Genomic DNA, 57671 nt, shown 5'->3' on the forward strand with positions numbered 1-57671 from the left:
GCATTTGGGACACAACAAACCGCTGAATCCTTCGCCGCATTGCTCCAAATCATGAAATTTGATAATACGCCGAATGTGCGAGCTGAGGCTGCTAATTCTCTTTCGCTGTTTGGTCGATGTGCTGCATCTCATTTAGTCTCGAATTTTTTTCAGGATGACCACTGGTTGGTTCGTCGTAGTATTCTGGCGGTTTTGGTTGATATGGAGTGCGAAAGCGAGCTCTTTGAGGTCTGTGTGGAAGCCTTAGCTGGCGAAGATATGACCACCCAGGAAGCCGCTGTGGATGCACTTGGTACATTAGCCGGAACGACTCAGGAACCGGCTGCACTTTCTCAGTTATTAATGCTGGCTAATTCGGAGTATGAACGTATGCGTCAGCACGTCGCATCTGCTTTACAGCATTTTGATGATCCGCAGGCTAAGGAAATTTTAGGTCAACTTCGGCAAGACTCAAATCATCGAGTTGTTGCTACTGCTTTAGAAAATCTGCTTTAGACAATAATAAGGAAGTTGATTAAGCTTAACTAAAAGTTTTTAACCCACTGATTAAATGGTCAAAAGAGAGACTCAATAAATCCCGGTCTTCAGAATTAAAATGCTGCAAACTAACTTTTTTCAACTGTTCTAGTCCACAGAGCATCGCCGAAACAGGAACCCGCAATTCTAGATACAGTAGCTCCATGTTTTTGAGTCCTTCTTGGCTAGTAAATTGAGGATTGTTACCTGCAATTCCATAGGTGATACAGCGTAGGAACTGCCAAAAATCTCGCCAACAGGCTTCAGCACGTTCGGGAGGATAAAGGTCATTACCAGGCTCAGTTATATCGCGAAAGTCCGCTAATACCTTTTTTCTCGCATCAGCAACAATATTAGGAGCTTGCTCTCGCAATAATCTGGCTTTTTCTAGCATTAAAGAGAGATGAGGATGAAGATTTTTAATGCGTTCTAAATCCTCATCTGTGAGATATCGACTTTGATTGTCAGCATCTTGAAAAATGGCAATTACTTCATCTGAATATAAGTTTTTCCACGTGGCAAAACTGACAATTCTCGCTTGGGGAATTAATTGCTTGGCTCTTTCACTTAATTGCATATTTATTAAATTACACTCACTTAATTTACTAGGATAGACTAAAATTATGAGCGGGTTGATTAAGATTTATTACAAATGCAGCCGTTTAATGATGGCTGGTACGCGATTTTTCTGGGTAATCCTGAGCACACAACAGATTTTTGTAACGAAATATTACTTTGTTTGTCAAATACAGAGACAAGATTTAAGGTAATCCCGTATGATCTTGTTTTGAGGGAAAGATTGAAGGAGCTAGATTTTAATCTATGTTTAAGCCGTTTCAGGAATTCTTAGAAAAAGAACTGGTTGGACGTTTTGCTCTAGAGAGTCGTCCCATTCCCTCTGGGTTAGAATCGGTGGTGAGTGAAAGAGGCAAAAATCCCGCCACGATTCAAAGTTGGTGCTATCAATGTCCCGAATTGCGGAAGATTCGTTACACCTACATTGATGCTGGAGAAACGGCACAAATTTTCAATAGTGTCATTTATCCGAATTATAATTACGATCTGCCTTTGCTAGGAATTGATTTTTTAGCATTTGGACAGAAGAAAATCTTGGTTGTCTTAGATTTTCAACCTTTATTCCGCGATCGCGCCTACATAGACAAATATATCGGGCCAATGAGCGCAATTAAGGATAAATACAAAGATTTAACGCAAGACTTAGAAATGAAGTTTTACGATGCGAATCAGTATTTTTCTAAGAACTTGCTATTTGCTAAAACAGATGCAGAAACGGTTGTAAGTCGTTTGTTTCCAGCCTATCAAGAATATGTCCAGTTGTATTGGCAAATGGTAGAGCAAGCCTCCCCGCTTAACACTCCCGAAGAGATGCAGCGGATTGTGAAGGCACAGAAAGATTACGATCAGTATAGTGCGGAACGCGATCCTGCATCAGGGCTATTCGGCAGCTATTTTGGGCATGAATGGTCAGATAGATTTCTGTACGAATTTTTGTTTGAAGATGCTGTTCCCTTAGCAGTTCCAGCGGGAGTAAGATAAGTTAAAAATGACTCTTTATCAGCCTTTCTTAGATTACGCTCTCCCACTTCTAAAAGCACGACTTGACTTGGCTCCCTATCCCATTCCCGAAGGTTTTGAACGGAAGGAAGCTATAACTGGAAAGGGGAAAAAAAAGCAGTTGGTTGTGACGACAAGTCATGCTTTTAAGTCCTCAAAATTACGGCAAATTCGGGCCGCTCATGTTGAGGGTGGTGATGCTCTACAGGTACTTAATTTTGTGATTTTCCCACAGTTAAGTTATGACTTACCCTTTTTTGGTGCGGACTTAGTAACCTTGCCGGGGGGACATTTAATTGCTTTAGATATGCAGCCTCTTTTTCACGATTTGGCTTACCAGAAGCAATACTCAGAGCCAATTTTGCCGATTTTTAACAACTATCAAAAGGAGTTGCCTTGGGGAGGAGATTTTCCCGACGAGGCAAAACCTTTCTTTTCACCTGCTTTTCTTTGGACTCGTCCGAAGGAAACAGAGGCTGTGCAAACTACGGTCTTTGAAGCTTTTAAGGATTATCTTCAAGCTTATCTCGATTTGGTGGATCAAGCGCAACCTGTCACAGATAGTCAGCGACTTGGAGAGATTCTTGAGGCACAGCGACGTTATATTAATTATCGTGCTGCAAAAGATCCCGCTAGAGGAATGTTTATGCGGTTCTATGGTGAGGAGTGGACTGAGGAATATATTCACGGTTTTCTGTTCGATTTAGAACGCCAAATTCCAGAAGTTCAACAATCAGTGTAAATTTATCCTACCTGAGAGCGAAGACTCTGAGCCGTATTGTTACGAGTAAAAGCATTCCAAGTTCCTAATTCTTTGGAATCTCGACTACAAAGCATGGCTTTCATCTCTTGGGTTAGTCCTTGTGCTAGGGTAAAATCAGCCCCAGCGATACTCTTTAACTGCTCTAAATTGGCCCCGGTTAAGTCAGCCCCTCGTAAATCCGCTCCTTGTAATTCGACTCCAATCAATATAGTATTTCGTAAATAAGCACCAGTCAGAAAGGCATTCTGAAGACTTGCCCCACTTAAGGCTGCTCCCTCTAAATTGGCCCCAGTTAAATCTGCTCCACTGAGATAAGCACCTCGCAGATTACAGCCGTGTAAATCTGCGCCTCTGAGGTAAGCTGTATTCAGAAAAGCTCCATTGAGATTGGCTTGGGGACCAATTGCTCCTGAATTTTTGTAATTAAAACCCTCTGGCCACAGGGTATGAGCATTATATTGAGCTAATTTTAATTTTGCCTCTTGTAGGTGGGCATCGACTAAATTACAGCCCTGTAAATCTGCACGAAAAAGATAGCTTTCTTGTAAATTCGCTCCACTCAAATTGGCATCTCTGAGATTTGCCCTTCGTAAATCAACCCCTTGGAGATTTGCCCCTTGCAAATTGGTTTGACTAAAGTTTGCCCCAATCAAGTTGGCTCCACTGAAATCAATACCAGATAAATCCATCTGGCTGAGGTTGATTCCCGCGAGGTTGGTTTGAGCTAGACTTTTGCCTTGCTGAATGGCTGGTAAGATTTCTATTGCAGAAAGGGGTTCGGAGAGGAAAGATGAGTGTTGACGAGGTGACATTATGTTTTTCTGAAAATTTATTGATCGAGTTGCTCAAAATTGTCCTGTGTCATTTATCCTAGAATTTGAAGGATTCCAGACTGACGTTTGTTTATTTTTCTTAACCAAAATCAGCTCTGATTCCCAGTTCGGCTAAGTTCAGGTCAAAGCCTAAATCCCCGTTTTTCAATGATATTTGTCTCAATCCCTCTGATTCCTCTCGCTAAGTTGACACAGAAATGCTGCTAACACCACCTATGACTATGATGGATTTCTTTCGCAAGAGTGAGGGCGTTTGGTTTACTCAGCGAACAGTCCATAATTTTGATACTGCTGCGGCTGATGAGTCGGGAGAGTCCAATGTCATCGTTGACGTTTTGTCAATAGATGATCCCAGACTTTTAGATGTTTGTCAACAGCAGAATGTCGATCCCGCTTTAGTTAGTGGGGGGTGCAGTTTTATGTGGCAGGACAATTTAGATGATACAGTTCCGAACCAAAACTATGCTGCTATTCTTTTAGATGTGCCTAATCCTACTAATCCGAGAACAGGCAAGTTTCTGCGAAATCGAGGCTATGTTGAAGGTATTCCGGTCATCGGTGTTTACCATTTTGCGGATGATGGGGTTTTGACTATTGAGACGGAATATGAGACTAATCAAGGACAGGAACGCTGTTGGTTTATTAACGATCATTTTCGGGTACGGGTGATGACTGTGCAGATGGTAAATGGGGTTAAACAAATGGCATACTGTTCTGAGCGTCGTTGTGTTTCTCACTCTGCTGTAGAAGAGATGATTGAACACAATCGCTTGAGATTTTCTGGGGTGGGTGTGCTGTCACCTTAAAGCACAAATATCGAGTCTCTTGCAATCCCAGCTACAAACACAGTCAAAATATCCTGGTGATTGAAATTGCGGTAACATAAACAAAAAATATTCAGACGACTGCAATTGCAGCTACACACAAAGTTCGCCTACGCGGACTCATTATTAAACTATCAAAACTATGTCTGACAACGAAGAATTGCATCCATCTGATAATGAGGAAACTGTTGCCACTTCACCAGAGACTAATGTTGAAGAATTGGCAGAAGTAATTGCTGAATTTGAGGAATATCGGGAACGTTTGGTTAATGAAACGATGACGGCGGCACAAAAGGCAAAATTACCTCCGAAGGCGGCGATGGCTAAAATTGAGCCGGAACTTGCTAAGATTGATGCTGGGCTGGAGAGTCTTCGCGCTCAAATGGCGGCTCTAACTACTAATAATTAGGTGATAATTATGGTCAATTCTAATGCTCAAGCTGAGGCACATCCCATTATATTGGCTCACGCTGAAACAGATGCTTTTCTTCGGGAAGTTACTGAACAAATAGATTTAGATACTTTCGATGCTAATGATTCCAATCTGTTGAAGCGGTTGGTTGAATGTTTGGGAGATACGCGGGGGATGACTCGACTGCGTTTCGCGGAAACTTTGGCTGAAATTGGCGAAGCGGCGACTCCTTTTTTGTTGGATGGTTTAGCAAATCATGTTAATCCGGTTGTGCGGCGTGCTGCTGCTAAAACTCTGACTTTGATTGCTGATCCGACTGCGGTTCCTCATTTAATTCATGCTTTGTTGAATGATCAGGATACGGTAGTTAAGGGTTCATCAATTGGGGCGTTGGCGAGGATTGGGGAGCCGTCTGTGCAGGCTTTGTTGGATATTTTAGGGTCAACTGATTTGCCAGAGAGTACGATCGGTCATGCGGCTTGGGCGTTGGCTTTTATTGGGGCGGGGGCGAAGGAGTATTTGTATCGGGCGATCGCGTCTGATTCGCCTGTGGTGCGCGGTGCGGTGGTGGGTGCGATCGCCAAGGTTGCACAGGAAGAACCGAAGGATGAATTATTCGAGATTTTGGTTAAGTCTCTGACGGATGTTGATGTGGATGTGCGTTGTGAGGCGGCGGCGGCTTTAGGAAATCTGGCTTATAAACCTGCAATTCCTAATCTGATTGAGTTGCTGGACGATGGTGATGGGGAAACTCGTAGGGCGGCGGCTTTGTCTTTGATGAAAGTGGGCGATCGGGCTGCGATCGAACCGCTACAAGCTGCATTAGCAAAGGAATCAGAAGCGGCGATTCAAGGTGTGATTAAGTTGGCAATTTCTCAAATTAAGTAACTAAAAGTATGACTGAATCTGGAACGGGGCGGATGTTGCTTTCTCATAATTTTGATATGCCAGAGGGTGTTTTTCCCACCTTAAGTAGGGAAGAATTTACTCGGGTATTTGCTGAGGGTTTAAGTCAATATCCTGAGATTAAGTGTCGTCAATTAAATCATGGTCATTGGATGGTAGAAGTTTTATTTTCTACTGATGCTTTTTCGCCGCCTCAAGTGGGAGAATTTTGTGCTCAAAGTTTGGTGGATAAGCGGATGAGTCAGGGGAAAGCCGATGATTCTTTTCCTGATATTTTGATTTTAGCGGGATTGAAGAAGACTCCTCCTTTGAGTAGCGATGCTGATGCGTTGCAGACGGGAGAATGGGGGGTTGATGTGGTGGAAACTCAGTCTGCTGAGAGTTTTTTGATGGCGATGGGGTGGGAGGAGAAAACGGGGGGAAAAAGTATTGAGGATGTTTTTAAGGTTGAAAGGAGAAAGGGGTAAAGGGTGAGTTAATGTGCCAGGGTATCTTTTTGATTGATATTGTTTGTTATCCTTGAGACTCCGCCAATTTACAGGCTGCCCAATAAGCTGTAGCAAATTCAGTTTCCATTTGTAAAACATCAGCTTGATACTCCGCAGCGCTTGCCATTTCTGCTAGTGCTGTATCAATTTATTCTCGCTTCAGCGTGGATAATTCTCGACTAATAGCCCATAATAAATTCATCACGACTTTTTACTTTTTCCTGGTTTACGGCTCGATAAGTCGCTTATAGCAAATTAACAAGAAGAAGGATTTTTTATTCAATTTTAGGAGGTACAATCAAAGTTACTCCTAACTGAAACCTGAATGTTGTGTAGATATATATTAAGTGTTTTTTGGCGTTGCATAATAGCGGGATGATTGTGATTTTATTGGTGGAATAAACCCATAAACCCGAAGGCGTGTATTTTCACAGCAGCCGGGACACCCTACAATAATCATCCTCAAATTGTGCAATGCCAATTTTTGGGATATGTGTTCCAAAAGTCTGTAAAACAAGAAGCATCTTGACTCTGAAATAGGGAATAAAGAATCCCATAATCACGCTTGCCCCTGATTCATTTCTACTGCCAATACATACATCAACCCTGGGGGGGGTGACAAAGAGGCTATTGAGATACACCGAATCAGGGTTGCAGCCCGCATACCTTGTTGATCAAAGCGGCGTTTATTTCGAGTTATATATACTGTAGTTGCGGTCTAACACTTCGATCGCCAAAACCCATATCACACTATCCATAGGACAATAAGGCTAGGAACTAACGGAGCGATCGCACGCTCATTGAAGAGCGATCGACCAAATGGTAATTTTAAAGTATTGGGTATTGCGATCGCTGACCGTCGCAACTCCTTCAGTCAATCAAGGCTCGTTTACAAAGATCAAGTCCTTGAGTTAAGCATTGTTCTCGCCACTTACGAGATATGGGTGCAAACATTTCTACCAACTGGTGTTTTGTCCATTCATAGTTCTGGTGTGACTTACCCCACCAGTAAGCACGATTCTCCGCCCGCAATGCCTTCAAGACTTGAATCGTTGAGTAAGTGCCAAATTCTGCGGTTAGTAAATCATAGCGACACTCTGGTAGAAGAGCTTGGCACCAAGTTTTTAATCCACCGCGAAGTGGATATGACACACCTTCTGTACTGTTCGGTTCTATTGTTTCTGCTCCAAATCGTTGAGCTAGTCTTGAACAAGATTCTGATGTTGCAGATGCGTCAAGCAAAAGCTTATAAGTTCCCCAGCGTCCTAAACCTGTGTGGAAATCAATATGCACTACCTCACAAGCATTACCAATCCATTGGGGCAAATTGCTAGCTAGAATCTCTTGAGTTTTGGATGCAGCATGACCGCCAAAAAAAAGCCCCTTTGGAAAATCGTATTGCCCTACAGGAAAAGTGTTTCTCAAACTCGTCATTCCATATCTCAATATCAGCCAGAGAGCTTGAATCATATAAGGTTCAAATCGTGATGGAGGTGAAGTTGGATTGAGAAAAGAATTGAATTTAGGATAATCTTTGGGGCTGCCCTCAAAAACTTCTTCTGGCAACAAAAAGTTACGATTTAAATCTATGTTGTTTTCATTCCAACGTCGTCGCCAGGCAAAACCATAAGGATTCAGAGAATGAATAAGTACAACTTTAATATCAGGTGACAAGGATGTGAGAAGTTGGTGATTTTCTAACAATGTAAGTTGAATTGCAGAGCCCATAAAGCCTTCTACTCCATGCAAGCCACTAGAAATGACTACACATCGTCGTGGGTTGGAAGAACCACCGATCGCCACATCAATAGTTAATTCTTCACCAGTTGGACTAAGCTGGTCAATTGGATAGGCTGTCTGCTGATAACCCAAAGATGAAGATGCTGATCGAAATCGCTCTCGTGCAGTAATGTAGTTGGGTGAAAATGCGTCTGAATAGCTCATAAATCTTCATTATCCACCAGTAACCTTACAATTATGCCTGAAAAGATAACTCACACCGCATAACTATTAATTATACTGTAGTTGCGGTCTAACACTTCTATCGCCCTTAACAAAGATCGCACTCTTGGCATAACAATAACGCTTTGCAGTTCGGTTAGTATTCCCTTTTATTCTAGCAAATATAGAAATAAGAACAATTAAGACTAAAAAAGATAGTGCCTCAACCTAACTATTAATTTGGCTGCATAGTTATACCACTACCAGCTCTGCAATCTGTTCCTTGGACTTTCCAGAAAACATCATTGCCTTCCCGTCAGCCTCCACCATGAAGTGATGCCCATTGTCAGTAATAAAGTGCCAAGCGAGTATTCTTTTGCCACCGTACTCATTCATAGTATCGCCTGCCGTAACGCGCTCAAGCGTATGGCCGGCTGCATCGCACAAGGCTCGTATCAGTTTAATGTATCTCGGCTCCGCAGCACGGGTCTGGGCGAGCCGGGCCTCGCGATCGGAAATACTCAATACTCGTCGAGTGACTTCCTGTTGGATTCGATCTTCTGGTACAACAATCAGACCGGGGCGCGCTTTTAACCAGTTAGCATTTAATCGTTCGAGACTTTCCTCTTGTGCGATCGAATAAAAGTCCTCATTTATGCCATTTAGCCTGTCTCTCTCAGCATTTTCGCCGAATAACGCACTCGAAAAGAACGATGCTAACTTTGTCTTTCCTGCTGTAACCAGCGCCTCTCCTTTTGCAAAAAGATCGGTATGTTGTGTCGCGCCGATTTGCTCAATGCCTTCTTTAACTAGCGCGATGACCGCAGGCTGCCACCTTGTGTTATAGACAAACTGAGCAAAACCGCCATTATTCACCTGCCCGAGGTAGTAATCAACGTAGTAACTGAGGAGTGCGTCGTGAGAAATTTCTGACAGATTCAGAAGCTCTTCAAATAGTGCATTCACAAAGTCAATATTTGATTGGATCGTCGCGCGGATATCATCGCTATTCACGCTTTCCGCTGAGAGCACGACCGCATCTTTCGAGCCAAGTATGTCGTCACTCATTTTTCCTTCTCCCTCTTAGGCTAGAACTTTTTATGTTTCCCAGCTATTAATTATATTGCAATTGCAACATCGAATATAGCCTATCATGCTCTTTTATGCTTTTTGAGGAGCGACAATACTGAAAATCACATCAGCGTTCATCTGTGTTTATCTGCTAAAATCTGCGGTTGAAAAATCCCAATCTAATCGATTTACTTCGATCCGGTATATAGAAAACCCCCAAACCATTTTAAAAATAAAGTTTGGGGGTTTCCTTTTTAAATCCAGTTTAAATTACAACTTGCTCGGCTCGATCGCCGGTGCGCGCAAAGACAGAGTTTTATCCGCAGCAGCCTTAGCCACAAGCGACGGCACAGAATCCCGCAACTTTGCAGTCAACTGTACAGTAGTCGCATCATAAACCTGAGTCAGCATCTTCGGATACAAACCAATGCCAATAATCGGCACTAACAGCGCCGCAATAATAAACACTTCTCGCGGTTCTGCATCCACCAATTCTTCGTGTTCCGACAATTCCTTATTTTCAGGCCCGTAGAAAATCTCCCGCAGCATCGACAGCAGATAAATCGGAGTCAAAATCACCCCGACAGCAGCGAGAAATACCACGCAAACCTTAAACACCGGGTTGTAAGCATCGCTGGTTGCAAAACCTACAAACACCATCAATTCTGCTACAAAACCGCTCATTCCCGGCAAAGCCAAAGAAGCCATAGAACAAGCAGTCCACATCGCGAAAACCTTACGCATTTTCTGTCCTACACCGCCCATTTCGTCGAGCATGAGCGTATGAGTGCGATCGTAAGTGCAACCCACCATAAAGAACAAACTCGCCCCGATCAAACCGTGGGAAACCATTTGCAGCATTGCACCGCTAGTTCCCAAATCGGTAAACGAAGCTATCCCAATCAGCACAAACCCCATGTGCGAAATCGAAGAATAAGCAATTTTCCGCTTCAAATTGCGCTGAGCAAAAGAAGTTAATGCCGCGTAAACAATATTTACCACACCCAAAATTACCAAGATGGGTGCGAAGACAGCGTGAGCATCCGGGAGCATTCCCGCATTCATCCGCAGCAAAGCGTAGCCGCCCATTTTTAGCAGAATTCCTGCTAGCAACATATGGGCGGGTGCGGTTGCTTCCCCGTGAGCGTCAGGAAGCCAAGTGTGCAGCGGAAAAATTGGCAGTTTGACGCCGTAAGCTATTAAGAAACCTGTATACAGGAGCAATTCTACAGTGGGGGCATAATCTTTAGCTGCGATCGCCCGCATATCGAAAGTCACCGTATCGCCGTAAAACGCCATCGTTAGCGCGCCCAGCAAAATAAACAGCGAACCGCCTGCGGTGTATAGGATAAACTTAGTTGCTGCGTAGAGGCGCTTCTTGCCGCCCCAGATTGACAAAATCAGGTAAATCGGGACTAATTCCAGTTCCCAAACTAGGAAAAACAGCAACATATCCTGTACGGCAAAAACTGCGATTTGGCCGCCGTACATTGTCAGCATCAAAAAGTAAAATAGCTTCGGTTTAAATGTGACCGGCCAAGCAGCTAAAGTAGCCAGCGTAGTAATAAAACCAGTCAGCAAAATCAGCGGCATCGATAAACCGTCAGCACCCACAGACCAATTCAAATCGAGTTGCTGCACCCAAGTATAGCTTTCTACCAGTTGCAAATCTGGATTGCTGAAGTCGTACTGAGTGTAAAAAGCGTAAACAAGTAGGGCAAAATCGATTAAACCCACAATTAGGGCATACCACCGCACCGTCTTGCCATCCTTATCGGGAATTAAAGGAATCAGCAAGGACGCAGCAATGGGAAACAGAATTGTTGTTGTTAACCAAGGAAAGTTAGCTGTATCCATTGCGTTTTAAAATGATCCATCAGTTATTAGGTTTAAACACATTTTGCCAATTTTGGCCTAAATTTTATACTTTCTTTAGACGGAACATTTTTTTTTGCTATTATTTGGACAAATTATGCGATCGCAACTGTTAAGTTTAATTAAATATTTATTTCTATTTGCTAATTGTCAATGGTGAGTTATTGAGATAATACCATTTCTAAAAGTATCTCCTTGTGGGGATACGGCAATGCCCAAAGCGTGTCAAATTAACCCTAAAAACTTTTGTATCTTTCGTTGCTTGCCCAGTTGAGACCCCCCTAAATCCCCCTTAAGAAGGGGATTAGGGGTTGACTTTGAGAGAATACTCTTGTTCCCCCCTTATCAAGGGGGGTTAAGGGGGATCTAGACTTCGAGACAAACAAGAGATAGGGTCGGTTTGACATTAAGTTGACACGCTTGGAACCATGCCCTCTGCCTACAGATTTAACTGACTCCAGAAACGATCGCAAAACCCAGAACTGCGACAAACACAATCAGGGCATAAAATTGAGCGCGACCGCTCTCAAAGTATTTCAAACCTTCGCCGCTAACCAGGGTGATAAACCCTGTTAAGTTGACTACACCATCGACGACTCGCAAATCCACTTCCATGACTTGCCGCGCTAAACGGCGGCTGCCTTTGACAAAGAGAAAATCGTTGATATCGTCGAGATACCACTTGTTGAGGGAGAACTCGTAAAGCGGTTTGATTTTTTGGGCGATCGCCCCAGCATCAATTTTACGGCTCAAATACATCAGAGAAGCCAAAGTAATGCCCAGCAAAGCAATACCTACAGAGCTTCCGCCCATGATTAGAAATTCCGTCAAATTGAACTCAGCAGCGTGTTCCAAAACTTCTTCAAGAGACTCACCAGGAGCGCGAACAAACTGCTCGAAATAATTGGCAAACGGCGTACCGAGAAAACCGATAAATACAGAAGGTACTGCCAGCAACACTAACGGCAGAGCCATTGTCAGAGGAGATTCGTGAGGCAAATGGTCGTGCTCATCGTGACTGTCGCCAGTTGGTGCCAATTCCTTAACATTCATCGCTCCGGGGCCGAAAACCAAACCCGGTTGCAGAAGTTGCTGTTTGATGGCGCTGTCATTCCCCCGGAATTCGCCCTCAAAGGTGCTGAAATACATCCGGAACATATAAAACGCGGTCATCCCGGCCGTCAGCCAGCTAACAGCCCACAGAGCGGGATTTGCTGCGAAGGCGCTGGCAAGGATTTCGTCTTTTGACCAAAAACCAGCAAACGGCGGAATTCCGCAGATTGCCAAATTTCCGATTAAAAAGCAAGAAGCGGTAATCGGCATATATTTCCGCAAGCCGCCCATGACTCGCATATCTTGAGCGAGAGCGGGGTTGTGGCCTACAACTGCTTCCATCCCGTGAATGACTGAACCAGAACACAGGAACAGCATCGCTTTGAAATAAGCGTGAGTCATCAAGTGGAAAAGTCCGGCACTGTAAGCGCCGACGCCCATTGCCATCACCATGTAGCCGAGTTGGGAGATGGTGGAGTAGGCTAAGCCTTTTTTGATGTCATTTTGGGTAATCGCGATCGAAGCACCCATAAATGCCGTAAAACAGCCGGTACAGGCGATCAAATTCATGACTGCCGGCAGCCCTTCAAACACCGGGTACATCCGAGCGATCAGGAATACGCCGGCGGCTACCATTGTCGCGGCGTGGATTAAGGCCGAAATCGGTGTCGGGCCTTCCATTGCGTCTGGCAGCCAGACGTGGAGGGGGAATTGAGCGGATTTGGCTGCTGGCCCCAAAAATATGAGGACGCCGAAGATTGTCGCCAGAGTCGCCGAAAGAGCACCGGATTCGACTAACGAGTGCAGGCGTTCGCCCATCACTTCAAATTCAAAGCTGCCGGTGGCCCAGTAAATGCCGAGGATGCCCAGCAGTAGGCCGAAGTCGCCGACGCGGTTGGTGACAAAAGCTTTTTGGCAAGCGTCAGCAGCGGGTTTGCGATCGTACCAAAATCCGACTAGCAGGTATGAACACATACCTACGAGTTCCCAGAAAATGTAAATCTGAACGATGTTCGGGCTGATTACGAGACCCAACATCGAGGCGCTGAAGATGCTCAGGTATGCGTAAAAGCGCACGTACCCGTCATCGTGAGCCATGTAGCCGTCGGTGTAAATCATCACCAAAAAGGCGACCGTGGTTACGATCGCCAGCATTACCGCCGTCAGGGGGTCGATAATATAGCCCATATTCAGCGAGAAGTCGCCTGCAGAAGCCCACTGAATAGTGCGGGTGTAGGGTGCGTGGCCCTGTAGTTGACTCCACAGCAATGCGAAAGAGAGTACCATTGACCCTCCGAGTGCGGAGACGATTAATATCGCATTCGCTTGTCGGAGTTTGTTGGTTGCCTGATTAAAGGTGATTAAGCCTAGACCTACTAGCATTGCGCCTGCCAGTGGCAGGACTGGAATCAGCCAAGCGTATTGATAAAGCAGTTCCATGACTGATAGGTAGTTTAAAGTTTCTACTAGATATTGCCACAATTCTTTACAAATTGTGGCACACGCCTGCGCGACTGGGCCAAAATACTCGATCCAATTCTTTAAGTATTGTTATAGCCGAGTGCCATCGCCAGCGAGACGATCGTACTACTTTCTTTATCGCCAGACGATTACACTAAAGGCCGAAAATTATTATTCCGGTGAAAACGGAAACTATACGACAAATCTCACAGTCCTGTGCGTTCAAGACGGCGAGATTTATTTTGGTGTCAGATGCTTGATGGAAAAATGGGGAAAGCCTTCTGCTTCCGACATAAAGCCGAAGACCTTCTCAACAAGAGCCGAATGCCTTGGAACCCTTACCGGTTGGCTACTTCCTGAAGTTGCAGCCGTTGAGATGGGGAAGCTACGTGAGCCGCGAGCATCCAGGAATCCAGAGTCCGCCGCAGTTCCTCCCGCCCTTGGTACTCTTCAAATCTAAATCGAACTTTATCGCCCTCAAACAAAATCAGCGTGGGCAGACTTGTCAGCCGGTAAGTGTGGGCCAACTTGAAACATTGATCGGCATTCACCCCTACGAGCTTGACTTTTTCTGCCCACTGTGCTTCAAAAGTCTTAAGCGTGGGGTCGATCGCGCGGCACAAACCGCACCAAGGAGCCGAAAAGTGAACTAAAACGGGGGTAGAGGCTTGAAATACCTCTTGTGCAAAAGTGCGTTCGCTAACCGACAACACCATGATCCCTCAAAATTTAATAATTTTTTTTCTATCCTAGGGATCATGCTACCAGTATATGTTCCTAGTTACACGCATCAAAAAAGGATGAATTTTCCACAGCAAACCAGTAAAAATGACTACACCTACGTAGGAAGGACGCAGAAACTCTAGCAAATCAAGGGTTTGGCGCTTTTGTAGGATTGCCAAAAATGGAATTATTGAGGTTCGAGATTTGATGGTTTCAAAGGATTCTCCAAAACGAGCCTGAAGCCGCCTGTCGCCGTGCCACACTCCGAACAGGTGGTGAAGTACCAAACCGATGGAAGTGACGAGGGTAAAGCTAGTGCCAATCCACAGGGTGTGGGCCACGCACCAAATCACCTGTCCCACCATTTGCGGGTGACGGGTGATGCGAATGATGCCAGTTTCGTAGAGGTGAACTTGGGGCTTTTGGACGGCGGCAATTTCTAGGAGGTTAAAAGTTGCTGGGTACAGAAACAGGAAGGAAATTGCCGAAAGTATCCAAACTGCCGGTTTAACTCCGGGTACTCCCTGTACTTGCCAAAGCTGTACGCCGTCGTAGCGGTGGTTGAAAAAGTAGACAATCAGAATGACGGCTAGCGGCAAACTGACAAGGGCAAACAAAACGCGATAAAGTCTCGGCCCGATTAGCTTTTCACCTTTGGGCCGGAGGGCTGCTAAACCGCTGTGGGCGATCGCAAAAACCAGTAACAAGCCCAGAATAACTAAGTGGGAGTCGAGCGCCAAGTCGATCGTCATTGCAAATATTAAGAAAAGTTATTGATTCTCGGCCAATTTGTGTCACAAAGTATCTATGGGAGCATTCAGCGGTTATCAGTCAGTTAACTGTTCACTGTTCGCTGTTGACTGTTCGCTGTTCGCTGTTGACTGTTCGCTGTTGACTGTTCGCTGTTTGCTGTTCGCTGCCTACAGTCAACCGTCAACCGTCAACTGACAACTGACAACTGACAACTGACAATTTAGATATATGTCTGACCTTCCTTTCACTTTAGACCAGTTACGCATTCTCAAGGCGATCGCCTCTGAAGGAAGCTTCAAACGCGCCGCGGACAGCCTCTATGTATCCCAGCCAGCAGTTAGCTTGCAGGTGCAAAACTTAGAGAGACAGTTGGACGTGCCGCTGTTTGACCGGGGGGGGCGGCGGGCTCAACTGACCGAAGCCGGACACCTGCTGCTGAGTTACGGCGAGAAAATTTTATCGCTTTGCCAAGAAACTTGTCGGGCTCTGGAAGACTTGCAAAATCTCCAAGGCGGTACTTTGATCGTCGGCGCTTCTCAAACAACGGGAACCTATTTGCTGCCGCGGATGATTGGGATGTTTCGCCAAAAGTACCCGGATGTAGCAGTACAGCTTCACGTTCACTCGACCCGCCGCACGGCGTGGAGTGTGGCAAACGGGCAAATCGATTTGGCAATTGTTGGCGGAGAAATTCCTACCGAACTTGTAGAAGCTTTAGAAATTGTTCCTTACGCTGAGGACGAACTAGCTCTGATTCTTCCTCCGTCTCACCCGATGGTACAACAAGAAACTATCCAAAAAGAAGACCTTTACAAATTGCAGTTTATATCCCTCGATTCGCAGTCTACGATCCGCAAAGTAATCGATCAGGTACTGACTCGCTGCGGCATAGACACGCGCCGCTTGAAAATAGAGATGGAACTAAATTCGATCGAAGCCATTAAAAATGCCGTTCAGTCGGGGCTGGGAGCTGCTTTTGTCTCGGTTTCGGCGATCGAAAAAGAGTTGCTCATGGGCGTCTTGCACAAATCTCAAATGGATGAAGTTTTGGTAACTCGCATTTTGTCGCTGATTTACAACCCCAACCGCTACCGTTCTAAAGCAGCAGAGGCTTTCAGCAATGAAATTTTGCCCCAATTTGCTACTTATTCGACCATCCCGGAGAAGAAAGAACCCCCAGTGCTCGATTTGGGATTCATAGAAATAGGAACTCCCAACTCGGCGGGAAGTTAATCTCTTAGGTCGCTGGCAGTTAGCAGTTCGCGGTTAGTTGAGAAATCGAAATCTGATTTAACAATCACTTTTTCTTCCCTCTTCCCTCTTCCTTTTTCCCTCTTCCTTCTTCTTACTACCAAACAAAAATGGAAGTTTACTGCACCCGACCGGGCTGCCCGCGCCCTCAAAACTATTTTCCCGACCTCAATGACAGTGCGCTGCTGAAAACGGTGCAGCAAAAGTTTTGCACGGCTTGCGGGATGCCCCTGATTTTGAGGGGCCGCTATTTGCCCGTGAGGTTGTTGGGTCAAGGCGGTTTTGGGGCGGCGTTTTTGGCCAGAGACCGGGATACTCCGGCGATGCGGCAGTGCGTTGCTAAACTTTTGCAGCCGTCGGTAAGTCTGACTCCGCCCCAGCTAAAAATCGCTCAAACTCTTTTTGAACGGGAAGCGGCGGTGCTGGAAGAACTGGGAAACGAACATTCCCAAATTCCGAGTTTGCTGGCTTTTTTTGAGCTGACTGTTACGAGTTTGCAGCCGGGAAAAAACGATCAGTTTTTCTATCTGGTTCAAGAATTTATTGACGGTCAAAATTTGGAGGATGAACTAGCTGTTAAAGGCAAGTTTTCGGAGGCGGAAACGGTGGAGGTGCTACGGGAAATTTTGAAGGTTCTCGATTTTGTGCACTCTCGCGGTTCGATTCACCGGGATATTAAACCTGCTAATATTATGCGGGGTAAAAACGGTCGGCTTTATTTATTAGATTTTGGGGCTGTTAAACAAGTAACACAAAGTGTTGGGAGTCCAAAAGCTTCGACGGGCATTTATTCTTTGGGTTACGCTCCGCCAGAACAGATGAGCGGGCAAGAAGTTTATCCGGCAACGGATTTGTATGCTTTGGCTGTGACTTGTATTACTTTGCTGAGTGGTTTGCAGCCGACGGAGCTTTTTGATAGTTACAGAAACGAGTGGAATTGGCAGTCGCGGGTGCAGGTAAGTTCGCGTTTGGCTCACGTTCTCGATCGAATGTTATTATCAGCTCCCAGTCAGCGTTTTCAATCTGCGAGTGAGGTGGAAGCGGCTCTGATGTCTGGGCCTCAACAGCCTAACATCGTCGTGCAGCCACCGACCCTACGGACTCCGACTCCCCTACCGACTCAGCAGCTACCACCGACTCAGCAGCCTCCTGTACGGGTTCCTGCAACACCTCCCGGAGGGCTGCAACCTTCGCAGAGAGCGACTTTTTCGATTTGGGAGGTTTTGTCGGGGGCGGCGTTTACGGGTTTTGAGGCGGGGGTGCTGGCGATCGCCCTGACGAGTTTGCTGCCGTCTCCGGGCTTGAGTATCGGATTGTTGGGGATGATTGTGGCGGGTTTGATTTACGGCCAGTACCGCAGGGCGATCGAACAAACTGAGATGTTGATTATTGGTGCAGGTACTGTGGCTTTGCTGTGGTTTTTCCCGGCTTTACAGACGGCGGCACTTGCGATTTATCCGAATTCTCCGATCACTGGCGTGTTGTTTGTGGGATGGTTGGGTGCTTTGGGTGCGATCGCTGGCACAGCTATTTTTAGATTGATTTATAAGCTGCTTTCAAACATTTTTTAATTTAATACCAATTCTCCTTTCCTCTTGCAACTATCATGAGTGTTGAGTTTGTTGACTGTCGCCCTGTATGCACCGGTGCGTCGCTGCGAGATTTAGCTATGCGAGTAAGGAGTTATATCAAATCCGGTAGCATCGGAATTATTCCTCTCTGTATTCTCTCCCTCTGCGTTCTCTGCGCCCTCTGCGGTTAAATCATTCCGATACAACCGGAAACGATATTAAGGGTGGCGACGCACCCTACCAGCTACTGTTGCATAAAATTTGAGAATTAGTATAACTAAATCGATGCAAAATCAGAAGTTGATTAACCCGAATTGGGTCATTGCTTGGGGCACAGAAGCCCGATCGCACCCTGCAACTTGGGAAACTTCCGGTTTTGCCATAATCGGAGCTGAACCCACCTTCAGCCCCAATCAGCGATTTGTGCTCGTAGGTGACTGCTGCTTCGATCGCACCCCAATGCTCAAACAACAGATTGATACCGAGGGATTGACCGATTTGGCGATCGTCGGGCGGCTATGGGAACAGTCAGGCCCTCAAACTTTGAGCTTGCTGTCAGGAAAATTTGCCCTTGCAGTGTGGGATCGAGACGAGCAAACCTTGTGTCTGGGGCGCGATCGCGTGGGAGCCAAAACGCTCTATTACACCCGTGCAGGAACGACTCGCTGGATCGCGCCTCGACTGCGATCGCTCAATCCGTATCACGATCGAGAACTTGATTTAGTTGCTTTGCGCGACTACTTGTGCTGTGCATTTGTACCCGGAGCACAAACGCTGTGGGAAGCCGTGCGAGAGTTGCGGCCCGGTAGCTACCTGTACTTACCGGATATTGAGGCGCAGAGATACTGGCAGCCACAGGAGCAAATTACTAACGCCGATCGCCCTTTGGAATGGCATAGTCAACAAGTGCGATCGCTTTTGGAACAACTGGTGCAGGAAGCGCTACCAGCGGGAGAACCAGTCGCAGCATATCTTTCGGGCGGGATAGACTCAAGTTGTGTCGCCGCGATCGCCACAAGGTTGCACGATCGTCCGGTACACACTTTCTCGATGCACTTTGGCGCTCAATATCCCAGCGAGATTGAATTTGCCAACATCGTCGCAGCACATTGTGGCACTGATCACCACGTTTTGGAAGTTTCGCCACAGCAAATTTGGGAGTTGCTACCGGAAACGCTGGCGGCGATGGATGATCCAGTGGGGGAAGGCTTGACGGTTCCCAATTTGCTGTTGGGGCGATCGGCAAAGCAATTTGCAGACGTGGTACTCAATGGCGAAGGCGGCGATCCGTGCTTTGGCGGGCCGAAAAATAAGCCGATGTTACTCAACAGTTTGTATGGTTCGATTCAGGGTAAACCAGATCCGATCGCAGCTTACTTGACTTCGTTTCAGAAATGCTATGTGGATTTGCCACGTTTGCTGAAGCCGGAGGTTTGGGAAAAGGTGAAGAATGCGCCTTCCGTCTTTGCTGAAGAATTGCAACAGACAGAAACGACGTTTTTGAATCGGCTGATGCGGCTCAACATTGAGTTTAAAGGAGCCGATTACATTTTGACCAAGGTGAATAATCTCACGGCTGCGGCGGGACTAAAAGCTCGATCGCCCCTATTCGATGCGCGGATGGTGGCACTGAGTTTGCAAATTCCGCCAGAATATAAGCTTTCGGGCGCGCAGGAAAAAGCGGTTCTCAAAGCTGCTGTGGCGGATTTGCTGCCCGATGTCATTGTCAACCGTCCGAAAAGCGGCATGGTGATGTCGATGCAGCAGTGGTTTTTGAGGGATTGGCAGCGACAAGCGCGATCGTTGTTGCTGAATCGTCATGCGGCGATCGCGCCTTACCTCGATCAAACACTAATCCGCGAGTGGCTAAACTATCGTGGGGAAGTTTTTCCCCGCTATGGGCTGAAGTTGTGGCTGCTGGTGACGCTGGAAATTTGGTTACAAGTAAATCGCCGTTAGTTACCCCCAATTAGGGTACGCGGCCGTGCCTTTCGTCGTGTCAACTTCAGCAGTTGATCTTCAAATTTCTCGATCGACAGTGGCATTTTCCCTATGCGGTTTTCGCTCTTGTTTATAGAACCGATTTGATATCTTTTAGGCTGCCAGCTTTTTAATCATCAGCCTAATAATATGAATTCCGGTGGTGGAATGATTAAACCGCAGAGGGCGCAGAGGATACAGAGAAACGGAAGAGACAGATGAATGATTCCGATGCCAACGGATTTGATATAAAACGAAGATTCACCTTGGTCGTCTAATTAGCCAGAACTCTCTCAAAATTATTAACGAGGATTTTGCACTTTTCTATCCAATAATTTCATATCATGTCCGATCGATTAATCATAATATCCCGGTCGGGGCGAGCGAGTTTTTGAGATTGTCAATTATTGGCAGGTATTCTTGGTGAACTCGCCCCTACAAAAATCGCGGTTCCTCGACCGGGCATGATATCAGTTGTGAATTTCTTATTTATTTAAGCATCCGCATTTTTAACCCCCAATTTCAAGCACTATTTTACCGGTTACTGAGCCTGTTTCTAACAGTTCGTGAGCGGCTTGCGCTTCTTCGAGAGGGAAAGTTTTGCTGACGTGAATTTTTAGCAAGTTGCGATCGCACAAACGAGCACACTTCTGCAAAATATGAGCCTGCTGTTCCTGTTCCTCCACCAAACCTTCCAGCATCGGTGTCAACATTAATTCCAGACTAATTCGCAGATTCCGCATTCTCGCTGTTTTCAAATTGCCCAAAGCCGGATCGGGTTCCAAAATTGTTACCAAATCTCCATAAATCTTCACAGCCGGAATAGTTTGGTAAAAAGTTTCTCCCCCGACTGTATCGAAAGCCAAATCAACTCCTTGTCCTTGAGTCCAAGTCAAAACCTCATCGACAACATTGGTATTTTTGTATAAAATAACTGAATCTGCACCTAGGTGCTTGATAAAATTGGCTTTTTCCTCAGAACTAACAGTCGTGCAGACCTCTGCCCCCTGCAACTTCGCCAACTGTACCGCGACGTGGCCGACACCGCCGGCACCAGCTTGAATCAGCACCTTCTTTGATAACACCTGGCCGGCTTGCAAGCGCCCTCGATCGTACAGCGATTCCCAAGCTGTAATTAAAACTAACGGTGCCGCCGCCGCCTCGGCAAAACTTAAAGCAGCAGGCTTGAGGGCGAGAAAGCGTTGGTCTACAACGGCAAACTCAGCATAAGTACCGATCGACCCGCCCAAACCGCCATTGCAGAAAAAAACCTCGTCTCCCACTTGGAAACTTTGTACACCAGCACCGACAGCCTCTACGACTCCCGCACCGTCGCACCCCAAAACGTGAGGAGTTTTCTCGGGGTAAAAAGTGCCGCGCGATCGTAACTTAGTATCTATCGGATTGATACCTGCCGCTCGCAACCGCACCAAAACTTCAGTTTCTGTTTGTATAGTAGGGGCGGGGATATTTTGCAGTTTCAATACGGACGGGCTTCCGGGGGTTTGAAAAACGATCGCTTTCATCATGGGTGTTAACTCTGTTGTCGCTTTCACCTGCGATCCTACCTTGTATTCGTTACCCATCCGTGACGATACTTAGTTATTTTTAAATAGATTGGCTTCAGATAACTACAATAATTGTCGAGCGGTGCTAATCGATGTTCGAGCTAGATTTATTTTTTTACTTTGAAATTTTTGCATATCTTCTGGGATTATTGGCGACTTTAGCCGTGGTGTCCGCGATTTATCTCAAGTGGCACCGAAGGCCATCTAGTCTACCGCTAGCCCGCGAGCAACGGCAGTTGGCAGAATTAAAGCCCGACGATTTATCTGCGGGATTGAAAATGCGGAAAAACTTTTTGATTTTCCCCAACTCAAATCAGTGGCCGGCAACTGACAGCTTCTTGGGTAAAGTTTTAGGTATGGGCCGCGCTGTATTCTTCGCCCAGCAACAGCGCCTAACTGTGAATTCTTCGCCTCTTTTGAGGCCGGGAACCAGCAAAATCCTAAGTCTGAGCATTTCGGGTTCGATGGGAGACAATCTCGATCGCCCGAATGCCGAGAATCCTCCCAAAGTTAATCGTTTCGCGCAATTAGAGGAAGATTTGCTGGGCGAAATCCTAGCAGGTACTGATTCGCCAGGGGGGGCAGAATTCTTTGATGCCTTAGTTTGCCACTTAGCCTCAGCACTCGGAGTTCGCACCGCCGTCGCTGCCAAATCGATTAAGTCGAAGCCACGCACCGATGCTGCTGCTGATAGATTGCAAGTTATCAGTTTTTGGAGCGACGGACAGCAGCAGCCAAACTTTGAGTGCGACACCGCCAATACTCCCGAAGCGCGGGTGCTGGAGGCGGGAATGTATTCCTGTCCCGACAACCTCTGGGAAACCTTTCCAGAAGACCGCAGACCAGTAGTTACAGGTGCGCGCAGTTTCCTGGGAGTCTTGCTGAAAAACTCTTACGGCGAACCTTTAGGCATTATTTGTATTTTTCACGATCAACCCCTGGTGGAAGCACATCTTGCCAAATTCCGATTAATTCTCAGCATCTTTGCCGGACGGGCCGCCGCTGAATTAGAGCGGCAGCGTCTAGAAGCAGCATTGTCCACTGTAGAAGCGAAATACTGCGCCCTGGTAGAACAAATGCCCGCTGTCACCTACATTTCTCCCCTCAACCGCAAGGCTGCCAAACTTTACATCAGCCCGCAAATCGAGACTTTTCTAGGTTATTCTGTAGCTGAATGGAGAGCAGATCCCGACCTGTGGCTGAAACTCGTTCACCCAGAAGACCGTGACCGCGTGTTAGTTGAAAACGCTACACAAAAATTCAGCGATGGAGAAGATATCTTCTGCGAGGGGTCGCTGGTTTCAGAATACCGTGCGATCGCCCGCAACGGCCGAGTCGTCTGGTTCCGCGATCAAGCGACCGCAGTTCGCGATGAAGCAAGCAAGTGTGTCATCCTTCAAGGAGCAATGTTTGACATCACAGAGACTAAAGTAGCTGCCAGCGCGCTGCTAGAAAGCGAATATCGCTATTACACCTTGGCAAAAATACTGCCTGTCGGGATTTTCCGCGCCGACGCTGCTGGAGATTGCTTGTACGTCAATGAGCGATTTTTGGAGATGGCGGGACTGACTGCGCCAAAGGCACTAGGCGAAGGTTGGGCGCAAAGTTTGCATCCCGAAGACCGCGAGCGTGTTTTGAGCCAGTGGTATCGCGCTGTCACAGACAAGTTGCCCTGTAAGCTAGAGTACCGCTTTTGCAACGGTGACTTCACAACCTGGGTATTTTGGCAAGCAGTGCCAGAAATGACCAAAAGTGGGGAAGTTCTAGGCTATCTCGGCACGTTGACCGATATCAGCGATCGCAAGCAGGCAGAATTCGCGCTGCAACAGGCGGAAGAGAAATACCGCAGTATCTTTGAAAATGCGATCGAAGGCATTTTTCAGACAACGCCCGACGGACGCTACCTCAGCGCTAACCCTGCTTTGGCGAGAATTTACGGCTACGAGTCGGCCGCCGAATTGATCGCGAACATCCAAGACATAGACCGCCAACTTTACCTCGATCCCAACCGCCGCGTCGAGTTTTTGCGCACGATCGAAAAACACGGTTTTGTGTCTGAGTTTGAGTCCCAAGTTTACCGCGCTGACGGCACTACTATCTGGGTTTCGGAGAACGGTCGGGCAGTTCGCGACCCTGACGGAAATTTACTTTACTACGAAGGTACTGTCGAAGATATTACTCTCCGCAAAATAGCAGAAGATAAGTTAGTACACGATGCTTTGCACGATATGCTAACCGGTTTGCCCAACCGATCTTTATTTATGGATCGCTTGGGGCACGCGATCGATCTTTCAAAACGCCGTCCTGAGATTTTGTTTGCGGTGCTGTTTATCGATCTTGATCGCTTTAAGGTTGTTAACGACAGTTTGGGGCATTTAGTGGGCGATCGGTTGCTGATCGCGATCGCGCAGCGCCTGGGAATCTGTTTGCGCGCTGGAGATACCGTTGCCCGTCTCGGCGGCGACGAATTCGCTATTTTGCTGGAAAATATCAAAAGCACCGAGGATGCGATCCAGATTGCCGAACGAGTGCAAGCGGAACTGGCAGAGCCTTTTTACCTTAACGAATATCAAGTTTTTACCAGTGCTAGCATTGGGATTGTTTGTTCTGGTGTTCCTCCGTATCCAACGGAAACCAGCAAACTGTCGAGTCCCGAAAATCTGGGAAATATCGATCGGGAAACTTCTTTGTCTTGCTTATCTGCCGACTCTCCTGTTCCCAATGTCCCGTTGTCCATGTTGTACGATCGGCCTGAAGAACTTCTCCGAGATGCAGATGCTGCCATGTATCATGCTAAGGGATTGGGCAAAGCTCGCCACGAAGTTTTTGACTTAAGTATGCACACTCGCGCCGTCGCCCTTTTGCAACTGGAAAACGACCTGCGACGCGCTTTAGACTCCCAGGAATTTCAGCTTTACTATCAGCCCATCGTCTCTCTTGTTACCGGTAAAATCAGCGGTTTTGAAGCGCTGATCCGGTGGTATCACCCGCAGCGGGGTGTCGTATCTCCCGGCGAGTTTATTTTAGTAGCAGAAGAAACTAGATTAATTATACCTATGGGCTGGTGGATGATGCGATCGGCTTGTCATCAGATCCACGAGTGGCACCAAAAATTCCCTGCCAATCCGCCCTTGACTGTCAGCGTCAACCTTTCTAACCAACAATTTAAACAACCGGATTTAATCGATCGTATTCGCGAAATTTTACAAGAAACTCAGCTTGACCCCCGCACTTTAAAGGTGGAAATTACTGAAGGAGTCATCATGGAGAATGCTGAATCAGCAGTCGCTATCCTCGCGGAATTGAAAAATTTAGAAATTCAATTATATATTGACGATTTCGGCACTGGCTATTCTTCTTTGAGCCGCCTGCACACTTTTCCAACTGATGCTTTAAAAATCGATCGAGCTTTTGTCAGCCGCATGACTGAAGATGAAGGCAACGAAGCGATTGTACAGACTATTTTAATTTTAGCCAGTCATTTAGGCATGGATGTAATTGCTGAAGGAATCGAAACCATCGAACAGCTTAATTTACTCAGAGCGCTGCAATGCGAATACGGACAAGGATACTTTTTCTCAAAGCCGATAGACAGCATCGCAGCCACACTTTTGATAGCAAGTCAACCTAAATGGTAATTGGACTGTTGACTGTTGACTGTTGACTGTTGACTGTTGACTGTTGACTGTTAACCTTTGGCTTTTTGTTTTAGTGAGTTAAGATAAGCATTAAGTTTTGGTGAAAGTTCATTTAATAAGGGATGCAGGCGATCGATCTGTTCTTGAGTTAAAAGATTTCGAGCGTAGGCAAGTCTTAACCAGTGTCTTGTTTCGTTTAAGGAGCCTCTGGCAATTTTCACAAAACGCTGATTATCTTGGCAGCTATAGCGTCCATGTCCTTCTGCAATATTAGCACCAACAATATCAGCCGATCGCACTATTTGTTTGCCCATCGTATCCTTCGTAAACTCGTCCCATTTTTTAACAATAAACCATATTTCATTTTATATTTTTTCAGCTAATTGATGAACTTGTAGCTGTTGAAAGCTTTCCATATTAGCTGCTTTAAATAATTAATAGCCAACAATTAATTAATGACCAATACAAGTTAACCGTCAACCGTCAACAGTCAACCGTCAACAGTCAACCGTCAACAGTCAACCGTCAACTTCCTTAAACTTTCGCTTCCAAAGACTTGAGAAACTCAGTATTTACCCCCGACTCCCGCGTCAGGGCAATTTTCCCAGTACGAGCAATTTCCTTAATCCCAAATCTATTCAGAACCTGGACGATCGCCACCATTTTACCGGGATCTCCGACAACTTCCAATGTCAGCGTATCATCACCAATATCCACCACTCGCGCTCTAAAAATTTGAGCTAACTCAATTATCTCCGATCGCGTCCCGCTAACAGCATTAACTTTCAGCAACATCAACTCCCGTTCGACACAGGGAATTTCCGTTATATCCTGAACTTTAAGCACGTTAATCAACTTGTACAGTTGCTTGGTCAACTGCTCGATAATCTGGTCATCTCCGGGTACAACCATCGTAATCCGAGATATTCCCACTTGCTCCGCCGGGCCAACGGCGAGACTTTCAATATTAAAACCCCGACGGGCAAATAAACCAGCAATTCGAGTGAGGACACCCGCTTCATCTTCAACTAAAACCGAAAGAGTGTGTTTCATCAGAAAATTGGGTAGAAACCTCGTCCTTTTAGGACGGCTTTATATTACAATATAATTGGTCAACGACCCACCCGAGACGATGGATCAAACAGCCTATACGAGCGAAGTTCAGCCTTGTGCTGGCGGCGAAGCAAAATCGGTAGACCGGGAAAAAAGGATAGGGCAATGGTAAACATCCCTAGAATCAAAACTACGAAGAATTCCGTTTGGTATTCGACACGTAAAAACCGCAGGGCTTGCGGGGTTAGTCTGTGGAGCGAACATAAGACCAAATCTCTTTTAGGGTGGAGGCAGTTGCGAAGAAGCAGAAATTCAAATCGTGAGGTTTGGGAATCCCCGTACCTTCAGGTCGGGGTGGATGTCAATTCTCCAAAAAGACGCATTTCGTGTACTTCTACTTTTGCCCATTCGCCTTTTAGCAGAAGTGGACGCCCATTGAACCTGCCTTAGACATTTTATCGCGAGTTATTTGCCGTTCAACTCCAGCAAAAAACAATATATGGCGGTTCTCAAGCGTGGTGAGGTATGCCCACGGAGGCCTATGCCCCCGGAGGTCTATGCACGACGTCGGTTCCCTCATGTTACTAAGAAAGGCTATATTAAGCTGTCGGGGCGCCTAGTCACGCCTGATCGACAATATCCGTCCTAGATCAGCGTCAACCCGCCACAACCGGGGTTTTTTGGTCGATCGCACGCACATCATCTAAGTTTTTTTGTCTACGAACCTACACAATTACTTGAGCGAATAAAAACTTTTCAGGTCTTGTCGCTGACGGGGACTGAAATTTTGACACCCAATGGGTGCCAAAATTTATTCACAGAAAAACCCGGTGTTGCAGAGATGGCATCTGGCGGCGGACTTGTTCTAGTCGATCGGGATTAATTTCTGCAATCGCCACACCCGGTTCCTCTCCAGCATCCGCCAAAACGGCACCCCAAGGGTCTACAATCATCGCGTGACCGTGTGTTTGACGGCGGCCGTAGTGGCGGCCAGTCTGTGCGGGGGCGATCATATAACAAGTATTCTCGATCGCCCTAGCTTGCAACAAAACCTTCCAGTGATCCTTGCCAGTGTAAGCGGTAAACGCCGCCGGCACGAACAAAATATCAGCCCCTTTGTACGACAAATGCCTGTACACTTCCGGGAACCGCACGTCATAGCACACCGAAAGTCCCAGCGTCCCCAAATCCGGCGACACATAAACAGGTGGCAAATCTTCACCAGCTTTCACAGTGTTCGATTCCCTGTAAGTAATGCCGTCGGGAACATCCACATCGAACAAATGTACTTTTCTGTACCTTGCCACTTCAGTGCCGTTTGGGTCTACCAGCAAACAAGTATTGTATACCTTCCCTCCTGGAGTCGGCACTGGAAATCCGCCGCCCAGAATCGTTACCTGGAACCGCTGGGCCATCGTTTTGAGGAATTTTTCGCTTTGGAGTCCGATCGCCTCTGCTTGAGCAATTTTTTCCTCCTCTTCTCCCATAAACGAGAAATTTTCTGGTAAGGAAACTAACTCCGCACCTTGACGCACTGCCAGGTCGATTAATTCCTCTGCCTGAACCAAATTTTTTTGCAGGTCAGGCAAGCTAGTCATTTGAATTGCTGCGGCGAGATAAGACTTCATCGATTCAAAATATTAGTCAATAGTCAATAGTCATTAGCCATTAGTCATTAGTCATTGGGAACTAATTTGATAACTAAATAGTTTAGATCCTTGGGTTTCACCCATTTCGGCGCTGTTTTGCACGAACTGGTATGGTGTGAGAGTTTTGATATTTGAGCTTTGAATTCACCTGTAACTCATCACTCAAAACTCAAAACTCTCAACTTTTTCCTACTAGGTTTTCCAACCTAATTTCCTTCAAATCTTACGGCATCGGATGGAAAAGCAGGTCGGGGAAAAAGCGGTTAAATTCAATTAAAGCCGCAGCTTGAATAGATATCCAAAGGATAGCCAATACTGGTGCTGTCGAAAGAAACTTGACAAAGTATTGCATGAATTCTGCTCCTGAAAATTCGAGACAGTTGGTAATTGCCGATCGGTCTAGCGCGCTAATTGCTAATTTCTAGTTAATTACTTAACTTTTAGCTATTAGCTCTTGTCCATTTCCCAATTTTAGCGGGGGGAAACAGTAATTTCGTCGTCCTTCGCAAACATTTCACCGCTGGTGATTGATGTGAGAGCTGCCAGAGGCCATAAAACGCCGCTCAGCATACATTTGATTGCCAAAGGAACGTCGATAATAATCTCTTTTTCCTCTGGGGTTGCTGATTTTTTGGTAACTTGCAGATAAGAACGGCCTACCCAACCAATCCAACCTGCGATATACAAGAACAGTATGCTAGGAATCAAAAAGTCCCCTGCTTTGCTCAAGTTGCCGTCTACGATTAAGTGCGGGTATCCTTCCGGGCCGCACATAGCTTGAGAATAGCGATCGAATCTTGCTTTCGCAGATGCGGGGTCGCCATTGGTAGAACGTGCATTTTTAGCCAGTTCCTTGAATTCGGGAGAGTCTTTGCACGGCACTAAATTGTAAGCCGAAGCAACTGGAGCAAAACTGATCCAGACACTCAACACTAAAATTGCAGCAAACAATCGTCGCATGGAATTGTTTCCTTTTGTTACAAAACAATAAGTTTTTGTACAAGCATTTCAACTTGCCGATCTGGAATCCAGATGATCGTGTTTGTTGACAGTGTAAAGTATCCATCATTGATGCGGCAAAGCCCAATAGAATGAGGGATTCCCGTTTTCATAGGTCAATGCTGAGCTAGCAATACCGCGAGGATATTCCTTCATTGCATCCGATGACGGCCTTACCTGTCGATCGGGCAAATATCCCTTAACAATAACCTGAGTACAGGTAGAGCGGGGGACTTGCGCCGAATTAGTTAAGCTAGCAATAACTAACCTATCAAATAAAATTACCAGTTAATGGCAACCATTTTCGCAATCGAAACAAGTTGTGACGAAACAGCAGCAGCAATTGTTAAGAATCGTCAAGTTTGCAGCAATGTTGTAGCATCACAAATTAAAATCCACGAGCAGTTTGGCGGAGTAGTGCCGGAAGTGGCTTCGCGGAGTCACCTAGAAATGCTCAATCAGGTAATTGCCCAGTGTCTCAGTGAAGCAAACCTGAGTTGGTCAGAAATTGACGGCATTGCAGCGACTTGTGCCCCCGGTTTAGTAGGTGCATTGTTAGTTGGGCTGACAGCGGCGAAAAGCTTGGCAATAGTCCATCAAAAACCTTTTTTAGGCGTCCACCACCTCGAAGGGCACATCTACGCTTCTTACCTTACCGAACCCGACTTGCAGCCACCGTTTTTGTGTTTGTTAGTTTCCGGGGGACATACTAGCTTTATTTACGTCAAAGATTGCGGCGTTTATGAAACAGTAGGACAAACACGGGACGACGCCGCCGGCGAAGCTTTTGATAAAGTCGCGAGATTGTTACAGCTAGGATATCCCGGCGGGCCGCTGATGGACAAATTGGCCGGCCTTGGCAATCCCCAAGCATACCCTCTACCAGAAGGCAGAATTTCCTTGCCTGGTGGCGGATATCATCCTTACGACAGTAGTTTTAGCGGCTTGAAAACCGCAGTTTTGCAATTAGTGCAGAAACTCAAAAAACAAAATAACAATGTGGGTGAGGAAGGATTCTTGCCTGCCCCTACAATTAATGATATTGCGGCCAGCTTTCAGGAAACTGTAGCTAAGGGTTTAACAAAAAGAGCGATCGACTGTGCCGTAAATTTCGGGCTTACCACTATTGTAGTCGGCGGGGGAGTTGCAGCAAACAGCGGACTCCGAAAACACTTACAAGCAGCAGCAGCAAAACACAACTTGCGGGTATTGTTTCCGCCATTAAAATATTGTACAGACAACGCCGCAATGATTGGCTGTGCGGCGGCAGAACACTTGCAGCGAGGACACACATCGCCGCTGACTTTGGGAGCAAATTCAAGAATGGCTGTCAGCGATATTATGGAACTGTACAAGAGTTATTAGTTATTAGCCATTAGTCATTAGTTAACAGTCAACAGTCAACAGTCAACAGTCAACAGTCAACAGTCAACATTCAACCCAACGATGAAAATCCGCGACGCAGAAGAAAGCGATTTGCCAGCAATTGTTCAAATATACAACGCAGCAATACCGGGCAGAATGGCCACAGCAGATTTAAAACCAGTCTCAGTCGAAAGTCGCCTCCCGTGGTACAGAGAACACTCTCCCAATTCCTGGCCGATTTGGGTAATGGAATCAGAACAAAATATTGTTGGCTGGCTGAGTTTTCAGATTTTCTACGGACGCGCTGCCTATCAGCATACAGCAGAAGTTAGCATCTACGTCGCACCCGATCGCCAACGCTGCGGAATCGGACAAAATTTATTGCAATCGGCAATTGTGCGGAGTCCAGAATTGAAGCTTAAAACTCTCATAGGAATAATTTTTGCTCACAATCAGCCCAGTGTAAAATTGTTTGAGAAATTTGGCTTTCAGCGGTGGGGATATCTGCCACAAGTTGCCGAACTTGACGGCGTTGAAAGAGATGTCGTAATTCTGGGTTTGCGTTTTCTGTAGGGAAACGGCAATGCCAATTGGTGTCAACTTAAGGTCAAACGTAATACCGGTCTGCTGTTTGACGATTAGGCCTCGATCCCCCCTAGCCCCCCTTAAGAAGGGGGGGACAGGAAGCGCTCAAAGTCAACCCCTACTCCCCTTCTTAAGGGGGATTTAGGGGGATCGAGACTACGGTAGAAGCGAGATTTTCCAGGCTCTGATGTTTGCTCAATCTGGTAAAATTGTAATTTCATCCAAAGATGCGATCGCCACATCAGCATTTTCCAAATGACTAACCTGGGCCTTTCCCCAACAAATCCCGATACAGCCAGCCGCGCCCGCATTTTTACCCATCTGAATATCGCCCGCTGAATCTCCTACCATCAAAGTTGCTGCGGGATTTACTCCGAGTTTCTCACAAGCTTGCAAAAATAATTTCGGATCTGGTTTATGAACCGTTGAATCAACTCCCATTTCTAACTGAATGTAGTCAGCTAATTCGTGGTGTTTCACAAATTTCTGTACCGATTCTGTTGTAGCAGCCGAAAGAATCCCCAGTTTTAAACCCGCTTCCGAAAGATATTTTAGCACTTCCAAGCTGCCGACAAATAGAGGAGAAACAGCACTAGTTTTAAACATTTCGTCAGCTTCGTCAAAAGCGCGGCGCGCAATAGTTAAAGATTCCAGCCATCCCCTGCCGGTTTCGGCGATGTATCCCGCCGCCACAATCTCATTTTCCCTACGACTACCGACTGCTAGCAAGCCTGTGGGGTCGATGCTGCCACCTTCGATGCCGAAAGCCATTTGTAAAGGCTCTCCAACGCCCGGAATTTGAGCGTCTGCGAGGCGCGATCGCTTAATTCCCAACAATCTCAAAAATTCTTGAGAATCCTCTAGAGTGCCGTCTTTGTCAAAGATTACGGCTTGGATATTCGAGAAAGTAATGCCCCGACATTTAATAGTTACCAAGAACCTGAACTCCGTAATATTTATATTTTTTTCTATCTTCCCATATTGCGCTATTTTTAGCAATTGTTTTTAGCGCAACATAACTCTCTTGTCCCACCCCCTACTCCCCTTATTAAGGGGGGCTAGGGGGGATCTGGCCTTAACTATTACGAGATATATCGTACTCTTGTCCCCCCCCTTATTAAGGAGGGTTAGGGGATATCTGGCCCTAAGAATGACGATCGCACGCACCCAACAACTCCTGACAAACTCCCTCGAAACGCTGCAACACATCAACATTCGTAAACCTGACAACTTGCAGTCCATACCCCTCGAAAATCCCTGTTCTTTCCGCATCATATTGTTTCCCCTGTTCAGTAAAATGACTCTCGCCATCAACCTCAATTACCAATCTTAAAGCAGCACAATAAAAATCTACAATAAAATTGTCGATGGGTCGCTGTCTCAAAACTCTAAAAGGGAAATTTCTCAGAAAATCTTCCCAAAGTTTCTTTTCGGCTGGAGTTGGATTTTTCCGAAGTTCCTTGGCGATAGGGATGAGTTTTGGGTTGTAAGGTAGGTGGAAATTCGAGTCGTTTAATTTGGTCATCATCCTCCTAATCTCGGATCGATCCCCCCTAGCCCCCCTTAATAAGGGGGGGACAAGATTCTTCTCAAAGTCCCCCTTCTTAAGGGGGATTTAGGGGGATCTCTGGGGGATAAAGAGTGTTAACGCAAGCGTATTTGGTCATCCTCCTCCTAATCTCGATCCGGAGATCCATCCTAACCCCCCTTCTTATACCAATTTTTTATGAGGTTGCATAGAATCCGATCCCCCCTAGCCCCCCTTAAGAAGGGGGGGACAAGATTCTTCTCAAAGTCAACCCCTACTCCCCTTCTTAAGGGGGATTTAGGGGGATCGAGATATGTGCAACTTCACATTAAATTGGTATTAATCCGATCCCCCCTAGCCCCCCTTAAGAAGGGGGGGACAAGATTCTTCTCAAAGTCAACCCCTACTCCCCTTCTTAAGGGGGATTTAGGGGGATCGAGATATGTGCAACTTCACATTAAATTGGTATTAAGGGGGGACAAGGTTTAACTGCCTTATCTAATCTCAAACATCATAAATCACAACTCCAAAATATTTAAAATCGTCCTACTAAATTAGCCACCATTAATCCTAGTACAACCGGCTCGATCGGCTTAACCATATGCCTTTGAAAACCAGCTTCGATCGCCATTTCGCGTTCTTTATCGTTCGCATAGGCAGTCAGCGCCGCGGCTGGGATTTCTCCTCCGGCTTCCGCAGCAAGAGCTCGCACTTCTCGAATTAAGAAAAACCCATCTTCCTCTGGCATTCCGAGATCGGAGATGAGCACATCATATCTGCCCGGATTTGCAGTCAAAGCAGCGATCGCACTTCTGGCAGATGCAACTGCCAAAACCTCCGCCCCGTAGCCTTCAAGCACAAATTGTAAGAACTCGCGCGTATCGATCTGATCGTCTACGGCTAAGATGTGCAAACCTTCGAGAGAGGGGACGCGATCGCTAGAGACGTTTAAAGGCCCTACCAAAGCAGTTGACTTTAAATCGATCGCCGATGTCAACTCTGGAGGTAGCGATCGCAACGGCAATCTCACAGTCATTGTAGTTCCTTGTTCATCACCCGGACTTTCGGCTTGCACAGTTCCCCCGTGCAATTCAACCAGGTGACGCACGATCGCTAAACCCAATCCCAGCCCTTGATTCCCTTTAACGCTGCTGGAATCGGCTTGATGGAAACGATCGAAAATATACGGCAAAAATTGTGTCCCAATGCCTTTTCCCGTATCGCTGACTCGAAGTAGAGCATGATCCTCGATCGTCGATACCATGATTTCCACTCGTCCCCCCGCCGGAGTAAACTTAATCGCATTAGACAGAAGATTCCACACAACTTGCTGCAAGCGATTGATATCCCCTAAAACAGTCGTAGAAATCAACTGCGAAACAATTTGAATGTTTTTGGCTTCGGCTGATAATTGAACCCCTTCCAGCGCCGCTTGCACCACTAACCGCAGATCGATCGGACAAATGCACAGTTGAAGCTTACCACTCGTAATCCGAGAAATATCCAGGATATCTTCGATTAACTGAGATTGCGCCCTCGCGCTGCGCTCGATCACCTCTAAAGCCTTAGTAACCTCTGCTTCCTTCAGTTTCCCGGAACGCAGAATTTGTGCCCAGCCCAGGATCGGAGTCAAGGGATTGCGTAATTCGTGGGAGAGATTCGCCAGAAATTCATCTTTACTACGGTTAGCTGTTTCTGCCTCGTGGCGGGCAAACTGTTCCTGCAGTAATAACTGCGATCGTACAGTCTCCAACTGCTTGCGCTCCGTGATATCCTCGATCGACAACAGAATCATTAAAGCTTCATCTTCTCGTTCAAGTTTACAAGCATTCAGCAGCATGGTTTTGGGCCCGATATTATCAAATAGGTGATCCAACTCAAAGTTTTCAAGCTGAACATCACTAACCAGAATATCTTCCAGAATCCATCGCACTTGGGGGATATTCCACTGCCCGTTGCCTAGCTCAAACAGCGAAGATTTTGCTATTTCTGACGGTGAAACCTGAAACATTTTATAGAACGATCGATTTGCTTTATTCACTCGGAAATCAGCATCTAGGACGACTAAAGGCGTTTGCACAGTTTCCACAATGGTTTCAGCATAATTTCGGGCCTCCTCCAAGGTTCTGGCACTGCGTTTAAGAGCATCAATATCGAGCAAAACTATCACCACACCGTCAATCTGGTTTTCCGTTGTCCGGTAAGGACGAATGCGGAGGTTGTACCAATATCCCGATAAAGTTTGAATTTCTTGTTCTTTCGTCTGGAGAGTATCAATCACCTCCAAAATCATCTGTTCCAAGTCAGGAACGTTCAGAGTCGAGCGGATGTCGCTAAAAGGTCGTCCCACATCTGCGGGAATCACACTAAAAATTTGCTGTGCCGTTGGCGTAAAGCGTCGAATCTGTAAATCGTTTGTCAGCATTAAGATAGGGATATTGATACTGGAAAGCAAATTTATCAGATCATTATTCACCAGGCTTTGTTCAATATTTCGGCTACGAAGTTCCTCGTTAGTGGTAGTGAGTGCCTCGTTAGTGGCTTGAATCTCTTCTTTGGCAGTTTCTAACTCCTCATTGGTGCTCTGCAACTCCTCGTTGCTCGATAGGATTTCTTCGTTCGCAACTTTGAGGTCTTGGTAGAGGCGTTCCTGATCCTGGACTACCGCTTGCAGTTGGGCTTGAGCCGCAGTTTTTTCTTGGTTAGCGGCTGCAAGTTGCTGCCTCAGCAGCTCAATTTCGCCCACTAAATCAGCTTGATCTAAGCTTTCAGGGAGGGCGCTGAGGTTAAGCACCCTGGGTGAAGCCTGTTCAAATAGCACCAAAAAGTAGCGTCCTTCGACCGCCTGTGGTCGGAAGGGAATCACCTCAAAATTGACGATACTCGATCGTCCGCCTGATTCAAGCAATACCCTTTCTTTCCTAATGGTTACGTTCTGCGTTTGTGCCTGATAAATCGCGGTGCGAAGCTCTACCAGCAAGCCTGCCCTTGCCATTGCCAGCAAGTTTAAGTTGGGCGTTCCTGCTACCACTCTCAAGTAAGGATCGATGTCTCCCCGCACTTGCAGGATTTTCATCTGCTCGTTGACAACCACACTGGGTGGGGCATATTGATTTAAAATCAGTTGGTCAGTTTCGTGTTGTAAATCAAAGCTATTCCTAAAATTGTCCTTCCCTTCGTGCCGTTCACGTACTTTAGCGAGGGGATAGGAACTCGGCGTAAACGAAAGATTGGGACGAGTCGCAGTCAACTTTTTGGCATAAATTTTAGACTTTTTATCCACTGAATTAAACAAGTAGGAAAATTCTCCGGTACTCTCAGAAGTGCCTAACAACAGAAAGCCCGTTGGGTTGAGACTGTAATGGAAAATCGGCATCACTTTTGTTTGCAATGACTCTCCAAAGTAGATCAGCACATTGCGACAGCTAACTAAATCGATATTGGAAAAAGGCGGGTCGCTGGTTAAGTCTTGTCGGGCAAATACACAAAGTTCGCGGACTGCCTTGCTGATTCTATAGCTACCTCCTACTTCGGCAATAAAGAAGCGAGTACGTCGCTCTTGTGAAACATCTACCATCTGGTTTTCTGAGTAGACTCCAGACCTCGCTTTCGTGATCGCCTGTTCGCCAATGTCTGTGGCAAAAATCTGGATCGGTGGCTGGATGGATCGATCGCCCAAAAACTCTAACAAGCAAATGACGATCGAATAAACTTCTTCACCTGTCGAACATCCCGCCACCCAAATCCGAATCGGAGTTTCGGCCGATTTATTTTGAATAATCGTGGGGAAAACCAGTTCTTTTAACTTTTCAAAGGCTTCGGGATCGCGGAAGAAACTGGTAACGTGGATCAGGATTTCTTCATACAGGGCTATGACTTCAGCCGAATTGTGTCGAAGATGTTGGACGTAATCATTCAAGGTTTCCAGCTTGTACAACTGCATCCGTCGCTGGATGCGTCGAGCGATCGAGGTGGGTTTGTAGTGGCTAAAATCAAGGCCTGTGCTCGATTTCAGCAGCCCAAAAATAGTTATCAGGGCATCTCTCCGTTCGGGCGATTCCTCAAGTTTTGTCAGAGGAAGCGGGCCAGTCAGAAGCGGACTGCGACTATACTTTGCCAGTTCCTCGGCAATTTTTTCCGGTGGCAGAATGAAATCGACATTGCCTGTCGCAACAGCGGTATTCGGCATACTATCGACTTGTGCTGTGTCTTGACATTGAGCAAAAGTCATGCCTCCGGCTGCTTTGATTGCCTTGAGTCCGAGTGAACCGTCTCCGTCTCCCCCGGATAATACTACGGCGATTGCTTTGTGCCCGCGATCGATCGCCAATGAGGTAAAAAACGCATCTCCCGGCATATATTTGCCATAAATCTTCTCGCGGGGTGATAGTTGCAACACGCCTTTACATAGCACCATCTTGGTGTTGGGCGGAATAACGTAGACTTGATTTGGCTCTACAGCTACGCCGTCTTTTACCTCATTAACAGGCATTTGCGTCTTTCTCGCGAGAATCTCGCTCAGCAGACTTTTGTGATTGGGATCTAAATGCTGAATCAGCACAAACGCCATACCAGTATCGCTCGGTAAATGGCTCAGTAACGCCATGAATGCTGCCAAACCTCCTGCTGAGGCGGCAATCCCAACAATGGGAAACGGGGCATCCGTTTCGGCTAATTGTTCGGAATCGAGGGCGGCTGGTGCGATCGATTCGGGTGTATTTTCTGGAGGTAATTGAGGAGAAGTCATGATGTGAAGTCCTTGACTTCAGTTATTTAGTAGAATACATAGCTGGCAAGCGTAAGGCTGATTAATTCGGACTATTTTTATCAAAGCCTACTTAATTTATCTGCATTATGAAGCTCCTTCAAGGATGAGCTACACTGTGGGAGCCATTATCTCAGGGCGCTCTAAAAACTCTATCTGCTGTTGGGGCGAGCACGACAAGAGGCTGGCAATAACCAAGTAGTATATGTGCTTTTGTACTTAGCTTTTTTCAGCGACAAGTGTAGGAGACAGCGGGATTACTGATTCCATATTAATTCTAGCAGTATAAGCGACTTGTGCGCCTTGTATTCCTTTTAAATCTTCTACTCGTTTTTGAATTTCGGAGACTCCAGCAGCTTTTAATGCTGTTAAAAATGCTTGGTCGCTGTAAACATCTTCGGAAAACGAAACTTCGTCACTTTTAGAAAGATTTTGAATGCGGGCGGCTTTGTTGACTGTAGAGCCAAAGTAGTCGATCGAATTATTAAGATTTACCAGCAAAGCCGTACCTCGGTGAAGGCCAATCCTGACTTGAATCCACTCTTGTGGTTGGCGAGTTGAGTTATACTCTCTCAAACAGGCTACAGCACCAGCGGCAGCCATAATTGCTTGTTCGTTGCTAATAAAGGAAGCCATGACGGCATCGCCGATGGTTTTAATAACTTTACCGCCAAATTTCTCGATCGACTCAAAGAAAATTTCAAAATGATCGCGCACAATATTGTAAGCTTTCGTATCTCCCAGTGTTTCGTACATTCTGGTAGAACCGGTAATATCAGTAAACATAATAGTAATTGCCCGAATCTTGACTCGCTCTCTTTCCGATATTACTTGATCGCCGAACAAACGCTTATAATCCGGGTGATGAAGCAGTTGCATTCCTGACAGCCGCAGGGGCAGTTGCTCTACTGTCAATTCATCGGGCAATTCATCTGAATGCAAAATCAGTCCCGACAAATTGTGTTCGGCATTAGTTAATTCTATCTTGACTTTTCCCGGACGCACGGCAAGCTCTTTTTTATCAAAATCTGGGCCGGCTAACTGGTGGAGTTTAATTTCTTGTATCTCTTCTGTTTCTTCGCCTTCAACCTTTAAAATCCCTTTAGCTAAAGTCAGGGGACAGCAGTAGCGGTATCGACCTTTTTCTAAGCTAACTATCTCTGATTCGGTGCAGTAGAGAGGTGTCACCAGTTGCAGTTTACTCTGGAGCACGGGAGGGGGAGCGCAGACGGGCCGCAGTTGCGGGTCTTCGATTTCTTTGTTGAGGGAAAAAGTAACTTCGACGCGATCGAGCAAATCAATTTTAAACTCGCGATCGCACATCGGGCAAAAAGACATTTCTGATGTGTCTGCCAAATCCTTAAATTCTTCTGTAATCATGTTGCAGTGGGGACAGTGAATATCCCAGTGCAAGTCAAAAGCACCGGCTTTTACTCCGTGCAGAAATTCGGAAGTAATTTTTTTAACATTCTTGACTGTATCGCCTGCTACGTAGTAAGGATTAATTCTCAATCTTTGCAAAATGTGGGAACCGGTTAACCAGTTTTCGATTTGGTCGATCGTTCCTTTGCTACAATTGGGACGTTTTTTGAGCTGTTCTAATTTTTCTTTTAATAGTTCGATGTTCATGATCCACTTGCCTGTGAGCGTCAGGGCAAGAAATTTATAATAATTTACTTGGATAATTTGCTCGTCTGGCTGGTTCTGCCGTGAGAATTATTTCTGATGAGTTTGCACCTGTGCCGATCTCTCTGACCTTTATAAATCTTAACAAATTAGCACCATGAAGGCCATGCCTATTTAGGCAGATTGATCGCGCTGTCACTTGTTTCAATTCAAAGTGCGATCGGTGCATCGGTCTACAGAAAGATATTAAATCTCGGTAATTAAGAATGGGGAATTGGCAATTGGCAATTGGGAATTGGGAATTGTCAACCACCGAGCAGCGACTAATGACTAATAACTAATAGCTAATTACTAATAACTAATGACTAATGACTAATAACTAATAACTAATTACTAATGACCAATGACTAACTAAAAAAAAAGAGGGAATTTTCCCTCTTTTAATCACACTAACTGCGATGTTATTCTTCCGTCGCAGGAGGGATTTCTTCCTCTACATCTAATACTGCTTCGGGTGCTGCTTCAGGTGCTGCTTCGGGTGCTGCTTCAGGTGCTGCTTCGGATGCTGCTTCGGATGCTGCTTCAGGTGCTACTTCCGGCAGATCCTCTTCCATTGCTGAGGGTACATCTTCGAGTATTTCGTCGGAGAGGTCATCAGCATCGATCGAGTCTACAGGAATGTCTATGCCTGCTTTAGCTTGCTTTTGAGCGAGCATTTTCTCCCGGAACTTAGCTGCCATTTCCTCAGCTTTTTCGTATACCAATTCGCGATTTTTGACCATCGCGCCCGGTTCCGGTTCCAACTGCTTGGTGGAGAGAGAAATCCGGCCCCTCTCGGCATCCAAGTCAATGATCATCACTTTCACTTCGTCGTTGACATTGAAAACGCTATGAGGCGTATCGATGTGATCGTGCGAAATTTCCGAGATGTGCAGCAAGCCGCTGACGCCGCCGATGTCGATAAAGGCACCGTAAGGCTTGATACCGCGTACTGTACCGATGACGACTTCCCCGACTTCGAGGCGGTTCATCTTGCGCTCAACTAAGGCGCGACGATGACTCAACACTAGGCGGTTGCGGTCTTCGTCTACCTCTAAGAATTTTAATGGTAATTCTTCAGCGACTAATTCTTCCTTCGGTTTGCGGGTACTTATATGAGAACCGGGAATAAAGCCTCGCAAGCCTTCTATTCTCACGAGTGCGCCGCCGCGGTTCGTGGCAAATACTTGCGATCGTACTGTGGCATCTTCTGCTTGCAGTTGTCGCACTCTTTCCCACGCCCGCATATATTCGATGCGCCGGATGGACAGGGTTAATTGTCCGTCTTCATTTTCATCGGTTAGAATGAAAAATTCTCTGGTTTCGTTTGATTGCAATACCTCTTCAGGGCTTTCCACTCGATTGATGGACATTTCCTGAATGGGAATGTACGCTGCTGTTTTAGCACCGATATCAATCAGAGCGCCCCTCGGTTCTATACTAAAAACTGTACCCGCTACTACATCGCCCGGGCTAAAGTGATAGTCATATTTATCAAGTAGGGCTGCAAAATCTTCGTGAGTAAAGCCGATGTCTTTGACTGTGGTTTTGAGATTGACCATGCGAATAGTTTCCTAGGATTTCTCTCCTTCATGTTTTTCGTTTGTGCCGGCAGATATTAGAGATTTTGGTGAAAAAGCGGTTAACTTTTTTCAAAATCTTTTACTAAAGTCAGTTTTTGCTAACTTTTGCCGCGTGCAACTGCACACCAGCGCTTGCCATTACTGTTACTCCATACTCTGTGTTAAAACGTTTAATCTTAACATTCCGAGTCAAGTAGACTATTTTGACACTCTCAGGTATAAATAAACTGAGATTCTTCATTCAACGAGCCGACTTGCTGGCGACAGGATTACTCCAGTCTAAGTAGAGGTCGGTTTCTCCAGAAGCGTAAATTTCGGTATGCCCTACCGTATTTAATTAGTCACCGATCTTTAGTTAGGTTTTGTTCAAATGCGAGCTTTCCTAAACTGCAACACCGTTAGGTGTGACTACGCACTCAACTAATCCAGTTAAGTTTTTACGTTGTCTAGTTATACTCTATTTTAGACCGATGACGATCATATCACACCCAGCACTATTACTGAGAAAAAAGAACACTCGCTCGAATGAGAGTCCCTTGAGTCGCTATTCCTCCCGGCCTTCCTCGCGACACGGTTTTCAATCTCCCAGAATATTTCTATAAATTAATTTAAGCGAGCTTAGCTGGGACTCGCGCAGGATGCTGGGCTTTCTCGATCGACTGCTTCGACATCCGGCAAATCTGCGTCAAAATTGGGTCTAGTTTCTGCATCTTCAGCTTCGTTGAGGGGATTCTGAAGGTGATTTAGGGTATCTACAAAATCTCGGATGCCTCGAAATTGCCGATATACCGAGGCAAAACGGACATAAGCGACTTCGCTGAGCGGCCGCAGGTGCAACAGCACCAGTTCCCCTATTTCTGAACTGGCGATTTCTCGGAGCGATCGACCTTGGAGTTGCGCTTCAATTTCTTCAGCCAGAGTTTCGAGATGCCCCGAAGACAAACCGGTTTTTTCGCAGGCCCGAATCAATCCCCTGACTAATTTTGACCTGTCAAAAGATTCGCGCTTGCCGTCCCGCTTGATCACCGTAATTGGCACAAATTCTATGCGTTCGTAAGTTGTGAAGCGGTGCTGGCAGCTCAAACACTCACGCCGCCGACGGATGCTTTGACCTGATTCGGCTGAACGCGATTCTAGAACGCGGCTATTTGTGTGTTGGCAGGAGGAACAGCGCATGATTGCTGATTTTAACAGGCATTGCCAGCAAATTGCCATTCATCTAACCGCCTGGGGTCTGATGAATGGCTGGACTAGAAAAATCACTTAACACACAGCGGTGAAATAGTCCCGCACCAAATTAGATCGCTATGATGCGGGCTAACCGCAGTCCGGTTCAAGATATTTTGGACTTGCTGGAGGCGTATAGCTAATTATTTGCCAATCCGGGGAGGTTCCCGAAAGGCGATCGCAAAAAATAGTACGCCTATAGCTAAAGCCAGAATCAAAATGTAAGCAACACTTTCCATGTTAAATTTTCCCTATCTTCCCTTGCCGTATTATTTCATCGTGAACAAACCTGACGGTCAACTGAGTACAGTTAGACCGCAGGCTTCTTTTTCCTTTTTTTCAAAGGCTTTTTATAGTGAGGTAGTTCCACCCCCACTTGCTAATATAGTATCAGAGTATTTCCCGATCATCAATGGGTGTAAAAGAACAATTGTCGGTTTCCGTACCTACACCCGACGAGCCTTTCATCCCAAGGAGTAATTTATTCGGGGTACTTCGCGCAGCGCTCTGATTAATCCCCTCTAAATATACCGAGGGACTTCCCGGCTGGTAGTTAATTACTGGTTTTATTATTAACCAAAAAAACCCGGTTTCTTGAAGAAACCGGGTTTTTTTACACCGGGAAAGTTTCCCGGCTAGCCAGAGGCTGGCGAAATTTAGAGAGGTTCTTCTCTTCTGGTGGTCACGTCGCCCAGTTTTTGGAACAAGCCCCACTCGACTTGTTCTTCGAGGTCAGCCTCAACTCCAGCAAACACGTCGCGGAAAATAGTCCGAGAACCGTGCCAGATATGGCCGAAGAAGAACAGCAAAGCAAAGCAAACGTGTCCGAAAGTGAACCAACCGCGAGTCGAAGTGCGGAAAACGCCGTCAGAATTCAAGGTTTCGCGATCGAATTCAAACACTTCACCTTTTTGAGCAGCGCGAGCAAACTTCTTAACATCTAGAGGATTATCAAAGGTTTGACCGTTAAGTTCGCCGCCGTATAAGCTGACGGTAACTCCGCTTTGTTCAAAGCTGTATTTTGATTCAGCACGGCGGAAGGGGATGTCAGCGCGAACGACCCCATCTTTGTCTGTCAAAATCACTGGGAAAGTTTCAAAGAAGTTGGGGAGGCGGCGAACCGACAATACCCGACCCTCGCTGTCAGTAAATACTGGATGGCCCAGCCAGCTTTTCGCAATACCGTCGCCATTGACCATCGCGCCGGCCCGGAACAAACCGCCTTTAGCAGGAGAGTTGCCCACGTAGTCGTAGAAAGCCAATTTTTCAGGAATTTGTTCGTAAGCTTCTTGGAAGCTAGCGCCACGGGCCAAGCTAGCTTGAGCTCTGCGATCGATTTCTTGTTGGAAATAGTTTCCGTCCCACTGATAGCGAGTCGGGCCAAAAAGTTCGATCGGAGTAGCAGCAGAACCGTACCACATCGTACCCGCAACCACAAAGGCTGCAAAGAACACGGCAGCGATACTGCTAGAAAGTACAGTTTCGATATTCCCCATCCGCAGGGCTTTGTAAAGACGTTCCGGCGGCCGCACTGTCAAGTGGAACAAACCGGCAATTACGCCGACTACGCCCGCTGCAATGTGGTGAGCCACGATGCCGCCCGGATTGAACGGATCGAAGCCTTCAGGGCCCCAAGAAGGCGCCACTGGCTGGACGTGACCGGTCAGACCGTAGGGGTCGGACACCCACATTCCTGGGCCAAAAAGTCCCGAAAGGTGAAATGCGCCGAAGCCGAAGCAGAGCAAGCCGGAGAGGAACAGGTGAATGCCAAACATTTTTGGCAAGTCGAGGGCTGGTTCACCGGTGCGAGAGTCTCTGAAAAGTTCTAAGTCCCAAAATACCCAGTGCCAGACTGCTGCTAAGAACAGCAGGCCCGAGAGGATAATGTGAGCGACGGCGACGCCTTCAAAGGACCAGAAGCCCGGATCGACGTTACCTTCGCCGGTGATGCTCCAACCGCCCCAAGAACCCGTAACTCCCAAGCGAGTCATGAAGGGCAACACGAACATCCCTTGACGCCACATTGGGTTCAGAACTGGGTCTGTGGGATCAAAAACTGCTAGTTCATAAAGGGCCATTGAGCCGGCCCAACCTGCCACGAGGGCAGTGTGCATTAAGTGTACAGAAATCAATCGGCCTGGGTCATTTAAGACGACTGTGTGTACGCGATACCAGGGTAGTCCCATTGACTGCGGTTCTCCAAGGTGTAAGTGATGATGTCTATTTTTACGGAAAAATCAGATTCTGAATCCCCAGCAGTTACCTGCAGGGTTTAAACTCTGCCTTTTGCCGCCTGCCATCTACCTTCAAAGGTGGAGGCATAAAAATGAAAGTTATTTAAAGAAGTGTATCGAGTGTTAGAACCGATTGCAATATGTTGAGCATTACATTAGTTGCGGGTTGCCCATTTCGCAGCGGGCGGCGATCGTCCCGAGGCGTTCGAGGACTTGCTCGGCATCGATCAGTCTGGTGAGGGTGACGTTGCCGATATTTTTGGCGGGATCGGCAGGATCGGGACGGACTGCTGGTTGGACTTCTACCATGAGTACGGCGTCTTCTACGCGGTAGAGCCACATTTTTTCGTTGCGATCGGAAAGACAGAGGTTGAGCTGTTGGATGTCCGGCGCCCGTCTCCAGGCGGCGTGACTCCACTCGCCGCCGACGCCCCAAACGCGCCCAACTTTCCAGCCGTCGGATAAGAAGAAGTATTTCACTTGTGTACGCTTGTTGAGATTTTTTTGTCTAACATAGCGCAAAACTGCAATTGTACGGAATTATTGAACTGCGAAGACGCGAAGGGTGCATATAAATATTGTTATTCGATCGACTATTGCCTATAATATGCTATGTAAGGCATAATTGACTCAAATTAAGATAGCAGATAGTAGATTTACCGGTCATTTGAATAAATTAATGGAGCCAGAAACAGATGACAATTAGCCTGAAAACTATTATGGAGAATTTGCCTCCCGAAGAACGAGCAATAGTCGAAAAGCGATCGGTTGAATTAATGGCTGAAGAAATGACCTTGCAAGACTTACGAAAAGCAAGGAAATTTACTCAGATTCGCATGGCTGAATTATTAAATATGCGTCAAGAAAATGTCTCGCGACTCGAACGCCGTGCGGATTTGTTGGTATCTACTTTGCAAAGTTATATCGCGGCAATGGGTGGGGAGTTGTCATTTGTCGTAGAATTTAAAGATCGACCCCCCGTAAAAATTACTGGATTAACATCGATGTTTGAAGAAAACAGCTACACTAATGGAGAGGAAGAGTTTTAATTAAGGAAACTAAAACCTAATTTTGCCAGATGTCTATTATTCAATCTAAAATCTAAAATCTAAAATCTAAAATCGAATGACCGCACAAACTCCAGTACAATTCCAAGACAGTTTCGACATCATCGTAGTTGGTGGCGGACACTCCGGCTGCGAAGCCGCCCTCGCCACTTCTCGCCTCGGCTGTCGCACCCTTCTCCTCACCCTCAACCTCGACAAAATTGCGTGGCAACCTTGTAATCCGGCTGTGGGCGGCCCAGCTAAAACCCAACTTACTAACGAAGTTGATGCGTTAGGCGGGGAAATTGGCAAAATGGCCGATCGCACTTACTTACAAAAGCGCGTCCTCAACGCATCGAGAGGCCCCGCAGTTTGGGCGCTGCGAGCACAAACTGACAAGCGGGAATATGCCGCTGTGATGAATAATATTGTTGAAAATCAACCCAATTTGACCATCCGCGAAGCGATGGTTACAGACTTAGTTTTGGGTAAAAACGAAGAAGTGATAGGCGTCGAAACATACTTCGGCGTCGCATTTGAATGCAAAGCAGTAATTCTCACCACAGGCACTTTTTTAGGTGGCACAATTTGGGTGGGCAATAAGTCGATGCCCGCCGGACGTGCAGGAGAATTTGCCGCCGTTGGCTTGACGGAAACTCTCAATCGTTTGGGCTTTGAAACTGGCAGGTTAAAGACAGGAACTCCGGCAAGAGTTGACAAACGTACTCTCGATTACACCCACCTCGAACCGCAACCGGGAGATGCAGAGGTTCGCTGGTTTAGTTTCGATCCAGAAGTTTGGGTGGAACGCGAACAAATGCCTTGTTATTTGACTCGGACTACGCCAGAGACTCATCAATTAATTAGAGACAATTTGCATCTTTCTCCAGTCTACGGCGGCTGGGTTGATGCGAAGGGGCCGCGCTATTGTCCGAGTATTGAAGATAAGATTGTGCGGTTTGCGGATAAGGAAAGTCACCAGATTTTTATTGAACCGGAAGGTAGAGATATTCCTGAACTTTATATCCAAGGTTTTTCTACTGGTTTACCGGAAAATTTGCAGTTGCAAATGTTGCGGACTCTTCCTGGTTTGGAAAAGTGCGAGATGATGCGCCCTGCTTATGCTGTGGAGTACGATTATTTGCCTGCTACTCAGTGCTTTCCAACGCTGATGACTAAGAAGATTGAAGGGCTGTTTTGCGCGGGTCAGGTTAACGGTACAACTGGATATGAGGAGGCGGCAGCACAGGGGATTGTGGCGGGTATTAATGCGGCTCGGTTTGCGAAAAATCAGGAGATGATTGTGTTTCCTCGCGAGCAAAGTTATATCGGCACTTTGATCGATGATTTGTGTACGAAGGATTTGCGGGAACCTTACCGGATGTTGACTTCGCGATCGGAATATCGGCTATTATTGCGATCGGACAATGCGGATCAACGCTTGACGCCGCTGGGACGGGAAATTGGTTTGATTGACGATCGCCGGTGGGAGTTGTTCGATCGCAAACAAGCTAATATTGTGGCAGAGAAGGAACGCTTGTACTCGACGCGGGTGAAAGAGCACGAGGAAGTAGGCAAGGCAATTTTTGCAGACACTCAACAAGCGATTAAAGGTTCAATTACTCTGGCTGATTTGTTGCGTCGTCCTGGTTTTCATTATCTGGACTTGGAACGCTACAATTTAGGCAATTCTAGTCTGAAGTTGGCTGAGAAAGATGGTGCAGAAATTGACATCAAATATTCCGGCTACCTGCAAAGACAGCAAAATCAAATCGATGACATTGCCAAACACGAACGCCGACAATTGCCTGCAGATTTGGATTACATGGCAATTACAACTCTCTCCAAAGAATCGCGGGAAAAGTTGGCTAAGGTAAAACCGCTGACGATTGGCCAAGCGGCCAGAATTGGTGGGGTAAATCCGGCTGATGTTAATGCTTTGTTGATTTTTCTGGAAGTGCGAAACCGTAAGCAGCCAGCGGGTGTAGGTAAATAAGCTAAACTAGAGGTGTCTCAAGGCTGCCTTCAATTTTATGAAATAGCAGGATAAAAAAGTGTGACTATTGTGAAACCACTATTTTGTTCGGCTGCTTTCATATTGAGGGATATACAGCGTATTCCAGGTTTATGAAGTAAACCCTAATGCAACAAACAAGAAAAACTGGCAGAATGTCAACTCTAATTGATGAAATTCTGCCAGTATCTTTTAGATATTTATCAATCCTCGAACCAAGTCTGAATTTCGCAAATATTCCGCATAATCAGCGTTTATCGGTGGTTCAAACCTCCCCGAAATCCCCACCAGTGTTGCCACCCTCAAAGCCTTAAAAGAACAGCGAGATGCCTTGCTATACGCTTATATACGCGCTCACTGGTGGTACTGGGGAATAGAGCGGAATGTGGTATTGGGCGATCGCACAATCGGCTAAATAGTCATTCCCCAAGGAAGATAACAAAAGTGGTAGAGTCGGAGAGAGGGAGAATTAGGAAAATCTTCCTTTATTCTCCTGACTACTGACTACTGACTACTGACTACTGACTACTGACTAATGTGCCCAGAGAATCACGCCAGCTTCATAAGGACTGCTGAGATTATCGTGCTTCGGCAAAACCCGCAACGACAAACCTTGCAAACCACTAGAAGTATAAGTAATGTCAGCCGTATAAAGGCTAGCATTCTGAGAATCTTCTCCCAAATACTCCATCACCACCGGCACGCCACCAATAATATCGCCGTTAGCATCAACGGAGCCTTGATAAAGTTCAACTTGCACGTCTGCAGGTGTCAATCCCATCAGATTAATCCGAGATTTAACAGAGATCGACTGATTGACCTTAACTTCCTTATCCTGGGAAATATCAACAGCCTCAATCTTAATATCCTTCCACTTCGCCAGAACGTGCTTCTTCCAGTGAGACAACTCCTTGGCTGGAGCACAATTATCCGAAGTCATCGTGAAGAATCGATCGCTCACCGGGAAATAAGCCCGCCGCGCGTAATCTTTCACCATCCGAGCAGTATTGAAGAAAGGACAGTTTAAGCGAATCGAATCCTTCATTTTCTCCGTCCAACCGCGAGGAATTCCATCAGCATCCCGGTTGTAAAACAGCGGTACAACTTCCTTCTCCATCAAGTCGTACAAAGCATTAGCCTCGACCTCATCCTGATACTTAGTATCTTCGTAAAACTCCCCATGTCCGATCGGCCAACCGGTGCGAACATAATCAGCTTCATCCCACCATCCGTCGAGAATGCTGAGATTCGGTAAACCATTCATCGAAGCTTTCATCCCCGAAGTCCCGGAAGCCTCACGCGGGCGGCGTGGCGTATTCAGCCACACATCGCAGCCCGACACCATCATCCGAGCGACGTTAATGTCGTAGTTCGGCAAAAAGACCATCGAGCTCATCGTGTCGTGCTCGCGGATGAAGTGAACGATATCCCGAATCAATTCCTTACCCGGAATATCCATCGGGTGAGCCTTCCCAGCAATCACAAACTGCACCGGGCGATTGCTGTCCCGCATGATCCGCATAATTCGATCGACATCGCGCAAAAACAGCGTCGCCCGCTTGTAAGTAGCAAAGCGGCGTGCAAACCCGATCGTCAGCACCTTCGGATTGAGAGCCTCCCGCGCGTGTTCGATTTCCGTTTGGGCCGCACCGCGCTCACGCAAAGTCTTTTGCAGCCACTCCCGTGCGAACACTACCAACTCGGATCGACAACGTTCGTGATTTCGCCACAGTTCCTCATCAGGAATCGATGACATCCGATCCCAGAGTCGATCGTCCTTGCGAGTCATTTCCCACTCCGGGCCGAGGTATCGATCGTACAACTCCTGAGTAGACTTCGCCACACAACTGCGAGCGTGCACCCCGTTGGTAATCGAAGTAATCGGTACTTCTTCCTGCGGCAAACCCGGCCACAAACCCTGAAACATCGGGCGCGACACCACACCGTGCAAAGCCGCCACCCCGTTGACAAAACTCGACATTTTAATTGCCAAAATTGCCATATTCAGAGGTGCGGACAAATCGCCAGTATTCTCCCGGCCCAATCCTAAAAACTCATCTTGCGACAAGCCAAATATCTTGGGATAGTGACTCAGATAGTGCATCACCATATCCGGCTCGAACAAGTCAAACCCAGCAGGCACCGGCGTGTGAGTCGTAAACATACTGCTCGAAACCACCACCTGTTCCGCTTCTACGAAACTCAGGTGATATTCCTCCATCAGCATCCGAATGCGTTCCAAAGCCATGAAAGCCGCGTGGCCTTCATTCATGTGATAAGCCGTAACTGTCAGCCCCAATGCCTTGAGCATTTTCACGCCGCCGATGCCCAGCATGATTTCTTGGTGCATCCGCAGAGTTTTATCACCGCCATAAAGTTGGTCGGTAATATCTTGGTCGTAGCGGCTGTTAGGTTCAATATTTGTATCCATTAGGTACAAAGGAACCGTTCCCACTTGTACTCGCCAAATCCGGGCATACACCTTGCGGCCGGGATAGTCCACCTCAATCCGCAATTCCGAACCGTCGGGATTGCGTTCTGGGTGCAGCGGCATATTGTAGAAATCATTGAGCGGATAGCGTTCTTGCTGCCAGCCGTCGGCGTTGAGATACTGCGAAAAATAACCTTCTTGGTAGAGTAGGCCGACACCGACTAAGGGCAAGCCCAAATCGCTAGCTGATTTGAGGTGGTCGCCTGCGAGCACGCCCAAGCCGCCCGAATAGATCGGTAGGGCTTTAACTAAGCCGAATTCCATCGAAAAGTAAGCGTAGCATTCTTGCTGCTCGGTGCCGCGCTGTTTGCGGTACCAGGCGCGATTTTTGAGATAATCGTCTAACTGCTGGGCTGCTCGGTTCATTTGGGCAATGAAGCCTTCGTCTTCTGCCATTTCTTGCAGCCGCTCTTGAGATATGGTTCCGAGCATCAGCACCGGGTTTTGGTTGCTGGAGTCCCACAGGTCTCGATCGAGGCGACGGAAAAGGTCTTTGGTATCGACGTTCCAGTCCCAGTGCAAGTTGTAGGCAAGCTTGCGTAGGGGTTCGAGAATTGTCGGTAGCGACGGGGAAACGTTAAATGTACGAATTGGCTGCATAGACAAAGCCTTTATGTTGGGGTAGCGATATTTTCCTCTGTCTTTAGGTACAAGTCCGTTATTCTGCACACTATTTTAAGTTTTAACCAGTTCATGCACGATGCCATCAAGCAGACGAAACGGAAGCGCAGGTCGTTCGATGTGAGCGAACTGGCCGTTTTCGGCTGCGATAACTGTCGCAAGAAGGCCTCGCCACCAGACCATCACGACTGGACGGCGATCTGTCTTGAGTGCGGCAACGAGTTTTCCTACAGTGGCTGCTCGTGCGACGGCTGCGGCGGCGGGACGTATGCGGGTTTCGGCGGTGGTCGCACGACTTTTTACGTGTAACTTCGCAGGACTTGCACGCAGCGTTACAACCGCACGCAGTCGTAAGTCGCGACCCAATTAAGCAATTTTCACTTGTTGCAACTGAGAATTTAGCAATAGCTTCCTAGCATCACCAGCCGACAGGGCAGGGCTGAAATAGTAACCCTGAATTTCTTGACAGTGGAGTTCGCGCAAACACTCCAACTGCTCTTTAGTTTCTACTCCTTCGGCTACCACGCTCAAGTTCAAATCTCGCCCCAGCGTCGCTACAGCCTTGGCGATCGCGCGTTCGCACGGATCAGTCGTCAGTCCGCTGACAAAGGATTTATCTATTTTTAAGATATTCAAGGGAAACTTTTTGAGATAATTTAGAGAACAATAACCCGTGCCGAAATCGTCCAGCGCAATTTGCACTCCCATATTCTGCAACTCCCTGAGAACTTTTGTGGTATAATCCACATCTTGCATGGCTGTAGTCTCAGTAATTTCTAACTCTAAATACTTGGGTGCTAAACCGCTTTTTTCCAAGCACTTCGCTACCATTTCTAATAAATTAAATTGCTGGAACTGCCGAGCCGAAACGTTGACTGCTACCCGCAAATCTGGCTGCAAAGCATCCTGCCAAGCTTTATTTTGAGTGCAGGCTGTTTGCAGCACCCATTCCCCAATAGGTACAATGAGTCCGTTCTCTTCGGCGATCGGAATAAATGTAGCGGGAGTAACTAAACCTAATTGTGGATGTTGCCAGCGTAGCAGGGCTTCCATACCCTGAATTTTCCAAGTAGCGATGTTGACTTTTGGTTGGTAAAAAACCTCAAATTCTCCCTGTTCTAAAGCCTCGTGCAGCCTGTGTTCTATAGTTAGTAACTGGCTGCCTTGGGGATTAATTGTTGAAGTATATAACTGATAGTTATTTCTTCCCATTTCTTTAGCGCGGTACAAGGCGGCATCGGCATTTTTGACTAAAGTTTCGGCATCTTCGCCGTCGTTTGGATAAAGGGCAATGCCGATGCTGCTGCTAACATGAAACGGTTGTCCTTCTAGTTTAAATGCTGGCTTTAAATTGTTGAGTATTCTTTGAGCTGTTTTAACTGCATCTTCTAAGCAATTGATATCGGGAAGCAGTATTGTAAATTCGTCGCCTCCCCAGCGGGCAACAGTGTCAGTCGATCGCAAAGTGTCGCTGATGCGTCCGGCAAAACCTTCTAACAGGCGATCGCCCGCAGCGTGACCTAGTGTATCATTAATCTTTTTGAACCTGTCCAAGTCTAAAAACATCACAGCTAGCATTTTTTTGGTTTGTTTAGCTTGTTTTAAGGAAGCCAGCAGCCGCTCGTTAAAAAGTATCCGGTTCGGTAAACCGGTGAGTTGGTCATAAACAGCTTGATAGCGAATAATTTCTTCAGCTTGCTTGCGCTGAGTGATGTCCATCATCGTGCCGATCGCCCTTACTGCTTTGCCACTTTCATTACGGATGATATAGCCGCGATCTAGTACAAAAACATATCCCCCGTCTGCACGGTGAAAGCTGTATTCTTCCGACCAATATTGAGCGTCTGAGTTCATTGTTTCGTTGAAGCTTAACATCACTCTTTCCCGTTCTTCGGGATGAATATTTAGCCACCACGATTCTACTTCTATCGTCTGATTTTCGTTGAGTTTGTATCCAAAAACTTTTTCAAATTCTTCACTCAACCAATACTCATTTTTTGATAAATCAAAATCCCATACGGCATCATTTGTCGCCCGCGTCAGCAGGTGAAAGCGTTCTTCGCTTTTGCGTAGTTTTTCTTCGGATTGCACCCGTTCCGTTACATCCCGAAAGCTGAATACTCGACCAGTAATTTTGCCTCCCGTGCGCTGGGGCAACGAGTAGCGCTCGAAGATTCTGCCATCTGTCAACTCGATGATATCGTAACTTTCTGCGGTCGGGCGATCGGACAATTCTTTAGTACGGTTGAGAAATATTTCCGGGTATTTTAACAGGTTGATTCCAAACGCCAAAATTTGGTTGTTATCTCTCGAATCCAGCAGGAAATCCGGCAACTGCCACATTTCGGCAAATTTGCGATTAAAGGTGAGCACTGTGCCTCCACTGTCAACCGCCAGAATACCGTCAGCAGTAGATTCAATGGTTGCTTGAAGCAACGAAAGAGATGTTTCTAGTTCTAACTCTGCTAATTTGCGATCGCTGATGTCAAATGCTGTGATTAATATTGAGGCTTTTTTTTCAAATTTGATAATATCTACAGTTGCTTCAATCCAGCGCATTTCTCCTGTTTTCGTGACTATTACTAATTCATATTTAGAGCCTGCATTTGAGCGCGCATGGCTGGATTTACCCCATTTTTTAACTATTTCTATAAAATCTAGATGAATTAAGTCGTATAAATCCAATGCTAGTAATTCTTCGCGAGTATATCCTGTCAGAGCTTCTGTCTGAGCATTGACATAACGGAACTGTCTGCGGTGATAGATAAATGCCACAGCATTCACAGTTTCTATCAGTTGGCGAAACTTTTTTTCACTGCGTCGCAAATTTCTTTCAACCCGCTTGCTATCGGTAATATCTTCTGCTATATATAACTTGCCGCTGACCTTGCCTTGACCGTCGCGAATAATTGAAATAGAAAGCAGTACAATTATTTTTTTTCGGTGTTTAGAAAGGTAGACTTTTTCGACGTTGCGGACAGAACCTTCGGCTGTTAAGCTTGCTAACTCTAACTCCTGTGCCGGTGATTCACTTTTCTTAAAAAGTCCGGCTATTGGTTTGCCTAACAACTCTTTTTTAGAGTATCCCAGAAGTTGACAGGTAGCTTGGTTTAACGAAAGGATATGGCCGCCCGGGGTGGTCGCAATTATCGAGACGTTCATTTCCTCGCAAATATCCAGGACATATTCGGCAGTTTGCTGCAAATCTTGGGTCATTTGGGCAATAGTATGCCAGATATCCAGTTCTTTTTTTGGATACAACACTTTTTCTCCTTTTGGTAGCTTGTCATTATCTGTTTCAGACTTCGTCTTAATTAACCTCATAGTCTGGGATAATATATTTACTGTTTTACCCCTAATCAATAATGAGGTTAATAAAAAAATAAAACCCAGATAATTACCGATTATCTTTAAACTAAAATTAGGTTTTTTTATCTGACTTTCCTGAGATTGTATATAATTGTAAGTCGGTAATTCTACTGGCTCAATTAGGGATAATTTATCCAAAAACAATGTGGCGGTTGCAAAAGTAAGGGGGCGAGATGCTGAGCGCAAATAACTATGTTTCTGAGACCGAACCAAAATCCATTCTACAAGGAGAGTGCCATGCCCATCTCCTAGACTTGTCGGTAAGATTTTTGGATTTATGCCACATTCCACACCAAAAATAGCAACCGCGAAATATCCCAATATTAATTGAAAAATTATTTTCATTTGCTTTATTTCCTAATTTTAAATGTTTTTTTAGCAATCATAAATCTCAAAAAGTTTAGCAGAACTTTCTCTACCATAGGAAAACCCAGCCATCCGGAATTTATGTGGATTTGTAAATTAAATTTTACCAACAATAATAATTTAGCTTTATAACTAATTACAATTTTAATCTTAATCTAAAATATGTCATCAGCCATTGTGCCACAAATTATCCGCCATTCTGCCTAGACACCGGGTGGGAGCGCTAAAATTAGATAATTCCCGCAAGGAGGCGATCGGGACTTGTTAGAAAAATAAACAATTAGCTTAAAATCTATGCAGAGGTCCACTAATTGAACCCATGAGTCAGACCATCCCAGAACTCCAAAAAGAAGTCCGCGCACTGCAAGCAGAAGTTGCCACCCTGCAAGAGGCGCGGGAAAAACTTGCCGTACAGCGCTCAGAGTGCCGAGTGGCAGTCAGTTTCCCCAAAAATAATACTCCTGAAGCCATTGCCGATTTCCACAAGCAAACTGCTGCTTTTGGGGAGCAGTGGTTACAGCAAATCCAGGAAATTGACCGAGAGACTAAAAATATTGAAAAGCAACTGCAACAAAAACAGTCTTTACTCAATTACAAGCAAGGTGAAGTAGAAAAAATGCTGGCAGGAGAGCACTGGCAAGAAGTGGAAAACCACGTTCAAACCGGGGAAAAACGCTTGCAAGCACAAGCTCGTAGAATCAATCAAGCAGCAGCGCAGCTAGAGGCAGAAATCCAAGCTTTGAAAGCACTGTATGACCAACTAAACCCGAGTTATTCCGAGTGGTTTCAACAACCAACTCAAATAGTTGAATTTTCTGCAAGAACTATTCCTTATGCTTTTCCCAGTAGCAGTGGCTTAATCTTGGATAATAAGGAGATTGAGTGGGAAAAAAAGTAGTTTTGACTTGTAAACTTTAAAGGTAAATTAGTGATTTGAATGTCGCCGTCGAACGCTCCAATAAGCAATACAGATTCGACGGCAACATCCCAAGACTTTTACCTGCTTGTTTAAATCAAAAAGACAAAACTGCCTCTGGCACAGCTAATTTTAATATTTTTGAGTTTCATTTTTTGAAACAGGTTTATTTGTAACTCTGGTGTCAACCTAAAATCTAAAATATAACAGTTCTGGACGCATCAACCGGGTTTGACGAAAAGACTTTGTTGCAGCCCTCGCTTCTGCTAAAACACCCGGTTGATGAGAGCGAGGAGTGCGTAAGCTCTGTCTAAAATCTCACATAGACTTACTGATGAAACAATTGATTTGGATAGCGCTATTTATTCTAGTTGCGGTGGTGGCTGTGGGTTGGCATTCTGACTCGTGGCAGCGGTTGTCGGCTGTACCCGAAGTTGGGATCGATCGCAATATCCACACTTCCCAAAACCCGTCTCCCTTAACGCTTCCGGCTGAAAAAAATACTTTTTTTCAGTCGCAAATTGACCCGTTCAGGCTGTGGAAACACGTCGAGACTTTAGCAGGAGAACGCGATGGAGAACGATCTCGCTCTTTTACTAGAGACTACATTTCCCAGCAATTGCAAACATTAGGATTTTCCGCAGATTTGCAGCCATTTGATCGCGGAATTAACGTCTTCGCTGAGAGAAAAGGCACTGACTCAAACGCCGGGGCAATTTTAGTGGCAGCACACTACGATACTGTACCAAACTCCCCAGGCGCTGACGACAATGCGACGGGAGTTGCAGTAGTTTTAGAAGTAGCAAGATTGCTGGGTTCTCGTCCCACGCCTCGGACATTGCAAGTAGCTTTTTTCGACAGGGAAGAACTCGGACTTTTAGGCAGTTTAGCATTTACAGGTAGCGAGGCGCGGTTAAAAAATTTGCAGGGAGCGATCGTCCTGGATATGGTAGGTTATGCCTGCCGCACGCCCGGATGCCAGCAATATCCCGAAGGATTGACAGCGCAACCTTTTCTAGAAGCATCGGGGGTAAAATCTCCCGACAAAGGCGAGTTTATCGCTGTGATTGGGGATGCGGAACATCCGCTGTTGTTGAAAAGTTTTGCGGAGTCTGGAAAAGCCGATTTGCCGCCGGTGGTGGCGCTGCCGGTTCCCCTGAAAGGGTTGCTGACTCCCGATGTTTTACGCAGCGACCACGCGCCTTTCTGGTATAAAGGAATTGGTGCTGTGTTGGTGACGGATACTGCAAATTTGCGATCGCCCCACTATCACCAATCTAGCGATACATTAGCAACTATCGATCGACCTTTTTTCGCCGGTTCTGCTCAAATTGTTGTTAATGCCACGGCTAAATTATTGGAATTAGGTAATTAGTAATTGGTAATTCTACTCGTTACCAGGCAGAGCCTGGTAACGCAGATCGGGAGGCTCAGCCTCCAAATTTCCCACGCCAAGCAAGCGAGGCAGAGCCTCTGGAAATCGGTTCCTAGGCAGATCCTAGGAACTAGGTAAATAACTAATAAGTAATAACTAATAAGTAATAACGAATAACCAATAACAAATGATTAACAAAGAAAGTCTGCAACGGCATTTATTGCAACTAGATAATCGAGGCTACAAAGCCTACAAAGACATTCAAGGTAACTACGACTTTTCTGAATTCACATTAATTATTGATTACGTGCAGGGAGATCCGTTTGCTTCTCCCAGTAAATTTAGAGTCAGAGTTCCCCCCAACATTGCTCAAATTCCCCGTCAACTTTTCAACTCTCGCAGTCGAGAAATAGCCCTCAGAGATTACCTAACTCGCCAATTTGACCGAGCAGCACACAGCATCAGCAGCAAACGCGGCACTGGCAAAAGTGGTTTGATTGCAGTGACTGGCTTGGGACAAGAAGTTTTAGAGCGAACTTCCGCATTTATCATTTCCTCAAATACATCCGATATCGAAAATTTAGGAGGAGTTGAACTGCGATTTGCCGTCGGACTCCCAGCAGGCGGACGCAGTATCTTAGGGCTACAAGCTGCTGAAATGCTGTGCGAAGATATCCCGCAAATTGTCAGTCAATCTCTGAAGTATGCTAACTTAAATGCTGCTGAATGTCGCCGTCACGTTGAAACTGTAGAAGATGCTGACTGGCTGCGGCAGCAGTTAGCTCAAAACGGATTAGTTGCGTTTGTTGCTGACGGTTCTATTTTACCCCGTCGCAGCGGTGTTGACAACCGTCCTTTGTTAAATAATGCTGTGGCTTTTCAGTCCCCGCCGTCGTTAAAAGTTGAATTTAATTGTCCGAATCGCGGTTTGATTTCCGGTATGGGTATTCCCGCTGGCATTACTTTGATTGTTGGGGGTGGCTATCACGGCAAATCAACTTTACTCAGGGCGATCGAGTTGGGAGTTTACAACCGAATTCCGGGAGATGGTCGGGAACTTGTGGTAACTGATCCGGCGGCGGTTAAAATTAGAGCGGAAGATGGCAGAAGTGTTGCGGGAGTTGATATTTCGCCTTTTATTAACCACTTGCCACAAGGTAGAGATACTGCACAATTTTATACAGAAAATGCGAGCGGTAGCACGTCGCAAGCTGCTAATATTATTGAGGCTTTGGAAGTGGGAAGAAGGAAGAAGGAAGAAGGAAAAGGGAAGAAAGAAGAAGCTCACTCTTTTGTTTTAGAGACGGAATTAGTCGCTATTTCAGAAGGGGATTTAGTGCCTGTTTTATTGGTGGATGAGGATACGGCGGCGACGAATTTCATGATTCGCGATCGCCGAATGCAGGAACTCATCGCTAAGGATAAGGAACCGATTACGCCGTTTATTGATAAAGTTAAACTGTTGTACGCAGATTGCGGCGTATCGACTATTTTAGTCATGGGGGGAAGCGGCGATTATTTTGATGTGGCAGATACTGTGATTGCACTGGAAAATTTTCAAGCAAATAACGTGACTAAAAAAGCTAAAGAAATTGCTAAGAATTACTCGATTACTCGC

44 protein-coding genes (2 of these 44 cut by a window edge) are annotated in these 57671 nt (G+C 46.3%); 19 read left to right on the top strand and 25 right to left on the bottom strand.

Features of this window, described 5'->3' with window-relative positions:
* Positions 1 to 495: the 3' portion of a HEAT repeat domain-containing protein gene (locus QUB44_RS01210; protein WP_333362081.1), read on the top strand. Its footprint begins 162 nt before the window's first position; 495 of the gene's 657 nt are visible here — the last part of the coding sequence; the start codon falls outside the window, past its left edge; it ends in the stop codon at positions 493 to 495.
* A gap of 25 nt (positions 496 to 520) precedes the next feature.
* Here the strand turns inward: QUB44_RS01210 and QUB44_RS01215 are convergent, their stop codons facing one another.
* Positions 521 to 1093, bottom strand: coding sequence for a phycobilisome protein (locus tag QUB44_RS01215; protein ID WP_333362084.1), 573 nt, complete (start codon positions 1091 to 1093; stop codon positions 521 to 523).
* A 245-nt stretch (positions 1094 to 1338) separates the two neighbouring features.
* On the opposite strand from QUB44_RS01215, the gene QUB44_RS01220 reads away from it, so the two are divergent.
* Positions 1339 to 2073 carry a 15,16-dihydrobiliverdin:ferredoxin oxidoreductase gene (locus QUB44_RS01220; RefSeq protein WP_333362087.1) on the top strand — a complete coding sequence of 245 codons (735 nt, stop codon included), beginning with the start codon at positions 1339 to 1341 and terminating at the stop codon, positions 2071 to 2073.
* 7 nt (positions 2074 to 2080) lie between these two features.
* Positions 2081 to 2833: a phycoerythrobilin:ferredoxin oxidoreductase gene (locus QUB44_RS01225; protein WP_333362090.1), complete on the top strand. Its 753-nt coding sequence runs from the start codon at positions 2081 to 2083 to the stop codon at positions 2831 to 2833.
* A 2-nt stretch (positions 2834 to 2835) separates the two neighbouring features.
* Here the strand turns inward: QUB44_RS01225 and QUB44_RS01230 are convergent, their stop codons facing one another.
* On the bottom strand, positions 2836 to 3666 hold the full coding sequence (locus QUB44_RS01230; protein ID WP_333362093.1) for a pentapeptide repeat-containing protein: 831 nt from the start codon (positions 3664 to 3666) through the stop codon (positions 2836 to 2838).
* 218 nt (positions 3667 to 3884) lie between these two features.
* Between QUB44_RS01230 and QUB44_RS01235 the strand changes: the two genes are divergently transcribed.
* The 4 genes from QUB44_RS01235 (at position 3885) to QUB44_RS01250 (ending at position 6296) form a co-directional block, all read left to right on the top strand.
* On the top strand, positions 3885 to 4493 hold the full coding sequence (locus QUB44_RS01235; protein ID WP_333362096.1) for a phycobiliprotein lyase: 609 nt from the start codon (positions 3885 to 3887) through the stop codon (positions 4491 to 4493).
* Positions 4494 to 4653: 160 nt separating this feature from the next.
* A complete protein-coding gene (locus QUB44_RS01240; RefSeq protein ID WP_333362099.1) occupies positions 4654 to 4920 on the top strand; it encodes a hypothetical protein in 267 nt (88 codons plus the stop codon).
* A gap of 9 nt (positions 4921 to 4929) precedes the next feature.
* Complete coding sequence (locus tag QUB44_RS01245; RefSeq protein WP_333362104.1) at positions 4930 to 5811, top strand: HEAT repeat domain-containing protein; 882 nt, start codon at positions 4930 to 4932, stop codon at positions 5809 to 5811.
* 8 nt (positions 5812 to 5819) lie between these two features.
* On the top strand, positions 5820 to 6296 hold the full coding sequence (locus tag QUB44_RS01250; protein WP_333159568.1) for a DUF2656 domain-containing protein: 477 nt from the start codon (positions 5820 to 5822) through the stop codon (positions 6294 to 6296).
* An 891-nt stretch (positions 6297 to 7187) separates the two neighbouring features.
* On the opposite strand, the gene QUB44_RS01255 is transcribed toward QUB44_RS01250, so the two are convergent.
* The 6 genes from QUB44_RS01255 to QUB44_RS01280 form a co-directional block, all read right to left on the bottom strand.
* Positions 7188 to 8261: a M14 family metallopeptidase gene (locus QUB44_RS01255; protein ID WP_333362107.1), complete on the bottom strand. Its 1074-nt coding sequence runs from the start codon at positions 8259 to 8261 to the stop codon at positions 7188 to 7190.
* A 249-nt stretch (positions 8262 to 8510) separates the two neighbouring features.
* Positions 8511 to 9326 (bottom strand): DMP19 family protein, encoded by an 816-nt coding sequence (locus QUB44_RS01260; protein ID WP_333362110.1) that lies wholly within the window; start codon positions 9324 to 9326, stop codon positions 8511 to 8513.
* A gap of 273 nt (positions 9327 to 9599) precedes the next feature.
* The gene (ndhD1, locus tag QUB44_RS01265; protein ID WP_445299854.1) at positions 9600 to 11186 is read right to left on the bottom strand and encodes a photosynthetic/respiratory NAD(P)H-quinone oxidoreductase subunit D1; all 1587 of its coding nucleotides are present in this window, start codon (positions 11184 to 11186) and stop codon (positions 9600 to 9602) included.
* Between the two features lie 465 nt (positions 11187 to 11651).
* Complete coding sequence (locus QUB44_RS01270) at positions 11652 to 13697, bottom strand: NAD(P)H-quinone oxidoreductase subunit 5 (protein WP_333362188.1); 2046 nt, start codon at positions 13695 to 13697, stop codon at positions 11652 to 11654.
* Positions 13698 to 14056: 359 nt separating this feature from the next.
* Positions 14057 to 14434, bottom strand: a complete 378-nt coding sequence (locus tag QUB44_RS01275; protein WP_333159561.1) for a thioredoxin family protein — start codon at positions 14432 to 14434, stop codon at positions 14057 to 14059.
* A 45-nt stretch (positions 14435 to 14479) separates the two neighbouring features.
* Entirely contained in the window at positions 14480 to 15193 is a 714-nt protein-coding gene (locus QUB44_RS01280; RefSeq protein WP_333362113.1) for an NnrU family protein, read from the bottom strand.
* A 229-nt stretch (positions 15194 to 15422) separates the two neighbouring features.
* Between QUB44_RS01280 and QUB44_RS01285 the strand changes: the two genes are divergently transcribed.
* The 3 genes from QUB44_RS01285 to QUB44_RS01295 all read left to right on the top strand — a co-directional run bounded on the left by QUB44_RS01285 (position 15423) and on the right by QUB44_RS01295 (position 19975).
* Positions 15423 to 16427, top strand: coding sequence for a LysR family transcriptional regulator (locus tag QUB44_RS01285; protein WP_333362115.1), 1005 nt, complete (start codon positions 15423 to 15425; stop codon positions 16425 to 16427).
* Positions 16428 to 16555: 128 nt separating this feature from the next.
* Entirely contained in the window at positions 16556 to 18016 is a 1461-nt protein-coding gene (locus QUB44_RS01290) for a serine/threonine-protein kinase (RefSeq protein WP_333362119.1), read from the top strand.
* A 285-nt stretch (positions 18017 to 18301) separates the two neighbouring features.
* Positions 18302 to 19975, top strand: coding sequence for an asparagine synthase-related protein (locus QUB44_RS01295; RefSeq protein WP_333362122.1), 1674 nt, complete (start codon positions 18302 to 18304; stop codon positions 19973 to 19975).
* Between the two features lie 530 nt (positions 19976 to 20505).
* Here the strand turns inward: QUB44_RS01295 and QUB44_RS01300 are convergent.
* Complete coding sequence (locus tag QUB44_RS01300; protein ID WP_333362191.1) at positions 20506 to 21522, bottom strand: zinc-dependent alcohol dehydrogenase family protein; 1017 nt, start codon at positions 21520 to 21522, stop codon at positions 20506 to 20508.
* A 134-nt stretch (positions 21523 to 21656) separates the two neighbouring features.
* Here QUB44_RS01300 and QUB44_RS01305 point away from each other — a divergent pair, with 134 nt between their 5' ends.
* Positions 21657 to 25202, top strand: a complete 3546-nt coding sequence (locus QUB44_RS01305) for an EAL domain-containing protein (RefSeq protein ID WP_333362125.1) — start codon at positions 21657 to 21659, stop codon at positions 25200 to 25202.
* A gap of 50 nt (positions 25203 to 25252) precedes the next feature.
* On the opposite strand, the gene QUB44_RS01310 is transcribed toward QUB44_RS01305, so the two are convergent.
* The 5 genes from QUB44_RS01310 to QUB44_RS01330 form a co-directional block, all read right to left on the bottom strand.
* Positions 25253 to 25516 carry a four helix bundle protein gene (locus QUB44_RS01310; protein ID WP_445299855.1) on the bottom strand — a complete coding sequence of 88 codons (264 nt, stop codon included), beginning with the start codon at positions 25514 to 25516 and terminating at the stop codon, positions 25253 to 25255.
* 220 nt (positions 25517 to 25736) lie between these two features.
* Positions 25737 to 26255, bottom strand: a complete 519-nt coding sequence (ilvN, locus tag QUB44_RS01315) for an acetolactate synthase small subunit (RefSeq protein WP_333362128.1) — start codon at positions 26253 to 26255, stop codon at positions 25737 to 25739.
* Between the two features lie 815 nt (positions 26256 to 27070).
* Positions 27071 to 27883: a carbon-nitrogen hydrolase family protein gene (locus tag QUB44_RS01320; RefSeq protein ID WP_333159546.1), complete on the bottom strand. Its 813-nt coding sequence runs from the start codon at positions 27881 to 27883 to the stop codon at positions 27071 to 27073.
* 244 nt (positions 27884 to 28127) lie between these two features.
* On the bottom strand, positions 28128 to 28256 hold the full coding sequence (gene psaJ / locus QUB44_RS01325; RefSeq protein WP_333037175.1) for a photosystem I reaction center subunit IX: 129 nt from the start codon (positions 28254 to 28256) through the stop codon (positions 28128 to 28130).
* A gap of 119 nt (positions 28257 to 28375) precedes the next feature.
* Positions 28376 to 28864: a Photosystem I reaction center subunit III gene (locus QUB44_RS01330; RefSeq protein ID WP_333037176.1), complete on the bottom strand. Its 489-nt coding sequence runs from the start codon at positions 28862 to 28864 to the stop codon at positions 28376 to 28378.
* A 330-nt stretch (positions 28865 to 29194) separates the two neighbouring features.
* Here QUB44_RS01330 and tsaD point away from each other — a divergent pair, with 330 nt between their 5' ends.
* Positions 29195 to 30268, top strand: coding sequence for a tRNA (adenosine(37)-N6)-threonylcarbamoyltransferase complex transferase subunit TsaD (gene tsaD, locus QUB44_RS01335; protein WP_333362131.1), 1074 nt, complete (start codon positions 29195 to 29197; stop codon positions 30266 to 30268).
* An 81-nt stretch (positions 30269 to 30349) separates the two neighbouring features.
* Entirely contained in the window at positions 30350 to 30841 is a 492-nt protein-coding gene (locus QUB44_RS01340) for an N-acetyltransferase family protein (RefSeq protein ID WP_333362134.1), read from the top strand.
* A gap of 207 nt (positions 30842 to 31048) precedes the next feature.
* Here QUB44_RS01340 and QUB44_RS01345 read toward each other — a convergent pair whose 3' ends face one another.
* The 9 genes from QUB44_RS01345 to QUB44_RS01385 all read right to left on the bottom strand — a co-directional run bounded on the left by QUB44_RS01345 (position 31049) and on the right by QUB44_RS01385 (position 44335).
* Entirely contained in the window at positions 31049 to 31789 is a 741-nt protein-coding gene (locus QUB44_RS01345; protein WP_333362136.1) for an HAD family hydrolase, read from the bottom strand.
* Between the two features lie 208 nt (positions 31790 to 31997).
* On the bottom strand, positions 31998 to 32381 hold the full coding sequence (locus QUB44_RS01350) for an endonuclease domain-containing protein (protein ID WP_333362139.1): 384 nt from the start codon (positions 32379 to 32381) through the stop codon (positions 31998 to 32000).
* Between the two features lie 535 nt (positions 32382 to 32916).
* Complete coding sequence (locus QUB44_RS01355; RefSeq protein WP_333362142.1) at positions 32917 to 37128, bottom strand: chemotaxis protein CheB; 4212 nt, start codon at positions 37126 to 37128, stop codon at positions 32917 to 32919.
* A 237-nt stretch (positions 37129 to 37365) separates the two neighbouring features.
* Positions 37366 to 38775, bottom strand: coding sequence for an adenylate/guanylate cyclase domain-containing protein (locus QUB44_RS01360; protein WP_333362145.1), 1410 nt, complete (start codon positions 38773 to 38775; stop codon positions 37366 to 37368).
* 458 nt (positions 38776 to 39233) lie between these two features.
* Positions 39234 to 40373, bottom strand: coding sequence for a 30S ribosomal protein S1 (locus tag QUB44_RS01365; protein WP_333362149.1), 1140 nt, complete (start codon positions 40371 to 40373; stop codon positions 39234 to 39236).
* Positions 40374 to 41012: 639 nt separating this feature from the next.
* On the bottom strand, positions 41013 to 41570 hold the full coding sequence (nrdR, locus tag QUB44_RS01370; RefSeq protein WP_333362197.1) for a transcriptional regulator NrdR: 558 nt from the start codon (positions 41568 to 41570) through the stop codon (positions 41013 to 41015).
* Between the two features lie 194 nt (positions 41571 to 41764).
* On the bottom strand, positions 41765 to 41860 hold the full coding sequence (locus QUB44_RS01375; protein WP_006635641.1) for a photosystem II reaction center protein T: 96 nt from the start codon (positions 41858 to 41860) through the stop codon (positions 41765 to 41767).
* A 417-nt stretch (positions 41861 to 42277) separates the two neighbouring features.
* Positions 42278 to 43807: a photosystem II chlorophyll-binding protein CP47 gene (gene psbB / locus QUB44_RS01380; protein WP_333362151.1), complete on the bottom strand. Its 1530-nt coding sequence runs from the start codon at positions 43805 to 43807 to the stop codon at positions 42278 to 42280.
* A gap of 198 nt (positions 43808 to 44005) precedes the next feature.
* The gene (locus QUB44_RS01385; protein WP_039887994.1) at positions 44006 to 44335 is read right to left on the bottom strand and encodes a hypothetical protein; all 330 of its coding nucleotides are present in this window, start codon (positions 44333 to 44335) and stop codon (positions 44006 to 44008) included.
* Between the two features lie 215 nt (positions 44336 to 44550).
* On the opposite strand from QUB44_RS01385, the gene QUB44_RS01390 reads away from it, so the two are divergent.
* Both QUB44_RS01390 and mnmG read left to right on the top strand, forming a co-directional pair.
* Complete coding sequence (locus tag QUB44_RS01390) at positions 44551 to 44904, top strand: transcriptional regulator (RefSeq protein WP_333362155.1); 354 nt, start codon at positions 44551 to 44553, stop codon at positions 44902 to 44904.
* Between the two features lie 76 nt (positions 44905 to 44980).
* Positions 44981 to 46897 (top strand): tRNA uridine-5-carboxymethylaminomethyl(34) synthesis enzyme MnmG, encoded by a 1917-nt coding sequence (gene mnmG / locus QUB44_RS01395; RefSeq protein WP_333362158.1) that lies wholly within the window; start codon positions 44981 to 44983, stop codon positions 46895 to 46897.
* A gap of 550 nt (positions 46898 to 47447) precedes the next feature.
* Here mnmG and glgP read toward each other — a convergent pair.
* Positions 47448 to 50006, bottom strand: a complete 2559-nt coding sequence (glgP, locus tag QUB44_RS01400) for an alpha-glucan family phosphorylase (protein ID WP_333159521.1) — start codon at positions 50004 to 50006, stop codon at positions 47448 to 47450.
* Positions 50007 to 50099: 93 nt separating this feature from the next.
* Here glgP and QUB44_RS01405 point away from each other — a divergent pair, with 93 nt between their 5' ends.
* On the top strand, positions 50100 to 50336 hold the full coding sequence (locus QUB44_RS01405; RefSeq protein WP_333362161.1) for a hypothetical protein: 237 nt from the start codon (positions 50100 to 50102) through the stop codon (positions 50334 to 50336).
* Between the two features lie 57 nt (positions 50337 to 50393).
* Here QUB44_RS01405 and QUB44_RS01410 read toward each other — a convergent pair whose 3' ends face one another.
* Complete coding sequence (locus QUB44_RS01410) at positions 50394 to 53291, bottom strand: EAL domain-containing protein (protein ID WP_333362164.1); 2898 nt, start codon at positions 53289 to 53291, stop codon at positions 50394 to 50396.
* Between the two features lie 790 nt (positions 53292 to 54081).
* On the opposite strand from QUB44_RS01410, the gene QUB44_RS01415 reads away from it, so the two are divergent.
* The 3 genes from QUB44_RS01415 to QUB44_RS01425 all read left to right on the top strand — a co-directional run.
* Positions 54082 to 54660: a hypothetical protein gene (locus QUB44_RS01415; protein ID WP_333362167.1), complete on the top strand. Its 579-nt coding sequence runs from the start codon at positions 54082 to 54084 to the stop codon at positions 54658 to 54660.
* Positions 54661 to 55012: 352 nt separating this feature from the next.
* Positions 55013 to 56053 carry a M28 family peptidase gene (locus QUB44_RS01420; protein WP_333362170.1) on the top strand — a complete coding sequence of 347 codons (1041 nt, stop codon included), beginning with the start codon at positions 55013 to 55015 and terminating at the stop codon, positions 56051 to 56053.
* A 187-nt stretch (positions 56054 to 56240) separates the two neighbouring features.
* On the top strand, positions 56241 to 57671 hold the 5' portion of the coding sequence (locus QUB44_RS01425) for an ABC-ATPase domain-containing protein (RefSeq protein ID WP_333362173.1). 399 nt of this gene lie beyond the right edge of the window; 1431 of the gene's 1830 nt are visible here — the first part of the coding sequence; the start codon lies at positions 56241 to 56243; the stop codon falls past the right edge of the window.

It is taken from the genome of Microcoleus sp. AT3-D2 (genome assembly GCF_036705715.1).
GTDB lineage: Bacteria > Cyanobacteriota > Cyanobacteriia > Cyanobacteriales > Microcoleaceae > Microcoleus.

Excerpts from the sequence above, each read along its gene's own strand:
- QUB44_RS01215 (WP_333362084.1), bottom strand. The coding sequence starts at position 1,093 with ATGCAATTAAGTGAAAGAGCCAAGCAATTAATTCCCCAAGCGAGAATT.
- QUB44_RS01220 (WP_333362087.1), top strand. The coding sequence starts at position 1,339 with ATGTTTAAGCCGTTTCAGGAATTCTTAGAAAAAGAACTGGTTGGACGT.
- QUB44_RS01225 (WP_333362090.1), top strand. The coding sequence starts at position 2,081 with ATGACTCTTTATCAGCCTTTCTTAGATTACGCTCTCCCACTTCTAAAA.
- QUB44_RS01230 (WP_333362093.1), bottom strand. The coding sequence starts at position 3,666 with ATGTCACCTCGTCAACACTCATCTTTCCTCTCCGAACCCCTTTCTGCA.
- QUB44_RS01235 (WP_333362096.1), top strand. The coding sequence starts at position 3,885 with ATGCTGCTAACACCACCTATGACTATGATGGATTTCTTTCGCAAGAGT.
- QUB44_RS01240 (WP_333362099.1), top strand. The coding sequence starts at position 4,654 with ATGTCTGACAACGAAGAATTGCATCCATCTGATAATGAGGAAACTGTT.
- QUB44_RS01245 (WP_333362104.1), top strand. The coding sequence starts at position 4,930 with ATGGTCAATTCTAATGCTCAAGCTGAGGCACATCCCATTATATTGGCT.
- QUB44_RS01250 (WP_333159568.1), top strand. The coding sequence starts at position 5,820 with ATGACTGAATCTGGAACGGGGCGGATGTTGCTTTCTCATAATTTTGAT.
- QUB44_RS01255 (WP_333362107.1), bottom strand. The coding sequence starts at position 8,261 with ATGAGCTATTCAGACGCATTTTCACCCAACTACATTACTGCACGAGAG.
- QUB44_RS01260 (WP_333362110.1), bottom strand. The coding sequence starts at position 9,326 with ATGAGTGACGACATACTTGGCTCGAAAGATGCGGTCGTGCTCTCAGCG.
- ndhD1 (WP_445299854.1), bottom strand. The coding sequence starts at position 11,186 with ATGGATACAGCTAACTTTCCTTGGTTAACAACAACAATTCTGTTTCCC.
- QUB44_RS01270 (WP_333362188.1), bottom strand. The coding sequence starts at position 13,697 with ATGGAACTGCTTTATCAATACGCTTGGCTGATTCCAGTCCTGCCACTG.
- QUB44_RS01275 (WP_333159561.1), bottom strand. The coding sequence starts at position 14,434 with ATGGTGTTGTCGGTTAGCGAACGCACTTTTGCACAAGAGGTATTTCAA.
- QUB44_RS01280 (WP_333362113.1), bottom strand. The coding sequence starts at position 15,193 with ATGACGATCGACTTGGCGCTCGACTCCCACTTAGTTATTCTGGGCTTG.
- QUB44_RS01285 (WP_333362115.1), top strand. The coding sequence starts at position 15,423 with ATGTCTGACCTTCCTTTCACTTTAGACCAGTTACGCATTCTCAAGGCG.
- QUB44_RS01290 (WP_333362119.1), top strand. The coding sequence starts at position 16,556 with ATGGAAGTTTACTGCACCCGACCGGGCTGCCCGCGCCCTCAAAACTAT.
- QUB44_RS01295 (WP_333362122.1), top strand. The coding sequence starts at position 18,302 with ATGCAAAATCAGAAGTTGATTAACCCGAATTGGGTCATTGCTTGGGGC.
- QUB44_RS01300 (WP_333362191.1), bottom strand. The coding sequence starts at position 21,522 with ATGAAAGCGATCGTTTTTCAAACCCCCGGAAGCCCGTCCGTATTGAAA.
- QUB44_RS01305 (WP_333362125.1), top strand. The coding sequence starts at position 21,657 with ATGTTCGAGCTAGATTTATTTTTTTACTTTGAAATTTTTGCATATCTT.
- QUB44_RS01310 (WP_445299855.1), bottom strand. The coding sequence starts at position 25,516 with ATGGGCAAACAAATAGTGCGATCGGCTGATATTGTTGGTGCTAATATT.
- ilvN (WP_333362128.1), bottom strand. The coding sequence starts at position 26,255 with ATGAAACACACTCTTTCGGTTTTAGTTGAAGATGAAGCGGGTGTCCTC.
- QUB44_RS01320 (WP_333159546.1), bottom strand. The coding sequence starts at position 27,883 with ATGAAGTCTTATCTCGCCGCAGCAATTCAAATGACTAGCTTGCCTGAC.
- psaJ (WP_333037175.1), bottom strand. The coding sequence starts at position 28,256 with ATGCAATACTTTGTCAAGTTTCTTTCGACAGCACCAGTATTGGCTATC.
- QUB44_RS01330 (WP_333037176.1), bottom strand. The coding sequence starts at position 28,864 with ATGCGACGATTGTTTGCTGCAATTTTAGTGTTGAGTGTCTGGATCAGT.
- tsaD (WP_333362131.1), top strand. The coding sequence starts at position 29,195 with ATGGCAACCATTTTCGCAATCGAAACAAGTTGTGACGAAACAGCAGCA.
- QUB44_RS01340 (WP_333362134.1), top strand. The coding sequence starts at position 30,350 with ATGAAAATCCGCGACGCAGAAGAAAGCGATTTGCCAGCAATTGTTCAA.
- QUB44_RS01350 (WP_333362139.1), bottom strand. The coding sequence starts at position 32,381 with ATGATGACCAAATTAAACGACTCGAATTTCCACCTACCTTACAACCCA.
- QUB44_RS01355 (WP_333362142.1), bottom strand. The coding sequence starts at position 37,128 with ATGACTTCTCCTCAATTACCTCCAGAAAATACACCCGAATCGATCGCA.
- QUB44_RS01360 (WP_333362145.1), bottom strand. The coding sequence starts at position 38,775 with ATGAACATCGAACTATTAAAAGAAAAATTAGAACAGCTCAAAAAACGT.
- QUB44_RS01365 (WP_333362149.1), bottom strand. The coding sequence starts at position 40,373 with ATGGTCAATCTCAAAACCACAGTCAAAGACATCGGCTTTACTCACGAA.
- nrdR (WP_333362197.1), bottom strand. The coding sequence starts at position 41,570 with ATGCGCTGTTCCTCCTGCCAACACACAAATAGCCGCGTTCTAGAATCG.
- QUB44_RS01375 (WP_006635641.1), bottom strand. The coding sequence starts at position 41,860 with ATGGAAAGTGTTGCTTACATTTTGATTCTGGCTTTAGCTATAGGCGTA.
- psbB (WP_333362151.1), bottom strand. The coding sequence starts at position 43,807 with ATGGGACTACCCTGGTATCGCGTACACACAGTCGTCTTAAATGACCCA.
- QUB44_RS01390 (WP_333362155.1), top strand. The coding sequence starts at position 44,551 with ATGACAATTAGCCTGAAAACTATTATGGAGAATTTGCCTCCCGAAGAA.
- mnmG (WP_333362158.1), top strand. The coding sequence starts at position 44,981 with ATGACCGCACAAACTCCAGTACAATTCCAAGACAGTTTCGACATCATC.
- glgP (WP_333159521.1), bottom strand. The coding sequence starts at position 50,006 with ATGCAGCCAATTCGTACATTTAACGTTTCCCCGTCGCTACCGACAATT.
- QUB44_RS01405 (WP_333362161.1), top strand. The coding sequence starts at position 50,100 with ATGCACGATGCCATCAAGCAGACGAAACGGAAGCGCAGGTCGTTCGAT.
- QUB44_RS01415 (WP_333362167.1), top strand. The coding sequence starts at position 54,082 with ATGAGTCAGACCATCCCAGAACTCCAAAAAGAAGTCCGCGCACTGCAA.
- QUB44_RS01420 (WP_333362170.1), top strand. The coding sequence starts at position 55,013 with ATGAAACAATTGATTTGGATAGCGCTATTTATTCTAGTTGCGGTGGTG.